The 57671-nt window shown below is 47.6% G+C and carries 56 protein-coding genes, 1 tRNA gene, 1 pseudogene and 1 other annotated feature (2 of these 59 only partly in view); of the genes and pseudogenes, 14 read left to right on the top strand and 44 right to left on the bottom strand.

Translation table 11 applies throughout. The features are described from left to right. Positions 1-1316, bottom strand: the 5' portion of a protein-coding gene (locus tag K3G25_RS16860) for an amino acid permease (RefSeq protein WP_232489424.1). The gene continues 25 nt to the left of window position 1, outside the view; only the first 1316 of its 1341 coding nucleotides appear in the window; the start codon lies at positions 1314-1316; its stop codon lies beyond the left edge, outside the window. 61 nt (positions 1317-1377) lie between these two features. Next, positions 1378-1618: a binding site (T-box leader), on the bottom strand. A gap of 91 nt (positions 1619-1709) precedes the next feature. Beyond that, a complete protein-coding gene (locus K3G25_RS16855; protein ID WP_014418916.1) occupies positions 1710-1868 on the bottom strand; it encodes a hypothetical protein in 159 nt (52 codons plus the stop codon). Between the two features lie 151 nt (positions 1869-2019). Here K3G25_RS16855 and K3G25_RS16850 point away from each other — a divergent pair, with 151 nt between their 5' ends. The 3 genes from K3G25_RS16850 to K3G25_RS16840 all read left to right on the top strand — a co-directional run bounded on the left by K3G25_RS16850 (position 2020) and on the right by K3G25_RS16840 (position 5961). Next, on the top strand, positions 2020-2877 hold the full coding sequence (locus K3G25_RS16850; protein WP_017418881.1) for a MurR/RpiR family transcriptional regulator: 858 nt from the start codon (positions 2020-2022) through the stop codon (positions 2875-2877). A gap of 184 nt (positions 2878-3061) precedes the next feature. Beyond that, positions 3062-4606, top strand: a complete 1545-nt coding sequence (gene gntK, locus K3G25_RS16845; protein WP_029973560.1) for a gluconokinase — start codon at positions 3062-3064, stop codon at positions 4604-4606. 26 nt (positions 4607-4632) lie between these two features. Further along, positions 4633-5961 carry a GntP family permease gene (locus tag K3G25_RS16840; RefSeq protein WP_014418918.1) on the top strand — a complete coding sequence of 443 codons (1329 nt, stop codon included), beginning with the start codon at positions 4633-4635 and terminating at the stop codon, positions 5959-5961. A 35-nt stretch (positions 5962-5996) separates the two neighbouring features. Here the strand turns inward: K3G25_RS16840 and K3G25_RS16835 are convergent, their stop codons facing one another. From K3G25_RS16835 to K3G25_RS16815, 5 genes are all read right to left on the bottom strand, one after another. Continuing rightward, positions 5997-6719, bottom strand: coding sequence for a LutC/YkgG family protein (locus K3G25_RS16835; RefSeq protein WP_021495223.1), 723 nt, complete (start codon positions 6717-6719; stop codon positions 5997-5999). Continuing rightward, positions 6719-8149 (bottom strand): LutB/LldF family L-lactate oxidation iron-sulfur protein, encoded by a 1431-nt coding sequence (locus K3G25_RS16830; protein WP_007407375.1) that lies wholly within the window; start codon positions 8147-8149, stop codon positions 6719-6721. Before K3G25_RS16830 ends, K3G25_RS16835 begins: the two co-directional genes overlap by 1 nt. Positions 8150-8176: 27 nt before the next feature. Beyond that, on the bottom strand, positions 8177-8893 hold the full coding sequence (locus tag K3G25_RS16825) for a (Fe-S)-binding protein (protein ID WP_014418920.1): 717 nt from the start codon (positions 8891-8893) through the stop codon (positions 8177-8179). Positions 8894-9074: 181 nt separating this feature from the next. Continuing rightward, on the bottom strand, positions 9075-10265 hold the full coding sequence (locus K3G25_RS16820; RefSeq protein ID WP_207169013.1) for an aminotransferase-like domain-containing protein: 1191 nt from the start codon (positions 10263-10265) through the stop codon (positions 9075-9077). Positions 10266-10295: 30 nt separating this feature from the next. Further along, a complete protein-coding gene (locus K3G25_RS16815; protein ID WP_021495225.1) occupies positions 10296-11015 on the bottom strand; it encodes an L-lactate utilization/bacilysin biosynthesis transcriptional regulator LutR in 720 nt (239 codons plus the stop codon). Positions 11016-11220: 205 nt separating this feature from the next. Between K3G25_RS16815 and lutP the strand changes: the two genes are divergently transcribed. Beyond that, a complete protein-coding gene (lutP, locus tag K3G25_RS16810; RefSeq protein ID WP_021495226.1) occupies positions 11221-12897 on the top strand; it encodes an L-lactate permease LutP in 1677 nt (558 codons plus the stop codon). Between the two features lie 37 nt (positions 12898-12934). On the opposite strand, the gene rpoN is transcribed toward lutP, so the two are convergent. Further along, complete coding sequence (gene rpoN, locus K3G25_RS16805) at positions 12935-14245, bottom strand: RNA polymerase factor sigma-54 (RefSeq protein WP_032863924.1); 1311 nt, start codon at positions 14243-14245, stop codon at positions 12935-12937. Positions 14246-14322: 77 nt separating this feature from the next. Here rpoN and yvfG point away from each other — a divergent pair, with 77 nt between their 5' ends. Beyond that, positions 14323-14541 (top strand): protein YvfG, encoded by a 219-nt coding sequence (gene yvfG, locus K3G25_RS16800; RefSeq protein WP_003151570.1) that lies wholly within the window; start codon positions 14323-14325, stop codon positions 14539-14541. Between the two features lie 13 nt (positions 14542-14554). Here yvfG and K3G25_RS16795 read toward each other — a convergent pair whose 3' ends face one another. The 15 genes from K3G25_RS16795 to K3G25_RS16725 all read right to left on the bottom strand — a co-directional run bounded on the left by K3G25_RS16795 (position 14555) and on the right by K3G25_RS16725 (position 30270). Next, complete coding sequence (locus K3G25_RS16795; RefSeq protein WP_022553815.1) at positions 14555-15520, bottom strand: polysaccharide pyruvyl transferase family protein; 966 nt, start codon at positions 15518-15520, stop codon at positions 14555-14557. Then, positions 15499-16671 (bottom strand): aminotransferase class I/II-fold pyridoxal phosphate-dependent enzyme, encoded by a 1173-nt coding sequence (locus K3G25_RS16790; protein WP_014418926.1) that lies wholly within the window; start codon positions 16669-16671, stop codon positions 15499-15501. Before K3G25_RS16790 ends, K3G25_RS16795 begins: the two co-directional genes overlap by 22 nt. 4 nt (positions 16672-16675) lie before the next feature. Then, positions 16676-17323: an acetyltransferase gene (locus K3G25_RS16785; RefSeq protein WP_094296307.1), complete on the bottom strand. Its 648-nt coding sequence runs from the start codon at positions 17321-17323 to the stop codon at positions 16676-16678. Continuing rightward, positions 17320-17928, bottom strand: a complete 609-nt coding sequence (locus K3G25_RS16780) for a sugar transferase (RefSeq protein WP_007407383.1) — start codon at positions 17926-17928, stop codon at positions 17320-17322. The genes K3G25_RS16785 and K3G25_RS16780 overlap by 4 nt, the downstream gene beginning before the upstream one ends. Next, complete coding sequence (locus K3G25_RS16775; RefSeq protein WP_137987886.1) at positions 17925-19442, bottom strand: MATE family efflux transporter; 1518 nt, start codon at positions 19440-19442, stop codon at positions 17925-17927. Before K3G25_RS16775 ends, K3G25_RS16780 begins: the two co-directional genes overlap by 4 nt. Continuing rightward, a complete protein-coding gene (locus K3G25_RS16770; protein ID WP_232489423.1) occupies positions 19439-20473 on the bottom strand; it encodes a glycosyltransferase in 1035 nt (344 codons plus the stop codon). Before K3G25_RS16770 ends, K3G25_RS16775 begins: the two co-directional genes overlap by 4 nt. Beyond that, positions 20470-21546, bottom strand: coding sequence for a polysaccharide pyruvyl transferase family protein (locus tag K3G25_RS16765; RefSeq protein WP_063636468.1), 1077 nt, complete (start codon positions 21544-21546; stop codon positions 20470-20472). Before K3G25_RS16765 ends, K3G25_RS16770 begins: the two co-directional genes overlap by 4 nt. Positions 21547-21550: 4 nt before the next feature. Continuing rightward, the gene (locus tag K3G25_RS16760) at positions 21551-22588 is read right to left on the bottom strand and encodes a glycosyltransferase family 2 protein (protein WP_017418868.1); all 1038 of its coding nucleotides are present in this window, start codon (positions 22586-22588) and stop codon (positions 21551-21553) included. A gap of 18 nt (positions 22589-22606) precedes the next feature. Next, positions 22607-23710 (bottom strand): biofilm exopolysaccharide biosynthesis protein EpsG, encoded by a 1104-nt coding sequence (locus tag K3G25_RS16755; RefSeq protein ID WP_174747328.1) that lies wholly within the window; start codon positions 23708-23710, stop codon positions 22607-22609. A 3-nt stretch (positions 23711-23713) separates the two neighbouring features. Continuing rightward, entirely contained in the window at positions 23714-24850 is a 1137-nt protein-coding gene (locus K3G25_RS16750; RefSeq protein WP_232489422.1) for a glycosyltransferase family 1 protein, read from the bottom strand. Continuing rightward, positions 24843-25685: a glycosyltransferase EpsE gene (locus K3G25_RS16745; RefSeq protein ID WP_232489421.1), complete on the bottom strand. Its 843-nt coding sequence runs from the start codon at positions 25683-25685 to the stop codon at positions 24843-24845. The genes K3G25_RS16750 and K3G25_RS16745 overlap by 8 nt, the downstream gene beginning before the upstream one ends. Then, positions 25682-26821 (bottom strand): glycosyltransferase family 4 protein, encoded by a 1140-nt coding sequence (locus K3G25_RS16740; protein WP_014418934.1) that lies wholly within the window; start codon positions 26819-26821, stop codon positions 25682-25684. The genes K3G25_RS16745 and K3G25_RS16740 overlap by 4 nt, the downstream gene beginning before the upstream one ends. Positions 26822-26836: 15 nt before the next feature. Beyond that, positions 26837-28654 carry a polysaccharide biosynthesis protein gene (locus tag K3G25_RS16735; RefSeq protein ID WP_021495233.1) on the bottom strand — a complete coding sequence of 606 codons (1818 nt, stop codon included), beginning with the start codon at positions 28652-28654 and terminating at the stop codon, positions 26837-26839. A 222-nt stretch (positions 28655-28876) separates the two neighbouring features. After that, on the bottom strand, positions 28877-29557 hold the full coding sequence (locus tag K3G25_RS16730; RefSeq protein WP_007407393.1) for a protein tyrosine kinase EpsB: 681 nt from the start codon (positions 29555-29557) through the stop codon (positions 28877-28879). A 5-nt stretch (positions 29558-29562) separates the two neighbouring features. Beyond that, a complete protein-coding gene (locus tag K3G25_RS16725) occupies positions 29563-30270 on the bottom strand; it encodes a YveK family protein (protein ID WP_007613932.1) in 708 nt (235 codons plus the stop codon). Positions 30271-30515: 245 nt separating this feature from the next. Between K3G25_RS16725 and slrR the strand changes: the two genes are divergently transcribed. The 3 genes from slrR to K3G25_RS16710 all read left to right on the top strand — a co-directional run bounded on the left by slrR (position 30516) and on the right by K3G25_RS16710 (position 32842). Beyond that, positions 30516-30971 carry an HTH-type transcriptional regulator SlrR gene (slrR, locus tag K3G25_RS16720; protein ID WP_007407395.1) on the top strand — a complete coding sequence of 152 codons (456 nt, stop codon included), beginning with the start codon at positions 30516-30518 and terminating at the stop codon, positions 30969-30971. Between the two features lie 80 nt (positions 30972-31051). Beyond that, complete coding sequence (locus tag K3G25_RS16715) at positions 31052-32500, top strand: carboxylesterase/lipase family protein (RefSeq protein WP_072177062.1); 1449 nt, start codon at positions 31052-31054, stop codon at positions 32498-32500. Between the two features lie 141 nt (positions 32501-32641). Continuing rightward, positions 32642-32842 (top strand): hypothetical protein, encoded by a 201-nt coding sequence (locus K3G25_RS16710; RefSeq protein WP_014418938.1) that lies wholly within the window; start codon positions 32642-32644, stop codon positions 32840-32842. Between the two features lie 31 nt (positions 32843-32873). On the opposite strand, the gene K3G25_RS16705 is transcribed toward K3G25_RS16710, so the two are convergent. Continuing rightward, a complete protein-coding gene (locus K3G25_RS16705; protein WP_017418861.1) occupies positions 32874-33404 on the bottom strand; it encodes a dihydrofolate reductase family protein in 531 nt (176 codons plus the stop codon). Positions 33405-33483: 79 nt separating this feature from the next. After that, positions 33484-34113: a YczE/YyaS/YitT family protein gene (locus K3G25_RS16700; protein ID WP_014305880.1), complete on the bottom strand. Its 630-nt coding sequence runs from the start codon at positions 34111-34113 to the stop codon at positions 33484-33486. A 133-nt stretch (positions 34114-34246) separates the two neighbouring features. On the opposite strand from K3G25_RS16700, the gene K3G25_RS16695 reads away from it, so the two are divergent. Then, positions 34247-34765, top strand: a complete 519-nt coding sequence (locus tag K3G25_RS16695) for a spermidine/spermine N(1)-acetyltransferase (protein WP_029973545.1) — start codon at positions 34247-34249, stop codon at positions 34763-34765. Between the two features lie 42 nt (positions 34766-34807). On the opposite strand, the gene K3G25_RS16690 is transcribed toward K3G25_RS16695, so the two are convergent. The 5 genes from K3G25_RS16690 to K3G25_RS16665 form a co-directional block, all read right to left on the bottom strand. Continuing rightward, positions 34808-35296 (bottom strand): phenolic acid decarboxylase, encoded by a 489-nt coding sequence (locus K3G25_RS16690; RefSeq protein ID WP_014305882.1) that lies wholly within the window; start codon positions 35294-35296, stop codon positions 34808-34810. 21 nt (positions 35297-35317) lie between these two features. After that, positions 35318-35773, bottom strand: a complete 456-nt coding sequence (locus K3G25_RS16685; RefSeq protein ID WP_029973544.1) for a DUF3237 domain-containing protein — start codon at positions 35771-35773, stop codon at positions 35318-35320. Positions 35774-35981: 208 nt separating this feature from the next. Further along, a complete protein-coding gene (locus tag K3G25_RS16680) occupies positions 35982-36266 on the bottom strand; it encodes a DUF1433 domain-containing protein (protein ID WP_160183218.1) in 285 nt (94 codons plus the stop codon). Positions 36267-36479: 213 nt separating this feature from the next. Further along, positions 36480-36767, bottom strand: coding sequence for a DUF1433 domain-containing protein (locus tag K3G25_RS16675; protein WP_025649313.1), 288 nt, complete (start codon positions 36765-36767; stop codon positions 36480-36482). A gap of 458 nt (positions 36768-37225) precedes the next feature. Continuing rightward, on the bottom strand, positions 37226-37570 hold the full coding sequence (locus K3G25_RS16665; protein ID WP_060674026.1) for a DUF1433 domain-containing protein: 345 nt from the start codon (positions 37568-37570) through the stop codon (positions 37226-37228). Between the two features lie 66 nt (positions 37571-37636). Between K3G25_RS16665 and K3G25_RS16660 the strand changes: the two are divergent. Next, positions 37637-37747: pseudogene (locus K3G25_RS16660) on the top strand (sporulation transcription factor Spo0A); the annotation flags it as partial. Positions 37748-37928: 181 nt separating this feature from the next. Here the strand turns inward: K3G25_RS16660 and K3G25_RS16655 are convergent. Next, positions 37929-38243 carry a DUF1433 domain-containing protein gene (locus K3G25_RS16655; RefSeq protein WP_014418946.1) on the bottom strand — a complete coding sequence of 105 codons (315 nt, stop codon included), beginning with the start codon at positions 38241-38243 and terminating at the stop codon, positions 37929-37931. Positions 38244-38294: 51 nt separating this feature from the next. On the opposite strand from K3G25_RS16655, the gene K3G25_RS16650 reads away from it, so the two are divergent. Together K3G25_RS16650 and K3G25_RS16645 are read left to right on the top strand one after the other, a co-directional pair. Next, positions 38295-39722 carry a lipase gene (locus K3G25_RS16650; protein ID WP_232489420.1) on the top strand — a complete coding sequence of 476 codons (1428 nt, stop codon included), beginning with the start codon at positions 38295-38297 and terminating at the stop codon, positions 39720-39722. A gap of 16 nt (positions 39723-39738) precedes the next feature. Then, on the top strand, positions 39739-40050 hold the full coding sequence (locus K3G25_RS16645; protein ID WP_007407407.1) for a hypothetical protein: 312 nt from the start codon (positions 39739-39741) through the stop codon (positions 40048-40050). 58 nt (positions 40051-40108) lie between these two features. Here the strand turns inward: K3G25_RS16645 and K3G25_RS16640 are convergent. From K3G25_RS16640 to K3G25_RS16630, 3 genes are all read right to left on the bottom strand, one after another. Continuing rightward, a tRNA-Arg gene (locus tag K3G25_RS16640) sits at positions 40109-40184 on the bottom strand. A 207-nt stretch (positions 40185-40391) separates the two neighbouring features. Beyond that, positions 40392-41861 (bottom strand): glycoside hydrolase family 32 protein, encoded by a 1470-nt coding sequence (locus tag K3G25_RS16635; protein WP_014418948.1) that lies wholly within the window; start codon positions 41859-41861, stop codon positions 40392-40394. Between the two features lie 14 nt (positions 41862-41875). Continuing rightward, entirely contained in the window at positions 41876-43108 is a 1233-nt protein-coding gene (locus K3G25_RS16630) for an MFS transporter (protein ID WP_007613980.1), read from the bottom strand. A gap of 390 nt (positions 43109-43498) precedes the next feature. On the opposite strand from K3G25_RS16630, the gene K3G25_RS16625 reads away from it, so the two are divergent. After that, entirely contained in the window at positions 43499-44473 is a 975-nt protein-coding gene (locus K3G25_RS16625) for a LacI family DNA-binding transcriptional regulator (protein WP_029325818.1), read from the top strand. 246 nt (positions 44474-44719) lie between these two features. Beyond that, a complete protein-coding gene (clpP, locus tag K3G25_RS16620; RefSeq protein ID WP_003151513.1) occupies positions 44720-45316 on the top strand; it encodes an ATP-dependent Clp endopeptidase proteolytic subunit ClpP in 597 nt (198 codons plus the stop codon). A 43-nt stretch (positions 45317-45359) separates the two neighbouring features. Here the strand turns inward: clpP and pgmB are convergent, their stop codons facing one another. The 10 genes from pgmB to K3G25_RS16570 form a co-directional block, all read right to left on the bottom strand. Beyond that, on the bottom strand, positions 45360-46049 hold the full coding sequence (pgmB, locus tag K3G25_RS16615) for a beta-phosphoglucomutase (RefSeq protein WP_232489419.1): 690 nt from the start codon (positions 46047-46049) through the stop codon (positions 45360-45362). Further along, entirely contained in the window at positions 46046-47731 is a 1686-nt protein-coding gene (locus tag K3G25_RS16610) for a glycoside hydrolase family 13 protein (RefSeq protein ID WP_232489418.1), read from the bottom strand. The genes pgmB and K3G25_RS16610 overlap by 4 nt, the downstream gene beginning before the upstream one ends. Beyond that, a complete protein-coding gene (locus K3G25_RS16605; RefSeq protein WP_232489417.1) occupies positions 47724-49997 on the bottom strand; it encodes a glycoside hydrolase family 65 protein in 2274 nt (757 codons plus the stop codon). The genes K3G25_RS16610 and K3G25_RS16605 overlap by 8 nt, the downstream gene beginning before the upstream one ends. Beyond that, a complete protein-coding gene (locus K3G25_RS16600) occupies positions 49975-50859 on the bottom strand; it encodes a DUF1189 family protein (protein ID WP_232489416.1) in 885 nt (294 codons plus the stop codon). The genes K3G25_RS16605 and K3G25_RS16600 overlap by 23 nt, the downstream gene beginning before the upstream one ends. 4 nt (positions 50860-50863) lie before the next feature. Then, positions 50864-51700, bottom strand: a complete 837-nt coding sequence (locus K3G25_RS16595; RefSeq protein WP_025649322.1) for a sugar ABC transporter permease — start codon at positions 51698-51700, stop codon at positions 50864-50866. Next, positions 51701-53011 carry a carbohydrate ABC transporter permease gene (locus K3G25_RS16590; RefSeq protein ID WP_022553841.1) on the bottom strand — a complete coding sequence of 437 codons (1311 nt, stop codon included), beginning with the start codon at positions 53009-53011 and terminating at the stop codon, positions 51701-51703. It lies immediately after the preceding gene. A 39-nt stretch (positions 53012-53050) separates the two neighbouring features. Beyond that, the gene (locus K3G25_RS16585; protein WP_232489415.1) at positions 53051-54307 is read right to left on the bottom strand and encodes an extracellular solute-binding protein; all 1257 of its coding nucleotides are present in this window, start codon (positions 54305-54307) and stop codon (positions 53051-53053) included. Between the two features lie 93 nt (positions 54308-54400). Beyond that, positions 54401-56170 (bottom strand): glycoside hydrolase family 13 protein, encoded by a 1770-nt coding sequence (locus K3G25_RS16580; RefSeq protein WP_232489414.1) that lies wholly within the window; start codon positions 56168-56170, stop codon positions 54401-54403. Positions 56171-56272: 102 nt separating this feature from the next. Further along, positions 56273-57223 carry a LacI family DNA-binding transcriptional regulator gene (locus tag K3G25_RS16575; protein WP_014418958.1) on the bottom strand — a complete coding sequence of 317 codons (951 nt, stop codon included), beginning with the start codon at positions 57221-57223 and terminating at the stop codon, positions 56273-56275. A gap of 173 nt (positions 57224-57396) precedes the next feature. Next, a protein-coding gene (locus K3G25_RS16570) for an LOG family protein (RefSeq protein WP_014418959.1) crosses the window boundary here: on the bottom strand, positions 57397-57671 show its end. 301 nt of this gene lie beyond the right edge of the window; 275 of the gene's 576 nt are visible here — the last part of the coding sequence; its start codon lies beyond the right edge, outside the window; the stop codon is at positions 57397-57399.

The raw sequence follows: 57671 nt of genomic DNA, 5'->3' as shown, positions 1-57671 counted from the left end.
TACGCAGCCGTAATGAGGAGATAGATGGCCGCAGTGATGCATGTGATGACGATGGATGTCGTCGCAATTACGCCGATCAGGATGGCCAAAAGCGCAAGCACCGCGAACCATGTCGTGTATGGGAACCATTTGACGTAATAAGCCGGCTGTTCTGTTGAATGTTTTCTTGATTTCAAATGGGCGAAGCCGATAATCAGCCAGATGAACAGCACGGTATAGCCGAGTGAACCCATCAAATAATTAAACGTCCGGCTTCCTGCGAATAAAGAAATCAGGACGCCTACATATAAAAATGACGTACAAGTCAGAATCGCATAGACGGGAACCTTTTTCTTCGATAGTTTTGAAAAAACTTTCGGCACCCGGCCGTCAGAAGCCTGCGTAAACAAGACGCGGGATGATCCGTACAGTCCCGAATTCATAGACGAGATAATCGCAAGAAGAATGACGGCATTCATAATATGGTCGGCACCCGGAATTCCGATCATCTTAAATACTATGACAAACGGGCTTTCGGGAACGCTGTTGACTTGATTCCAAGGAATCAGGCTGACGATGATGAAGAACGGCAGCAAGTAAAAAGCGACAATCCGCGTTAACGTGCTTCGGACAGCTTTCGGGATCACCTTTTCGGGATTTTTTGTCTCCGCCAGCGTGACGCCGATGATTTCCGTTCCGCCGTATGAGTAGATCACGACGAGCATCGCCGTAATGACGCCCCCCGCTCCATGCGGGAAAAATCCTCCGTGATCCGTTAAATGAGACAGCCCCGGCGCCGTGTGATTGCCGAATGAGAAAAATAAAAGCAGAATACCGCATAAAATAAAGATGACAATCACTGTAATTTTAATAAGCGCGAGCCAGTACTCCGTCTCGGCAAACAGTTTCACAGAAAGCATGTTTACGACCGTCACCACGATGGAAATGATCAGAGCCAGTATCCATATCGGACATTCCGGCAGCCAATATTGAATGAAAATGGCGGCTACGACCGCCTCCGCGGCAATATTGAGCACCCACATTTTCCAATAGATCCAATCTAAAAAGTATGCAGCGTACGATCCGAGCGACTGCTGAACCAAATCACGGAACGTCCTTGCATGTTTGTTTCTGACTGCCATTTCGGCCAGCCCTTGCATAATAAACAGCAGAATGATTCCGCCGAGGAGGTAGGCCAACAGCACGGACGGCCCCGATTCATCAATCGCCGTGCTGCTGCCTTTAAAGAGCCCGGCCCCGATTGCGCCTCCAAGCGCCATCATCATAATGTGTCTGGACGACATCGTCCGTTTTAACGTTTGCTTGTCCTTTTCCATCTATCACACGCCCTCTCGCAAAAAGTGTTCATCACATAAAAAAGCACGCCGCCTCTTTAGGAAAAGAGACGGCGTGCCTTAGGCAGCCGCGGTACCACTCTTGTTGATCCCGAAATATCCGGAATCCAGCTTAAAAACCTTTTAACGAAGGTCAGCCGTTAGGACATAGGGAATATTCCGACAATTCCGTTCCGCCCTGCCACTTCCGGGCGAGTTCAAAGAACAATCAGTCCGCGTTGCACCAACCCGCGGCTCTCTTTTTCTGACTGGATTCTTTTACTGCTCCCGTTCACAGTGTTTTATGTTAAATGAATCTCTTGAGTTTTTATTTTCTGAATATAGTATCATAATATACAGTCTTCTATTTTCAAAGTCAATACTAATTTTTGCCGCCTATTGTCCTACCCGGTGATTCGGAAATTTCAGCTGAAATCCGGACACAAGGCTTTGCTTTCCGGGCGCCGCGCTTTCCGCTTTCACCTTTGTGTTTGCGTATAAAAACAGCGCAAGCGCAATGCCGAATGATATGACGAGAATCCATACTTTTTTCATTCAGGTGCCTCCTCACTTTCTATCATCGGCGGCTTTTTCTCTTTTTTTATATACAAAATTGAAAAAACAATTTTAAAATTCTGTTTTCCTTATATTGAAACTTGCTTTATCATAAAAGTATGCGTTTACATTCAAGTAGGGAGGTTATAGCATGACCCCTGTGAATTCAAGCAGCATCGGGAAGATTCAGGCGGCCAGCAAAGGTTTGTCGCCAAAATTGAGAGCGATTGCAGACCATATCGTGAAGGAACCGAAAGACGTGGTTCACCTTTCCATCATTCAGCTGGCGGAAAAAACGAAAAGCTCTGAAGCGACGATTTTCAGGCTGTGCAAACGGCTCGGTTTTTCCGGCTATCAGGATTTAAAAATCGCGCTTGCTCAGGAGATCGTTCAGGAGCCGGTGCAGCACATTCATGAAGAAATGAGCCCCGACGACGATATCGAAGTCATCATCCAGAAAGTTTTCCGCACAAACATTTCCGGTCTGACCGATACCTTTCATTTATTAGATCCGGCCGACGTTGAAAAAGCGGTAGAAATGATCCACCGCGCAGACAGAATCGAATTTTACGGAAACGGCGGTTCCGGGCTGATCGCCACTGACGCGTATCATAAATTTATGCGTACGGGTATAAATTGCATCGCGCACACAGATTCTCACTTTCAGGCGATGTCAGCGGGTCTTCTCGGTCCCGAAAGCGCAGTCATCGGCATTTCTCATTCGGGAAGCAATAAGGACGTGCTTGACGCGGTGAAAATGGCCAAATCGCTCGGCGCTGGCACGATCGGCATTACAAGCTACCAAAAGTCGCCGCTCACCCAGATTTCCGACGTGGTGCTGTATACGTCAACAAGGGAGACGGCTTTCAGAACGGAAGCAATGTCCGCAAGGCTTGCCCAGCTGTCGGTCATTGATACACTGTATTTCGCCACGGCCCGGCTGCGGCAGGAGAAAACGCTCGCCAACTTGCAGCAAATCAGAAAAATGATCGCGCACAAACGTTTGTAATCGCTTTCTGAATATTTATTTTTCAAAAGAGAGAATGCCGATACAGCGGGAATTGAGGCAATTTTATGAAAAAAATTTTCTTCTTCATCGTTGATTTATAAAAAAATTATTCCTATAATTGACTTTGTAAGGGCATACATTATCAATCTATCTTATTATTCAATCAGATTAGGCGGGATATATTATGAAGGAAACCCAAGCTGTTATCGGTCTGGATATCGGCACAACCAGTACGAAAGCCGTTCTGTTCGGACCAAGAGGCAAAGTGTTAGCCAAGCATTCGGTTCACTATGATTTAATACAGCCAAAGCCGGCATGGGCCGAGCAGGATCCTGAGCACATTTTGGAAGCGGTTATCGGAAGCATCAGGGGAGCCGTCACAAAGGCCGGACTGAGTCCTGACAATCTGCTTGCAATCGGCATCAGCACCGCCATGCACTCATTGATAGCTGTCGATCAAAACGGCGGCCTGCTGACCAAAAGCATCATTTGGGCGGACAACCGCAGCGCCGAGCAATCAAAACGGATTTTAAAAGAGATGAACGGTTTTGATATTTATAAAAGAACGGGTACGCCGATTCACCCGATGTCTCCGCTTTCCAAAATTGTCTGGATGAAAGAACAGGACAAGGAGACATTCGCGAAAACCGCCAAATTCATCAGTATGAAAGAATATATTCTGCACGAGTTTTTCGGAACTTATGTCGTCGATTATTCGATCGCTTCGGCAACGGGGCTGTTCCGTTTAGATACGCTTTCCTGGGATGAAGAAGCGCTCCGGATTGCCGGAATCCGGGAAGATCAGCTGTCGGACATCGTGCCGACCACTCATCAGCTGCGCGGCCTTGCGCCGGAAATCGCTGCACGGATGGGCATTCATGCGGATACACCGTTTATTATCGGCGCAAATGACGGCGTGCTCGCCAACCTTGGAGTCGGCGCGATCGGCAAAGGCGAAGTGGCCGTTACGATCGGAACGAGCGGAGCCGTGCGTTCGGTGACGGATGCGCCGATTATGGATGAAAAAGCGCGGACATTCTGTTACGCGCTGACTGACAAGCATTGGGTCATCGGAGGCCCGACGAATAACGGAGGCATTATGCTGCGCTGGCTTCGAGACGAATTCGCTTCTCCGGAAGTCGAAACGGCGAAGCGGCTCGGCATTGATCCGTACGATTTAATGATTGATATCGCTGATAAAGTGCCCGCAGGCTCTGAGGGATTGCTGTTTCTGCCGTTTTTATCAGGGGAGCGCGCGCCGTTTTGGAATCCGAATGCCCGCGGAACGTTTTTCGGCATCAGCCTCCGCCATAAACGGGAGCATTTTATCAGAGCGGTGCTGGAAGGCGTCATCATGAGCGTCTTTTCAATCGGTGTCGCACTGAGAGATTTGGCGGGCCCCGCAAAAGACGTGCGGGCTTCAGGAGGATTTGCGAGATCGCCGCTTTGGAGGCAGATTTTGTCCGATACGATGGGACGGGAAGTCCTCGTTCCGGAAAGTTACGAAGCCTCGGCGCTCGGAGCGGCCGTTCTCGCTTTGCACAGCCTTGGCGAAATGGAACGGATCGAGGATGTTCAGGACTGGATCAGAATTTCTCACCGTCATGAACCGAACGTCAAAAACAGCGAAACATATATTGAGCTGTTTTACTTATACGAGCGGCTGTATGACAAGCTCAAAGATGAATTTGACGTCATCAGTGAATTTCAGCTCAAACAAAGCCGTTAATTCTTCTTTGAAAGGGTGAAAAGGTCATGTTACTGTTTATTGTCATTGCCGCTATTATCGTTTTACTCTTATTGATTACGGTCGCTAAATTAAATCCGTTTATCAGTCTTTTGATTACATCCATCCTTGTCGGTTTCGCAACGGGCATGAATCTGCCGGACATTATCGCTTCGATGAAAACCGGGCTCGGCAATACGCTGTCGCTGCTTGCGATCGTGCTGGCCCTCGGTACGATGCTCGGAAAAATGATGGCTGAATCAGGCGGTGCGGAGCGTATCGCCCACACCCTGATCGGCCGCTTCGGCAAAAAGAAAGTGCATTGGGCGATGATGGCCGTCGCTTTTATCGTCGGCATCCCGGTCTTTTTCCAGGTCGGTTTCGTCCTGCTCGTGCCGCTTTTGTTTACGATTGCGATTGAAACCGGCGTTTCATTAGTGACGATCGGGATTCCGCTCCTTGCGGGACTTTCCGTCGTGCACGGATTGGTTCCGCCCCACCCGGCGGCGATGGCGGCTGTCGGCATTTATCACGCCAATGTCGGAAAAACGATTTTGTTTTCTTTAATCGTCGGCATTCCGACTGCCATCATCGCGGGGCCGCTTTACGGAAAATGGATTGGTAAGCGCATTCATAAACCCGTTCCCGAACTGTTGAAAAAACAATTTATTGAACGGAATGAAAAACGCAAGCTTCCGGGATTCGCAAATACATTGTTTACGATATTGGTACCGGTGATCCTGATGCTTATGGCAACGCTTGCCGAAATTGCGCTTCCGGAAAAAAGCGCGCTCTATGAAACTTTTAAATTTATCGGCGACCCTGTCACGGCGCTTTTGATCGCCACGGTGTACTCCTTTTTCAGCCTTGGTTTTTATCAGGGCTTTGACAGAGAAAGCATTTTAAAATTCAGCAATGACTGTCTCGGACCGATCGCTTCCATTCTGCTTGTGATCGGAGCCGGCGGCGCTTTTAACAACGTCCTGATTGATTCAGGCGTCGGCACGTATATTGCTGACATTGCGAAGCATTCAAGCTTCTCTCCCGTTCTTTTAAGCTGGACGATCGCAGCGGTCATCCGTGTCGCCACAGGTTCAGCGACTGTCGCCATGATGACGGCGGCCGGCATTGTTGCACCGATTGCATCTGTCATGCCGGGCGTCAGCAGTGAACTTCTCGTTTTGGCAACGGGAGCGGGCTCTTTGATTCTGTCACATGTCAATGACTCCGGTTTCTGGCTCATTAAAGAGTATTTCGGAATGACGGTCAAAGAAACGTTCCTGACATGGACGGCGATGGAAACGATTATTTCTGTCAGTGCGATCTGTTTTATCATGATCATTAACGCGTTTATATAAAAACAAACCCCGGCCGCAAACCGGGGTTTGTTTTTTTATCGGTCATTCACAAGGATATAAGCGGCTTTAACGGGTCCGTGGACGCCGACAACCAAATCCATTTCGATATCGGCCGAGTTGCTCGGTCCAGTAATATAGTTGATGCAGGAAGGAACGGTGACGCCGTCTCTGATCTGCTGTTTCAGTATATCGCTGGCCTGTGTCATTCTCGGCACAATGGAAGATTTCGGGATGATTGCGATATAGGTGGTCGGAAGCAGGCTGACAGAACGGCCGGCATGCTCTGACGCATACAAAACGACGGTGGCTGATTCCGCAAGCGTGATCTCGCTGAATGTAATGCCCACATTCGCTTGTTCCGCTTTTTCAATATTTTTCGCTCCTTGTTCCGCGTCCCATTCCCAAACGGGAATCCCTTCATCCGGCCACTCTTCTGTCATAAGGGTCTGCAAGCCGTACGTTTCAAACCGGCTGTCCTTCGGAATGATGACAGGCCCTCCTTCAAAGCGGTTCACCTGCGTGCGCAAAGCGTCGTAAAGCCCGGCTGCATCCGTTTCGATCAGTTCGGTATGAATGTTGACGCAGTGGTCTTTCAGCATCGTAACAAGATCGTCTTCCGTACAGTCCGCATGCGTTTGATATTGAGGCTGATACTTCCATTCAGGCAGGGACACGCCTGATTTTCTGCGCTCTCTGCCCAGATTTTCGGCGATCCGGTTTAAAAAGGATTCCTGATGTGTAACCGTCCCTTTCATCATCATTCTTCCCCCTTTTGTTTTTCCCGGTCTTTAAACCAATCTCTGAATCTCGATTTATGCGGCGCCGGGAAATCCCGTATTGCCGTCCATTCTTTTAACGGCCCCGGCCCTTTTGATATTTTGTCATCTTCCGTAAACGGCGTCATGGCGGCAGGCGCCCATTTCGATCCCATTTTATAAAGGGACGGGGATGACGAGCCGAGCCCGAAGGCTTTCATCGCCAGTTTTTCGCTGATCGGCGCTTTGCCCTCTTTTTCCACGATGTTCTGCCGATGCTTGAGCAGCAGCTCGTGCAGCGGAATTTTAACGGGACATGCTTCCGTACAGGCCGCACATAAGGAAGATGCGTACGGGAGCTCCTTGTATTCGTCATATCCGCCGAGAAGAGGCGATAAGACGGCGCCGATCGGACCCGAATAGATGGACCCGTACGAGTGTCCGCCGACATGCCGGTACACCGGACAGACGTTGATGCAGGCGGCGCAGCGGATACATTGCAGCACCGATTGGAATTCCGTGCCGAGTATGCGGGAACGCCCGTTGTCCACAACCACAAGGTGGAATTCCTCAGGCCCGTCAGCTTCTCCTTGCTGACGAGGTCCCGTCAGCGCCGTAATGTAACTTGTAAGCCGCTGGCCGACCGCGCTTCTCGTCAGCATGCTGACAAGCACTTCAAACTCAGAAAATGACGGAACGATCCGCTCCATTCCCATCACGGTGATCTGCGTCTTCGGCAGCGCGGATACAAGGCGGCCGTTTCCTTCGTTCGTCACGAGACTGACCGATCCGGTATCCGCGATCGCAAAGTTGCAGCCTGTAATGCCGACATCCGCTTCGAGAAATTTTTTCCGGAGAACGCTGCGCGCGTGCATGACGAGCTCTTCCGGTTTTTCCGTCTGTTTGTATTCGAGTCTCTCTTTAAACACGTCACGGATCTGCTCTTTGTTTTTGTGAAGAGCGGGAGCAACGATATGTGACGGCGGATCGTGGTCGTCAATCTGGAGAATGTATTCGCCGAGATCCGTTTCTGTGACTTCACAGCCCTCTTCCTCAAGCACTTCGTTCATATTGATTTCTTCTGTCACCATGGATTTGGATTTTACGATTTTTTTGGCGTTTTTCTGCCGGATGACATCGCGGATATAGGAGGACGCTTCTTCCGCCGTTTCGGCGAAAAAGACATGTCCGCCTCTGTTGGCGACGTTTTCGGCGAGCTGTTCCAAATAGAAATCAAGATTGTCCAGCACATGCTGTCTGATTTCTTCCGCATGGGAACGCCAATCCTCCCAGTTTCCCAATTCTTCGGCCGCCTGAAGCCTTCTTGTCCTGAGCCGTTCCTGCGCTCCGGAGACGGCTCCTCTCATAAACTCATTATCTATTCCTTCTGATACCCGCTCTTTAAAAGCGGCGGTACCGATTTTCATCGCCATGATTTTCCCCCCTTGTTGTTTCCCGTGTTATCTGCTGTTCAGCACTTCGGCGATGTGCATGACTCTGACGTTTTTATCCTTACGGTCAAGACGCCCGCCGATATTCATCAGACAGCCGCAATCCGCCCCGATCAGCACTTCGGCCTCCGTGTCTTCCACGCAGGCGACCTTCTCATCCACCATTTGTTCAGAGATTTGCGCCATTTTCACAGAAAACGTTCCTCCGAATCCGCAGCATTGGTGCTTTCCGGGAAGCGCGGTCAGCTCGAGCCCCTTGACATGGCGCAAAAGCTTCATCGGCTCCTCCGACACGCCGAGCAGCCTCGTCATGTGGCACGATGTATGGACTGTCGCTTTTTTTTGCAGCACCGCCCCGACATCCTCCACCCCGAGAACGTTGACGATAAAATCTGTTAACTCATATGTTTTGTCCGCAAGCTGCTGCGCTTTTGCCGCCCACTTCGGATCGTCCTGAAACAGATGCGGATATTCACGGAACATCGTCGTACAGGAACCTGACGGACTGACAACGTACTCCGCTTCTTCAAACGCGGCAATCATCCGCTTCATCGCTTTTTTCGCATCCGTCACATACCCGCTGTTGTATGCGGGCTGCCCGCAGCAAATCTGCCCCTCGGGAAAATCCACCTCACACCCGAGCCGTTCCAGCACCTCAACCGTCGCCTTTCCGACATTGGTCTGGAACATATCCACAAGGCACGTGACAAATAATGAGACTTTCATGATGAACCCCTCTTTCATCCTCAATATGTGATCCGGTCATCTGATGACCTGTTTTTAGGAAAGCTCTATGAATATCCTACACTATTCTGAATATGGATTGGAAGGTTTTTCTGAAAAATCCTTTCGCCTGATGTGCTGAAGGGGACAAAAAAAGAGAAGCCCGAAAGCTCCTCATGCTGCTCTACACCCCGTTTTCCAGCAGACGTCCCAGTTTTTGCACACCCTCTTTTATCGCGGCTTTACCGGCATAACTGAACGACAGGCGAAGATATTCGGCACCGTCTTCCTGATGCAGAAAAAAATATTTACCGGGTACATAGGAAACGCCGTGAGAAAGAGCCCTCGCCAGCATTGCGGATGTATCCGCCCCAGGCGCTTTCACCCATACAAAGTAACCGCCTTCAGGCACGTGCCAGGATGCGGATTCCGGAAGATATCGCGCTGATGCGGCGAGCAAAACGTCACGTTTGCTTCGATATGCTTCCCGCAAGGCGGCGAGCCGTTCTTCCACATTCGTTTGTTCCAGATAGACGGCGGTCACCGCTTGGGAAAACGGGTGGCCTAAGTCTTTTTTTAACCATGACAATGCCGTGATGAATGCGGCGTTCCCTGCAATCCAGCCGATCCTCATACCCGGGGCGATGACTTTTGATAATGAACCGGCGTACAGCACCCGGCCGTTTTGATCCATGGCTTTCAAAGGCGGCGGAATATCGGTGAATCCGAGCTCACCGTATGCATCATCCTCCAAGATGAGAAAATCATACGCTTCGGCAAGCTGAAGCAGGCGGGTTCTCCGCTTCGCTGACATTACGGTTCCCGCAGGATTCTGAAAAGCGGGTATCGTGTAGAGAAGACGGGGAATCAGAAGCCCTTTTCGTTTTCTTTCCTCAAGCATGAACGCTAATGTTTCTGTTTGCAGGCCCTCTTGATCTGTCGGAATGCTCATGATATGCGGTGTGTAATTTTTAAAAATCTCGAGCGCTTCCATATAGACCGGAGCTTCAACGGCAGCGGCGGTTTGTTCATCGAGGAAAACCCGGGCTGCCAGATCTATCGCCTGACAGGCGCCTGACGTCATGAGCAGCTCATCGTCCCGACAGTGAATGCCGCGGGTGGCTAACCGTTCTTGAATCTGCTTTTTTAAAACGGCCGTCCTCGGGCTTCCCATATAATGCAGCGGCAGATCGCGCTCCTCATCCAGAAGGCGGGCGGCGGCTTCTTTCAGCTCCTTATCAGGAACGAGTGCGGGATCGGGATAGCCGGAATGCAGGGGGATGCACGCTTTCGGAACTGCCGGCATCCATTCCCCGGGAGGATCGTTTGTCAGAGCTTTCTTTACATGGTCAGAAAAAAAAGATTCGGCCTGCATGTGATGTTATCCCCTTTCACAAGTCAGCTTCTATACATTTTCTTCAAAATAAGCCCCCAGCACTTCTTCCACATTCGTCAGATGCGCCGTCATCGCCGCTTCCGCTTCATCCGCGTCTCCGGCGGCGACGGCGCTGTAAATGCGTTCATGCTCTTCATACAATCGCTGCACGCTCGTTCGTTTAGAAAACAGCCAAATTTTTCTCGTTTCTCTCATTGTTTCCAAAAGGAGCGCGGAGACATGATTCATGAGATGCTTGAGCAGCCCGTTTTGTGATGCTTCCGCCAGCGCCATGTGAAAGGAAAAATCCGCTTTTTCGCCCAATTCTTCGTCTCCGTCAATGCCTTTCATCTCCAGGAGAGCCTGGCGGATTTTTTGTAAATCGTCTTCGGTGCGTTTTTCAGCGGCCATGGCGGCGACGCCGAGTTCAAGCAGCTTTCTGACTTCGAGCAGCTGTTTGACGTCCTCTTTTTTCATCAAGAGGGCGGAAGAAAGCGGCTGGGAAACATGAGACGGCTCAAATTCTCTTATGTATGTGCCTTCTCCCTGCTTCATGTCGACGAGCCCCATCGCTTTCAAAGCCGACAGCGCTTCTCTGACTGCCGAGCGGCTGACCTGAAAACTCTCAGAAAGCGCCTGAACGGAATCAAGCTTTTCACCCGGCTTAAGCTCGCCCGCTTTTATCTTCTCCAGCAATGCGTCAGCGACTTCCTCGTAGATTTTTTTCGTTTTAATTTGTTTATATTTCAACGCGATCACCCCGTCACTTGTGAATCTTGATGTTTATCGTCTATTATACTTCTTTTTTTGTGCCGCCGACAGGTTCAGACAATTTGTTCAAGAAAAGTATTGTACTTTCAAAACTTTCAAAATATAATGCTAATTAACCCGGTCATCAGATGACCTTATCATAAAAAGTAATCGCTTACATGACATAAGGAGGGGTTTTTTAGGGATGCAATGGACACAGGGGTACGCTCCTTTAGGGGGAAATTTGCTTTTATCGGCAGCTTGCGCGCTCGTGCCGATTATCTTCTTTTTTTGGGCGCTTGCGGTGAAACGGATGAAGGGGTACATCGCGGGGCTTTTCACGTTAGCCGTTTCACTTTTAATCGCTGTATTTGTTTACGGCATGCCGGCGGAAAAAGCGGTGATGTCCGCTTCTCAGGGAGCGGTGTACGGGCTGCTTCCGATCGGCTGGATTATCGTCACATCGGTCTTTCTGTATAAAATCACCGTGAAAACGGGACAGTTTGAGATTATCCGGAGTTCGGTGCTCTCAATTACAGATGATCGGCGTTTGCAGGCGCTGCTCATCGCCTTTTCATTCGGGGCGTTTTTAGAAGGCGCCGCCGGTTTCGGCGCTCCCGTCGCGATCTCGGCCGCTTTGCTCGTCGGACTTGGTTTTCAGCCGCTGTATGCGGCGGGGATTTGCCTGATTGCCAATACGGCGCCCGTTGCCTTCGGCGCGATCGGCATTCCGATTACCGCTGTCGAAGGTCCGACCGGGATACCGGCAATGGAAATTTCTCAAATGGTCGGCCGGCAGCTTCCGTTTTTATCCGTCTTTATTCCGCTTTACTTAATCATTTTGATGAGCGGGTTTAAAAAGGCTTTTGAGATATGGCCGGCCATTCTTGTTTCCGGCGTCTCCTTTGCGGCCGTGCAGTACGCAAGCTCGAATTTTTTAGGGCCTGAGCTGCCGGATGTGCTGTCGGCGCTTGTTTCCATGGCCGCGCTCGCTGTGTTTTTGAAATTTTGGAAACCGAAAACGGCCTTTCGTTTCGCGGCAGAACGGGAATCAGCAGCGGCCGCTGACCGGGCGCCGATCAAGTACGGGGGCGCCGCGGTGTTTAAAGCGTGGTCTCCTTTCCTTCTTCTGACGGCCATGATATCCGTCTGGGGGATTCCCGGCGTGAAGGCTGCCTTAACCGGTCATTACGAAGGAACGTCAATGTGGCTTTCCTGGCTGAATGCAGCCGGGCGTGCATTGACCTTCACGCCTCCCGTACCATTTGTAAATCAGCAGATTCTTCAGGCGGACGGCACGCCGATTGAAGCCGTGTACAAACTTGAGCTTTTCGGTTCAGCGGGAACGGCGATTCTGATTGCCGCCGTCATCTCCAAGTTCGCCCTCGGCATGTCGTGGAAGACATGGGGCGAAGCGTTTATAGAGACGGTGAAAGAGTTAACGCTTCCGGTCGTCACCATTGTTTCTGTTGTCGGCTTTGCTTATGTGACGAATGCTTCCGGCATGAGCACGACACTCGGTCTTGCGCTTGCCATGACAGGCGCGATGTTTACCTTTTTTTCGCCGGTGCTCGGCTGGCTCGGCGTATTTATTACCGGCTCTGATACGTCGGCCAACCTATTGTTCGGCGGATTGCAAAAGGTAACGGCGCTCTCTGTTGGGATGGACCCGGTTCTCTCCGTCGCCGCCAATTCATCGGGCGGTGTCACCGGAAAAATGATTTCTCCGCAATCCATTGCGGTTGCCTGTGCCGCTGTCGGTCTGGCGGGCAAGGAAGCCGATCTTTTCCGCTTTACGATTAAGCACAGTCTGTTTTTGCTTCTGCTCGTCTGTCTTATTACATTTTTACAGCATCATCTGTTTTCATGGATGATCCCGTAACACGGAGAACCTCCCCGGGGTTTGGCTCGGGGAGGTTTCAGCTGTACCGTTTTCTCGCCGATGACGGCGGAATATTTAATTGGTCACGGTATTTGGCGACGGTGCGCCTTGAGATTCGGATGTCATATTGTTCATGCAGCAGATCGGCAAGCTTTTGGTCTGAAAAAGGTTTCTTTTTATCTTCTTTATGGACCAATGCCTCCAGATGCGCTTTTACGGCATAATTGGAGGCGCCGCCGTCCCCCGATGATTCAGCTTTCGCCGAGAAAAATGTTTTCATTTCATACAGTCCGTACGGCGTCTGAACGTACTTCCCTTTGATGGCCCGGCTGATCGTTGATTCGTGGAGCTCCAGCGTTTCCGCCACCTCTCTTAAGGTCAGCGGCTGCATTCCGCTTTTTCCTGTGAGAAAAAAGGATTCCTGCCGTTCAGTCAGGACGCCGATAATTCTCGTGATCGTTTGTTTTCTTTGCGACAAAGCCCGGTTCAGCCAGCGCCATTCCTGATATTTTGCCGACAGATAATTTTTCGTGTCACGGCACCCGGCAGCTGACAAGAGCGGCTGATAATGGGCATGAAGCTGGATGTCAGGAAACGAACGGCTGTTGAGCCGCGCTTGAATGATGCCGTTTTTCACCGTGATGAAAATATCCGGTTCCACGTAAAAACCCGGCTCCTCATGCGCATAACGGAGCCCCGGCCTCGGATCAAGCGCGCTGATCATGTCAGCGATGTCCTGAATGTCTTTAAGCGGAATGCCCGTTTTCGTTGTAAGCGCTTTCCAGTTCTTTCTTGCAAATAGCTCAAAATAGGCGTCGGCAATCCATTCCGCCTGTTCGTTCCGCTCGGGAAGACGGCGGAGCTGAAGAAGGATGCATTCCTGCAAAGACCGGGCGCCGATTCCCGCGGGCTCAAGGGATTGAAGCTTTTTCAGAACCGCTTCCGTCTCCTCTTGTGAAGCGGATACATGGTCGGCGGCAGCTGGTATGTCCTCTTTTAAATATCCGTTTGAATCCAATGAATGTATCAGATAATTGAAAATCTTTTTCTCATCATCGGACAGCTTCATATCTAAGGCTTGCTGTTTGAGCGAATCCTGCAGCGTTTTGCGGGTATGTCTGATCTGCTGGCTTCCGTCCCGTTCTTTCATCCTGTTTTTATTTGTTTTATGGTAAGATAGTGGCGGCGTGTCTGTTTCCTTTCGTTCAATCAGAGGGTTTTCCAGTGAGAGCTCATCAATATATCCGGCCAGTTCCGCGGAATTGTATCCGAGTAATGTGATAGCCTGTTTAAGCTCTTGCGTTAATTGAGGCTTTAACATTTGTGTTTGCTGAAGTTTGATATCCATCATGCTCACTCCCCTTTTTTCATTGTACATGATTGGTTTCATACCGTATATACTTATTAAAAGGAGTTGCTTTATAGATGTCAGAACTTTTTTCTGTTCCTTATTTTATTGAAAACTTTACACAGCACATTGAAATGAATCCGAATGAAGACCGAATTCATGCGATGAACAGCTATTACCGCTCCGTCGTCTCAACCCTTGTTCAGGATCAGCTGACGAAAAACTCGGTTGTGCTCAAAAGAATTCAGCATTTGGATGAGGCGTACAACAAAGTAAAACGCGGAGAAACAAAATAAACCTTCCGCTTATTCAAAGCGGAAGGTTTTCCTTCGTGCCGGCGGTTTCCCCGATCAGACGGACGTCCGGCGCTTCGTGCATCCAGGTGTAATAATAGTTGGCGTTTTTCCCGTATGAATTATCAATGACGGTATTCGGTTTCCCGAGAAGCGAGGACAGGATGTGGCCGTGAAGCCTTGACGTTTCCACCGATTCGTACCTGCTGAAAAACAGAACCGCTTTTTTCGTCAAGAAATCGGAATAGCGTTTCCAAAACCGCGCAATCGGCAGCGGGTTTCCCGCTTTTTTATTCAAAACATTCAGTGTTTGGAAAAAAGCGATTCCCCTGCGGTCGCTTGCTGACAGCACATCCTGCCAGTCGCAGCTTTTAACGGAAGGATTGTTTTGCAGCTTCGGATTGATTTCCCCATCCGTGCGGCTAAAATGAAGCCTGCCGCGTGACGGAGCCGCTGACGCCGCGATCGGATACAGCTGATGGGCCATATCAGGCATAAGCCCGATATGATTCGCCGAAAAAAAGCGTTTCGCGGTCTCGTATGACACACGATCTCTCGTAAACAGGTGGAGATCCTTGTGCTCCGCAAAAAGCGCCGCTGTCTTCCCAAGCCGTGTCTCATCCTGATAATAAATGGATTGCGGCAGGATGACGATCCTGTTTTCCGGAAAGGATTGGACGATTTTTTCCCTGAACGTCTGATAGTACGGATAGAGATCCCCGAAATTTCCGCCACCCTGACAGACGATGATCGTCTTTTTGTCCGCTCGGCGCCCGAATGGAAAATTGTCGGGATTCCAGCGCTGTTTCACGCAGATGCCGTGTGCTTTAAAAAACGCCTCCGTCCCTTTCATTATCAATAAATCCCCTACATTTCCGTAGAGGGGATAGTCGGCATATATGATGTCAGATTGCGGCGGTATAACGCTGAGCAGACCCGTCAGCGTTTCTTTTAATCGGCTCATAACATGGCGGCTGTCCATGTTTTCTCCCCTTTCGTTTCAAACAGTTGCGCAAGTGCGTCAATGACACGCTGCTGATCCTCAGAACACAAGTCAGACCCGGACGGCAGACAGATGCCCCGGCTGAAAAGGTTCTCAGAGACACGCTCATGTTCGCTGTGAGGATAAAAGACGGAAGATGAGAAAAGCGGCTGCGTATGCAGCGGTTTCCACAGCGGCCGGGCCTCAATATTCTGTTCCGCAAGACAGGCGACGGCTTCTTCCGGCGTCACGCCGTTATCAAGCGTCAGAGCCGTCAGCCAGCGGTTTGAAACCGTTCCTTCAAGCTCCGGCATCATGCGGATGCCCGGATACGTTTCCAGCGCTTCCCGATACCTGTGAAAAATTTCTCTCCTCGCCCGGACGCGATCTTCAAGCACTTCCAGCTGCGATATCCCCACGCCCGCGAGAATGTTGCTGAGCCTGTAGTTATAACCGAGCTCGCTGTGCTGGTAATGAACGGCGGCATCTCTCGCCTGAGACGCAAGAAACCTCGCTTTTTCAATCGCGGCTTCATCGTCAGACACGAGCATGCCGCCTCCCGATGTTGTAATGATTTTGTTGCCGTTAAAGGAATAAATACCGAAACGGCCGAACGTGCCGCTCTGCCTGCCTTTATATGTTGATCCTAAGGACTCGGCAGCGTCTTCAATCAGACAGACGCCGTATGCGTCACAAAGGCTCATTAATTCATCCATTTTCGCGCTTTGGCCGTAAAGATTGACGGCGATCACCGCTTTCGGGAGTCTGCCGCGCCGCTTTGCATCCCGCAGCGCCCGCTCAAGCGCATCAGGCGACATATTCCACGTCTCCCATTCCGAATCAATAAAAACGGGCTCAGCCTGCTCATACACAATCGGATTCGCCGTGGCGACAAACGTAAAGGAAGGACAAAATACAGCGTCTCCTTTTTTCACACCCGCAAGCCGCAGGGCAAGATGGATGGCCGCCGTTCCCGAGCTTACGGCCGCCGCGCTTTTCACTCCCGCATATTCCGCGAGCCGCGCTTCAAACGAATTGACGAGCGGACCGAGCGGGGCAATCCAATTGGATCGGAAGGCTTCTGCGATGTATTCCTGTTCTTTTCCGCTCATATGAGGCGGAGACAAATAAATCCGTTTGTTTGTTTGCATGAAATCATCCTTTTTCATTATGGATAGGGGAGATGACGCGGGCCGGAACGCCGACCGCCGTCACATGGCCGGGAAGCCGGCTGATGACCGCAGCCCCCGCGCCGATAACGGACCAAGGGCCGATGTCAATCTGCGGTATGACGGACGCGCCGATTCCGATGTGCGTTCCTTCCCCGACTTTCACTCCGCCGGCAAGCGCCGCGCGCGGTGAAAGATGGACGTAATCTCCGATTGCATTGTCATGATCGGCAACCGCGCCCGTATTGATGATGCAATGGGCGCCGATGTCAGCGCCCGCCTGAATGACGGCGCCCGCCATCACAACCGTTCCGTGTCCGACGGAAGCCGTTTCACTGACGATCGCCCCGGGGTGAATGAGTGCGGCATAATCGTCATCTTCAAGCCCAAGCGTTTCAGCGAACTGCTTTCTGACGCCGTTGCGGCCGATGCATATCGTGAATACGGCCTCGGGGACGAGTTTCCGAAGCATGGGCACGTCTTTCGTCCGGCCCGTATATAAACCGTTCCGAACGGCAAAACCGCTGAATCCGTCATCCAATACGCCCGCAAGCTCCATATCGGAACGGGCCTGCACGATTTCCTTCACGACTTTTCCGTGTCCGCCGTTTCCGATCAGCACGATCTTTTTCACGATGACATATCTCCGCTGCCTGTGAAGCGCTTTGCCGTCACATGGCCGGCTTGGTGTATGCCTTCTGACACGAGAACTTTTTTCACTGTTAAAAGCAGAATCTTTAAGTCGAGAAGAAATGTGCGGTTGTCGACGTACCACACGTCGAGCTTGAATTTTTCCTCCCATGAAATCGCGTTTCTCCCGTTAATCTGCGCCCAGCCCGTAATCCCCGGCTTCACCTCGTGGCGCCGCGCCTGCTCCGCCGTGTAAAGCGGCAGATAATCCATCAGCAAAGGGCGGGGGCCGACCAGACTGATATCTCCTTTGAGCACATTAAAAAGCTGGGGAAGCTCATCGATGCTCAGTTTTCTGATCAGCCTTCCCGTTTTGGTCAGGCGGAGATGATCCGGAAGCAGCACACCGTTTTCATCACGCGCATCCGTCATCGTTCTGAGTTTATACAACGTAAACGGACGCCCGTTATGCCCCGGTCTCGTCTGTTTGAACAATACCGGAGACCCGATGGCGCATCTGACGGCGGCCATGGCGAAGAGAAGGATAACGCTCGCGCCGCACAATAACAACACCGCGGCCGCTATATCAAATACACGTTTCGCCTTCAAATCTGAACAGCTCCTTTCACTTTTCGGCATTTCTGTAAAGCAAGCCGCCTTTCTTCTTTCGTACAAATGAAGAAAAAAGCGAATGCGGCATAGCTTATGCATACGGCAAGCCCCGCGGCGATCAGGCCGGCCCAGCTGTCAAGCGGTGAAAACAGCCGGATACCCCGGCAGACAGCCCAGGCAAATACGGCCGCCGCCAACGGGCCGAACATGCCTTTGTAAAACGCGGTTTTCTGAAAGCCCGTAATATGCGAAACATACAGCGGCGTGAAGACGGCATTTTTCAAAATGAGCGAGACTGCACCGGCGATGGTGATGCCGTACAGCCCGAGATGTGCCGGTCCGCTGAGAACCACGGCCAATATGACATTCAGTCCGCCTAAACATAAAGTAACGACGGCGGGCGTTTTTTGTTTATTAAAAGCCGTCCATACGTAAAAAAGCGGCATGACAGAGAGACTGACCGCCAAATACGCGGCGTGAATGTATAAAAGCGGCGCCGTCTGCACAAACGACGGGCCCAGCCAAATCGCCAGAAACGGTTCGGCGAGCCCTCCTAATAATGCGGCGGGAAGCGCGAGCAGAAGCCCGTTCAGCCGCACGGCCTTATTGGCGTAAGACAGGAGGCCTTCCATATCGCCTTTTGAATAGTAGGAAGTCAAAACCGGCGCAAACAGTGAAGCAAGCGTCCCGGCAAGACTTCTGAGCAGGAGCGGGAATTGAATAATCGCCGCATAGACACCCGCTTCAGACGGCCCCAGCACGAGGTTGGCCGTCATGAGGTCAATCTGCAGAAACAGCAGCACGCCGATCTGGTTGACAGAGCTCCAGGCACCGGCCGAAAACAGCACTTTGCTCGTCTGTAATGACAAGGTTTTACGGCTGAAAGAAAACCAAGGAATCAATTTCTTAAAGAAGAAAAAAGTCAGCACGGCCGCACAGACAGCTCCCGCTAATGCCGAAAGCTGGATCTGCCAGATTTTCGGCGGCAGGCACGTAAACAGAGCGAGCACACACAGCACCCTGACCAGCATTTGCACGGCCTGAATGGAGCTTGTGATATAAAGCTTGTTGGCGAAAAACGGCCCCGTCGCGAACCCCGCCATAAAAAACGTCAGCATAAACAGCACGCTGCCGATCACGATAGAGAGCCTCACATCCGTTAAGAGCCCGGCCGGTACATTCATAATCTTGTCAATAAAAAAAGCCGTCCCGGCGAGCGGCACAGCGAGCAATAGAGATATCACGACAGACGCGGCTAAATAATTGCTTACATACGCATTGGCCTCGTCCCTGTTCCCCCTATGGGCGGCGACGGAGAAAAACCTCACAACGACAGAGCTCAGCGCAACGGTAATTATAGAGAAATAGTTAATGATATTCTGTGTCAGATGGACAAACCCAAAAGCCTCCACACCTAATGTTTTCACAATAAAGGGCGTCATCCACACTGATAAAAACACTGATAGTAAAAACGCCGTCACATTGGCGCCGAAATTAATGGCAAATTTCATGCTCCTTCCGCACTGCCTTTCTCTTTCGATTTCCGTTCGAAAAACGCATGCAGAAGAAGAGGAAGGCGCATTTTGCACAGGCCGAGCACCACGCGCTCCCCCGCCAGCAGCTGTTTATGGCGGCACGGCGTGCTGCGCACCGCCGTTTTTACCATGTCATACGTTAAGATTCTGCCGATGTGCGCCGTAATCTGATGTGACGGCTGCGGGGCGGCGCATGCGTTGGCGATCAGCATCGGAATCTGATGCTTGCACAAATATGTATCGATATCGCTCCGGCAGGCGTCCGTCAGCCCGTTCGCCTCATAAAAAGCCATTTTCGCTTTATATTGCTTTTGCAGTTCTTGATCTAAGTGGGGCTTAAACGGTGTTTCTGTAAGACTTTGCGGATTTTCCCGGTAGATATACAGCCCTTCGTCTATCACTTTGACACGCGCGGCTTGGCGGAACGCTGCCAAGTTAAACGGAGAGTCCTCGGCAAACCAGATATCTTCATGGAACAACAGTCCTTGCAAAGATTCTCGCCGGTATATATAGCGCCACACATACCAAATAAACCGATGTTCGTGCGCGCGGGTCAGCAATGCAGTCATTTCATCCGCTGTGAAGACGCGGCCCGCCGGAATGGACGGCGGCATATATGTTCTTTTCTTAGACGGCGTTTCCTTATAATAGCCGCATCCGGCGATATCCAGCCGGTTCTTCTCTGCTTCTTCATAAAGCCGCTCGAACATCGTTTCCGTCACATAGTCATCGCCGTCCGCAAAACCGATATAACGGCCGCGGGCGGCTTTTATTCCGGCATTGCGGGCCGAGCTGAGGCCGCCGTTTTCTTTATGAATCACCCGGATTCTCGCATCTTCTGCGGCGAATTGTTCAGCAATCCGACCTGATTGATCCGGTGAACCGTCATTGACGAAAATGATTTCGATGTCTCTCAGCGTCTGTTTTGTTAAAGAAACCGCGCATTCTTTAATAAAAGGCTCTGTCTTATACATCGGCACGATCACGCTCACAAGCGGCGCGGTCATTGGGCATCACCGCTGATTTTCGAGCGCAGCCCGGCAAAATAAACACTTCGCAATGAACCGCCTTCCTCATGCTTGCCGCTGAGCAGCCGGTTTACGGCGGACGTTACGGCTTCTGGGTCGGGACGCTCAAGCAATGTCATGTTCGGTATGTTTTTCAGCCATTGATAGCCTTCCATCACCTTATGATCAAACGAACGAATGACGACACAAGGCGTTTTCGTCAGCGCACAAAAAATCATCCCGTGAAGCCTGTCAGTGACGACGGCTTCCGCGCCTTTCAGCGTATTCCAAAGCGCTTCCAGCTCCTTTTCACGTGTATGGCGGCTGACCCTCCGGCCGACCGTCGTGGTAAAGGAATACAGCTCGCCGTACTCTTTTGCCAAAGCTTCTTTTACCATCGTTCTGTCCTCAGCCGTCAGCGCACTCTCCTTATCCTCCCGTAAACAGAGGTAGATCCCTTCCCGCGGGGTGCGCCGCTCGCTTTTATCCAAATATAAGACCATGTCAGGCTGTTTGAGCACTGTTTTTCCGGGAAAATGACGCTTCATCCATTGATACGTCGTCTCATCTCTCGCCATTAACAAAAGGTCGGGATGCGCATTGTACACTTTTCGGGCGCGCTTCAGTTCCTTCCGTCCCTTTTTTGATTCAGAAAAGTGAGCCGTCGCCGGAAGCTGAACGATCCGATATTCCCGGAATGTTTTGATAATAAAGCGGCGCGTCCATTCCTCATACCGGTACAAATCCCCCATGTTCCCGCCGCCGATGATGAATACCATATCATCGGGGTGGCGCTTTTTGATCAGCGCTTTTGCCGATCTGTATATATCCTTCATATCCACCTCGACAATGTCAAAATCGGGATACTCCCGTTCAAGAAACGTTTTGCTTGCGTAGGCGATGGCGTGATCGCCGAGATTATCGTGGGACGGGAGCAGCGTCAGAATGATCTTTTTTCTTGCCGCTGTAAGCCCCGCCCCATCCGCTGCCGTTCCGAAATGAAATTGGGACGGGTATTTGACCTTAAGCAACAGCCATTCCGCGAGATTGATTTTTAAAGATTGTATCGACATGTCTTCACCCTCTGATTTTCATTTTGTACTCAATTGCCCGCTGATACGCGGCTGATGCCAGCGACACGAACGGAATCAGCTTCAGCTTCGCCAAAAGCAGAAGGCATGAGCGTTTGGCGTCAAACGGCGCCGTTCCGGTTTTGGAAAGGCTCAGGCGAAACACGGGATCAGCGCATATCCGGCTGATATTCTTCCACTTCTCAGAAAACCGGCCGCCGTTATTCCGCTTCCATTCATTCAGCAGGCAGACTGTTCCGTGCTGAACGATGAAAAAATCCAGCTCCTGCCGGTATTCCTGTAAGCAGCCGTTTTCACGCAAAAAAGCCTCGTTCAGCCGATAGAGAACGAGACCTGAGTCAAACAGCTTTTTCTGATAGCTTTGCACAATGGAAGTCAAGTGAATCCGATAATGATAGAGCGGCTGATCCACGTACGAGACCGCACCTGCGAAAACATGCGCCCTGAGGCTGAAGTACTGATCCTCCACGTGCTCCAGCTCATCACGAAGCGGAAAGCGCAGCTGATGATGCTCGATTATGGTTCTTTTGTACAGCTTGTTCCATGAAAAACCGCTGACTCTTCCTTCAAATAAATCTTTCAGGTACCGTTGTTTCGGGCGGCCCGCGTACGCTGAAGCGATCGTTGAAACGGCGGTTTTCCCCGTATCCGCGAATTCGGCCGCATATTCGCAAATCACGAGATCCGCCTGATCAGCCTTCGCTTTTTCATACATGCTGAGGCAATAATCAGGTTCAACCCAGTCGTCCGCATCAATAAAAGCGATAAATTCGCCGCGCGCCGCCTCGATTCCCCTGTTGCGGACCGCGCCGAGCCCCCGGTTTTGCTGATGAATGACCCTGATTCTCTCATCCCGCTTCTGATAGGTTTCAAGAATCGCCGGGCTTTGATCCGTTGACCCGTCATTAACGGCCACGATTTCGATATTGGCGAGCGACTGATTGAGCAATGAATCTAAGCATCTTTCTAAATAAGTTTCCGTATTATACACAGCAATTAATAAACTGACCGCGGGTGTTTCCATATAAACCTCCAGTGTCCATTACCGGGAAAAAATCGTTCTGTACGGAAGCACAGACGAATCGACCGGCATAAGCAAGTAACTGTAAAGAAAATAACAGACAATAATGGCGATATAAATCAGCGCATTTGATTTTTCATCAAAAATCCTCACAAAATAAGGGATCAGGATCATTTGGTACAGGCCGAAATATATATTAAACCGGGCAAAAATAACATCCTTTGTCGCCAAAAGACCGAAGAGCAGGCCGAGCAGACAGAAATTCACGATGACATCAATGTCGGGCCAGAACTTCCGCAGCCGCTCCCGATAGCAGAAAGCCAAAAACAGCGGCAGAAGCAGCACCGCGATTTTTACGACGTTCATCCCGTTCGTATTGGTCATCAGCCATTTCTCATAATGGCCGTACGAGCTGTTTTCCAGCACGACGACAAACAGCGAAATGAACTTCTGATACAGAAACGTCATAAGAAGAAACAATGCCGACAGTCCGAAAATCGCGGGCGACCAGGCTCTTTTTCTGACGAGAAAATAAACCGGAATCATAATCAGCGCTGAAGAATGAAAAAGCGAACACAGCAGCACGATTGACATATAACGCTTCCAGCTTCCGCTGATCACGTAGCGGACGGCCCAAAACAAAACGGCCGCCACCATATACTGTCTGATCCCGTTAAAGGAAGCATAATAGTGATACGTGCCCAAAAACAAAAACACACTCAGCTCAAACGGACGGCCGAACTCAACGAGCCCCTTTAAAATAAAGCTGCACGTCACGACCGCCACGGTGAAATACATGATTTGCGGATCTTTCGTGATAAAATTCATGAGCCAGATGAGAGCCGTAAACCCCGGATCAACGGCTGCTTTTTTCGCTCCGAACCCGAAGATCTCCCAAATGCTGCCGTAATTTCCCGCCAGCTTGTACATCAGCGCGTACGTCTGAAAATCAGTCCCGACTCTGTAGCGCAAGCCGGAGACCAATACGAGCGATAGCAGCGGAACGATCATGACGAGCTGATTCGGCCGGTATCCGGTCGAAAGCGATTGATCACGCCCGCCGCACATTTTCGCGAACCATGACCAAATATACACAATTCCCATATTGACTACGTATACAATCATTCGTTACTGTTCCTTTTTCCAATTCATATTGTAAAGCTTCATAACAGCCCCCGCATTTTCTCCCGCGTCATATCCCTGCCGTCTGAGGGTTTCTTTAATGCGCGCCCCGTCAGGCTTTGCCGCCTCTGCTGCCCGTAAAACCGCTGTTGTCCATTGTCGGGGCGGTTCTTTAAGGCTGAGCCTTTTGACCAGCCCGAGCCCGGCATCGGCTTCTTCCGTTATGCCGTCTGATATCACGCACGGCACCCCGGAGGCCTGCGCTTCAACGAGCGTGACGGGCAGCCCTTCATAAAGAGACGGCATGACAAATACATCCAGCGTTTTCAGCAGGGCATGAACGCGGTCTTCTATGCCGATAAAACGCACATCATCATCAAGCCCCAGCTTCGCCGCCAGATTTTCCATGTCGGTGCGAAGCGGACCGTCTCCGGCGAGAATCAGCTGTAAACCGATGCCCCGCTCTTTCATATCAGCGGCCAGCCGGAGCAGAAATTCGTGGTTTTTTTCTTCTGTAAAGCGGCCGATATGGCCGATCACCAAACGGCCGCCTGCAATGCCCCGCTTCCTTTTTTCTGCTTCTGTGTCCGCGCACCCGCCGGCAAATAAATCGAGATCAATGCCGTTCGGCAAAAGATGCACGTCTTTTTCTTTCCCGAATAAGAAACGGCCTGCGTCTTTTCCGCAGGCGCACAGTGCCGTGGCGTTTGCCGTAATCAGCCGTCTGAAAACAAACAGCTGCATCCCGGCAAGCCGCGACGCCCGCCCCCGCCACGACGTACTGTGCGAATGGCAGATCCGCACCGGGACGCCGGCTAAACGAGCGGCAAGCGCGATGAATCCCGACTGAAAATCGGTATGGGCGTGCACGGCGGCAAACGGGCCTTTTTCCTGAATCACCCGCTTGACCTGTTTTACAAATGTAATCGGGTTTGTGCTGCCGATGCTCGGCACATAAAAAAGCCGTCCGCCGAGAGCGAGAATTTCCTCATCATAAGCGCACGGATCGTTCCTATGGGTTAAAAAATCAAACTGCACCTTCGTTCTGTCCATCTTCCGGTACAAATTCATCATCATCGTTTCTGCGCCGCCCCTGTTCATCCCGCTGAAGATGTGCAGCACCCGTATCGGTTTGTCAGTCATGTTCGACAAGCCCTTCTTTTTGGCGGATGTCCCTGTTTTTATGATAACGGTTCATGACCGCGGGCGGCGTAATGGCGCGGATGAGCGGTTTTGCGATATACGCGTAATGGGAAAGCGGCAGCTTCAGCCGTCTGCACGCCTGAAAAACGAGCACCGCATTATCAATGGAATACGTAAACGATCTCCTCTTAAACGCATCACTGTCCTCTCTGACTTTATACAGCGTTTCTTGGAGATTGTACCCCCGGAAACCCGCTTCAAAAAAGCGCAGCCACAAATCGATATCCTCCATCCGCCGCGTCCGCCTGACTGACCGGTAGCCGCCAAGCGCTTTGTACGCTTCAGCCCGCATCATAATGGTGCCGTGGCAGAACGGTGTGCCTTTCGCCATAATTCCCGGTTTCGGCACGGGCGGCAAAAGCCGGGCGCCCCTTACACCGAATTCGTCAAATACGAGCATGCCCGTGCCTACGACTTGATAGTGGGCGTGCTTGTTTAAGAAAGCGGCCTGTTTTTCCAGTCTCCTCGGGTTGGAGATGTCATCACCGTCCTGCCTGGCGATATAATCCCCCGTTGCGTATGTCAGACAGCGGTTAAGCGAAGCGGCAAGCCGTTGATTTGTCTTATTTTGAATCAGCGTAATCCGGTCGCCGTAATGATCCGCGTAACGGCGCGCAATCTGATACGTTCCGTCAGTTGACGCGTCATCACACATGATCAGTTCCCAATTCTTATACGATTGGCTCAGGATGGATTCAATACTCTCCGCTAAAGTCTCTTCGCAATTATAAATTCCCATGATGACGGAAATTTTCGGTTGTGCTCCTGCATTCATACGCTTTTCTCCTTTTTATCCATATAACCGGCGTAAATGTTCGCCATTTCCTTTACCGTACGTGTTTCTGAAAAACATTCCGCCGTCCTGCGCCCTTCTTGTCCCATTGCTTTTCGCAGCCCCGGGGAGCGGTACAGCTTTTCAATCCGATCGGCAAACGCCGCGCTGTCCCCGGCCGGCACGAGAAAACCGTTCACGCCGTCTTCGATGATCTCGCGGTGCCCCCTGTTGTCCGCGGCAACGGCGGGCTTTTCGGCAGCCATTCCTTCAAGCAGATTCATGCCGAGTCCTTCGCGGATGCTTGAGGCGACAGACAGATCAGCAAGCTGAATCAGTTCATGAATATCGCGGCAAAAACCGTAAAACCGCACCATGTCGGATACACCGAGTGATTCAGCCTTTTTTCTGTACGGCTCTTCCATCGCGCCTTCTCCGGCAAATACGAGTTTCAGCTCCGGGATGCGGTTCTTCAGCAGTGCCGCAGTCTCAATGAGAAGTCCCTGGTTTTTATTGCCGTTTAATTCAGCGGGGTATACGAGAATAAATTCCCCGGCGCCGAAGCCGTGTTTTTCTCTCAGACGTTCACTCTCTTCCCGGCTCACAGGGCGAAACCTGTCTGTATTCACCCCGATGCCGTGTATTTTTTTCGCGCTGCAATCTGTTTTTTTCATTTGCTTGGCCCGTTCGTAATCCTCTTCATTAATCGTAATCAGACAATCCGTATAAGAAGAAAGAAATTTTTCGATCGGGTAATAAAGAAGCCAGTTTTTCAGAGGCGCTCCGTCGCAGAAGTGAAAGCCGTGCGCGGTGTACAGCACCTTTGTCCCTTTTTGGCGCGCTTGTCTCGCCGCAAGGCGTGCAAGCACGCCGCCGACCGGCGTATGACAGTGAATCATGTCGTAGCCGTTGTCCTGAATGAGCCGTTTCAGACGCCTGTAAACAGAAAGATTTTCGGGATGAAACGGCGAGCGCCGGATCGGAATGGAAAACTTTTCATCAACGAACGGAAGATTCATATTGCCGCCTGCCGCGACGTGCACCTCCCAGCCCATATCCTGAAACCATTGAAAATACGGAAGATGAAAGGCTTTAAAATGATAATCGACTGTGGCGCAGAATAATACTTTTTTCGTCATCTTTCTGTCCTCCCATCACACGCCTGCGGCCGCTTCTTCATGTACTGATTCGATCGCCTCAAACAGCCTTTTTCTCAGCTCTTCTTCAGGCAGACGGCTGAATTCCTCCATAAAACGGATGAGCACGGCCCAATTCCCGTCCACCGCTTTCCCGATATGGATTTTCGGAAAAATCTGCTCCGTATGTACTTCATTATGATTCAGCAATTCTTCATACATCTTTTCTCCCGGACGGATGCCGGAGAATTCGATGGGAATCTGTTCTGTCGTATAGCCTGATAAATGAATCAGGTTTTTGGCCAGATCGACGATTTTGACGGGTTCTCCCATATCCAGAACGAAAATCTGCCGCCCTTTTGCAAGCGCCCCCGCCTGAATGACGAGTCTTGACGCTTCGGGGATCGTCATAAAATATCTTGTCATCGCCGGATGCGTGACGGTGACGGGTCCGCCTTTTTCAATCTGCTTTTTGAAAATCGGAATGACGCTGCCGCGGCTTCCGAGCACATTTCCGAAACGGACGGCGGCGAATTTGGTGCGGCTGATCTTTCCGAGGTTCATGATGACCATTTCCGCAAACCGTTTCGTCGCGCCCATGACATTGGCCGGATTGACCGCTTTGTCAGAAGAAATCAGCACGAATGTTTCCGTTCCGCACATGTCGGCGGCTTCGGCGACATTTTTCGTGCCGATGATGTTGTTTTTAACGGCTTCTTCCGGATTATGTTCCATTAACGGCACATGTTTATGGGCAGCCGCATGATAGACGACGTGCGGCTCGTATTTTTTCATCAAAGTAAAGATTTTATCTCTGTCCTGAATATCGGCGATCTCCGCGTGAAAGAGCACCTCTTTGCCGAAGCGTGCGGACAGCTCGGTATGTACGGAATGAATGCTGTTCTCCCCGTGGCCGAGAAGGACGATTTCCCGCGGAAGAAACGCGCTGATCTGGCGGCAGATCTCAGAACCGATTGAGCCGCCGGCGCCCGTGACCAGAATCGTTTTTCCCTTGATGCTGTCAGAAATTTTGCTCGTATCAAGGGTGACCGGCTTTCTGCCGAGCAGATCTTCGGCTTTTACATCCCTGATGTGTCCGGCAGCCTGCGTTCCGAGCAGGATCTCATCAAATTGCGGCATGATTTTAATATGGGCGCCCGTCTGCACACATTCTTTGTATAACGTCTGAAGCTCATGGGTGCAAAGAGACGGAATGGCGATGATAATATGGTGAATTCTCAGCCTCTGCACCGCCGGCATAATGCTTTCTTTTCCGCCGATGACGGGCAGGCCCATGATTTCGAGCTTATGCTTCGTCTGATCATCATCAATAAAAGCCACAGGCATGATTCCGAGATCGTTTTTCTGGGTAAGCTGACGGACGAGCAGCGTCCCTCCCGCACCTGCGCCGATGATCAGCGCCCGGGAAGAGTCATTTTGCTTCCTGCCGATCGTTTCTTTCAGCACCCGTGAAATCATCCGGCTTCCTCCGATGAACAATAGCTGAACCATCCAGCTGACGGCCAACAGCCGGAACAAAATCGTGTGGAACACCCCGTATTGGACGGCGGCTGTCACAGCTGCGGACAGCGTGATCCCCTTCAGCAGATCAAGCAGCTCGCCTATTCCCGTGTACGTCCATACCTGCTTATACTGGTGAAACATAAAAGCGCATACATGATGGCTGATCAGCATGCTCACGGCAGTCAGCAGCAACGCTCCGGAGTCATAAAAGTGATAAGAATCCTCAAAAAATTGATATCCTATAACAACGGAAAGTAAAACGAGATACGTATCCAATGCAAAAATCATTGAAAGTCTTCTCCGGTAAGTCAATCTTTCCCCTCCTCATTTATCGGTTTAGCTGATACGGTTTTCGTAAAAAAACAGACATAACAGCTAAGCCGATAACAATGCATCATCTTAAGATAAATTGGGCATTTAACCCGTCCTCACACCCCGCCACCGACGACCAGCATCTAAGGCAGCGAAAAACGCCGCCCACAGCAGAGCCGAGTGCCTCCGTTGATAAAGGTAAGGAGACATCACCTGCACCGCTCAATACGAGTAGTGCTCCGTTTTTTTGATTTTCTTTTTATTCAGCAGCGCCCCCAAAAGCTTTGCCTTTGACTGCTGGAGCGCGTCTCTCGCTTTTTGGACGGTATCCATTTTCGTTTTTCCGCTCAAGACGACGAGAACGCTTCCATCTGTCTGGTTCGCTAAAATCTGTCCGTCCGCCACCGCCAAAAGCGGAGGTGAATCGAAAATAACCAGACTGTACCGGCTGTACATCTCCTGAATCAGCTCTCCCATCGCCTTTGAAGATAAAAGCTCAGCCGGATTCGGCGGCGTCGGCCCGCTCGTTAAGACATAGAGGTTGTCAATCAGCGTTTTTTGCACCGTTTCGCCGAGGGAAGCGTTTCCGACTAACACATTCGTCAGGCCTTGTACATTTTCAAGCTGATAGGTCTCGTGTATCGTCGGTTTTCGTAAATCCGCATCGACGAGCAGCACCTTTTTTTCCTGCTGCGCAAATACCGCGGCAAGGTTGGCGGCGCTGAATGATTTTCCTTCTCCCGGAACGGAAGAAGTGACGAGAATAGAGCGCAAATGGGTCTGAACAGAGGAGAACTCAATATTTGTCCGAATGGTGCGGTATTGTTCAGCCACCAATGATTTGTGATGTAAAACGGATATTTGAGCCAGTCCCCTTCTTGATTTCTTTTTTCTGAATCCCAAACGCCTCACTCCCCGAAATGTTTTTCATCAGACCGTGTCTGCTGATTTTTGATGTCATACACAACCCCTAAAACAGGCAAGTCTGTTTTTTCGCTGAGCTGCCGCTCGCTTTTAACGGTTTCATCAAGAAAATGGAGAAAAAACGCAAGCGTCACACCCGCCATGAGCGCCGCACCGAACGCCATCATGATATTCCTGATGCGCGAAGGCTTGACCATCGGGCTTTCCGATGCTTTTGCCTCAGACAAAACAATGACGCCTTTTATATTCATCCTGTCACGGACTTCTTTTTTAAATGTCTTCATCAGCGTGTTCGCTATAGCGGCGGCCTGTTTCGGGTTCTCGTCCTGCACCGCTACGGTAATGATCTCTGAATCGGTTTCGCTGCTTGTCGTGATCTTTGCTTTTAAAGCGGATGCCGTCTCAGAAAGATGCAGCGTCTGTTTCACTTTCTCAAGCACTACCGGGCTTTTCATTATCGTTTGAAACGTATTGTTGTAATGAAGATTCAGCTGAACGTCGCTGAGATTCGAATTTTTTTCACCGCTTGTTTCATGAATGAGCACTTGGGTCGATGACTGATAAACGGGCGAAATCACCCGGAATTGGATGTATCCCGTCACCAGCGTTACAACTGCTGTCATGATAAAAATCAGTAAAAGTCTGTGTTTAATAATGTCAAATAATTCTTTAAAACTCATATTCTCATTCATGTAATTACAGCCTCATCCTTATTGCATCAGGCTTAAACGCCCCCTTCTGTTAATGATTGGATTATAAAAGAAAAGGTCGAAATTTGAAAATTTCAAATTAAGCCATTTGGTTCTTTTTAGAGAACATTATCATGATTTTCCTCTTATTTACTGCACTTACCTTATAATTTTAAATTTTATAAAGAACGAAAAATTTCTTATAATGAACAAAAAAAATGCCAGTATACAGGGGAGAATTCAGCACAATGATTGGAAGAATAATTCGTTTATACCGCAGAAGAAAAGGCTACTCTATTAATCAGCTAGCAGTTGAAGCAGGTGTCTCTAAATCTTATTTAAGCAAGATAGAACGGGGGGTTCACTCAAATCCGTCCATCCAGTTTCTGAAAAAAGTATCCGCCACCCTGCAGGTCGATCTGACGGAGCTTTTTGATGCCGAAACGATGCTGCATCACATGGGAGACACGGAAGATGAGTGGCGCATCCACCTTGTGCAGGCCGTGCAGTCAGGCATGCCGAAAGAAGAACTGTTCACCTTTACGAACAAACTGACTGAAAAACGCCCGGAGCCCGCACCCTACCGCAACAGAAAACTGACTGAATCCAACATTGAGGAATGGAAAGCGCTGATGCAGGAAGCCAAAGAACTCGGCTTGTCCGTTCAGGAAGTCAGATCATTTTTAGAACGGAAGCGTTACTAATGATATGCTGATGAAAAGGCTTTTATTCGCTTCATGTCTTCATCTCTGTTTATAATGAAAAGAAAAAAGGGGATGAAATGATGACAAAACTTACCGTTCAAACCCGCTTCGGCGCACTGAAAGGAACTGCCGGCCGCGGCGTCCGCACATGGAAGGGCATACCGTACGCGAAGCCGCCCGTCGGAGAGCTCAGATTTAAAGCGCCGGAGCCGCCCGCACCTTGGGACGGCGTAAAACATGCCGACTCGTTCGGGCCGATTTGTCCGCAGCCGGATGATATGCTGTCTATATCGTTTTCCGGAGATATACCGGCTCAATCTGAAGATTGCCTTTACCTCAATGTTTTCGCCCCCGATTCAGAGGGCGAAAAAAAGCCTGTCATGGTATGGATACACGGCGGGGCATTTTATTTAGGTGCCGGAAGCGAACCGCTTTACGACGGATCTGCCCTTGCCGCTGACGGAGATGTCATTGTAGTGACACTCAATTACAGGCTCGGACCGTTAGGCTTTTTACATTTGTCTTCTATTCATGACGCGTATTCCTCCAATATCGGGCTGCTCGATCAGATCGCCGCGCTGCGCTGGGTGAAGGACAATATCTCCGAATTCGGAGGAGACCCGGATAACGTCACGATATTTGGTGAATCGGCAGGCGGCATGAGCATCGCCTCCCTTATGGCAATGCCTGACGCAAAAGGCCTGTTTCATAAAGCCATTTTAGAAAGCGGCGCCTCTCATACGATCCCGGCGGACATGGCAAAAGACATCGCGGCGGCATTTATTCATGAAGCCGGCACTGATCAATTGCAGGAGCTTTCCGTTAATGACCTGCTTAAGACTGCGGATAAAGTGCGGCGCTCACTAGATCAAAACATTTTCCAGCTTTTGTTTCAGCCCGCCATCGATCCGGCCACATTGCCTGCGGAACCGGTGAAAGCCATAGCAGACGGGGCCGCAGAAGGCATACCTATGATTATCGGAACCAATCGTGATGAAGCATATTTGTTTTTCACCCCTGATACAGATATTCATTCCGAGAAAAAGCAGCAAGATTATTTGCATTATCACCTCGGAGAAAACTGCACCGAGCAAGCGGCAGATTTATATCCGCATTCATTAAAGGGACAAATCGATATGATGACGGATCTGATTTTCTGGCGGCCGGCTGTCGCTTTCGCACAAGGACAGTCCCAGCATGCACCGGTCTGGATGTACCGCTTTGATTGGCATGGCGAAACACCGCCGTTTCATAAAGCCGTTCACGCTCTGGAATTGCCGTTTGTGTTCGGAAACTTTGATTCTTTGAGAAAGACGCTGCAAGAACCGCTCGGTGACGACGCAGAACAGCTTTCCAAACAAATCCAATCCGCATGGCTCGCTTTTGCAAAAACCGGAAACCCGAACACCTCTCACTTCAATTGGCCTGAATATGAAACCGATTCACGCGAAACTTTGCTTTTCAACACGGATACCGCTGTCGAAAGTGATCCCGATGCAGCAAAACGCCGCATCCTGTTTCAAGCATAAAAAACGCCAAGGGAGCCGGCTCCCTTGGCGTTTCGTTTTCATCTTACTTCAGACATCGCAGAATATCCGTTTCCACATTACCCCTGATATGTTATATTCTAACCCAATAAGTTAAACAAACATTCATAAAGGAGTTTTTATATGGAGAAATCAAGTATTATCGGCACAGCTGCCGTTATAATTGGGGCGCTTATGACCTTAGTTTCATTTATCTTCCTGCGCGACACTGATTTCTATGCTGTGAGGTGGATAGGGGTTGTTATCATGGTTGCAGGGTTTTCATGCGGGCCGGCCCACACCATTTCAAAACATAAAAACAAACATGAAAAAGAAACCCGGTAACCTTTACTGGGTTTCTTTCATACACTTCATTTCATCTCACTTCATAATGCAACTCCGCAAATTGCTTATAGCGCCTGACATCAGTCAGCTTCAGCCCTGTCTCCCGGTCTCCGGGTTTGAACAAAGAAATTCCGCGGCCGAGCAGAACGGGGGCGATCTGAATGATAAACTCATCGACAAGTTTTTCCTCCAAAACCGGGTGCAGCAGATCACTCCCGCCGACAATCCAAATCCGCTTGCCTTCTTGGCGTTTCAATGCTTTTATAAAATCGGCAGGCTCTTCATGAATAAACCGCACATGTTCAGTGCACCCGGTCAATGTCCGCGAAAACACATAGCATTCTTTACCTTTGTACGGAAATTCCTCAGGCAATAAAACCAATATTTCTTCGTATGTTTTTCTGCCCATGATGATCGTATCGACAGATTCATAGAAAGCTTCATAATCGGTGCCGTCTTCACCTTCAGTTCCGATTAACCAATCTAAAGAGTGATTTTCCCGCGCAAGATAGCCATCTGCGCTGACAGCTCCGTAAAAAACGAGCTTTCTTTGACCGCTCATAAAAATCCCTCCCCCTTTTTTATTATACCTTGAACATGCGGATGAAATGAAAAATGATAGAACCGGATAAAAACCCCTGCTACCGGGTTTTCGTTTCTTCCTGCTTTGGAGATGCTGTTAATATGCCGTCTATCCATCTTCCGGTAATCGGCATAAAGAAATGAAGGATGATCCCGCCTAAACAAACGGTTAATAACGTTCCGATGCCTACCGGACCTTTTAGCATCACGGCCAGTATGAAAAATATGAAGTAAATGACCGTTCTTGAAAAAAAGATGCTTCTCCCGGTTAAATCGCGGACAATTAGCGTTAACCGATCAACCGGGATCGGGGCGAAATTTGTGTGCAGATAGGTTGCGGTTCCTATCCCTATCACAACTAAACCGATTGCAAAACAGCCCGCTTTTCCGTACCATAGTTCAGGCGTTATGACTCGATGCAGAAAAAAAAGCCACATATCAATCCCGATTCCCGTTATAAACGCCGTAATCATCCCTGAAAATTCCGGCCTTTGCCTTTTTAACATTGAATTACAGCAAATTAACAGGAAAGCGATGATGATTTCCCAGCTTCCCACGGTAAGCCCTGCATGGACGGACAATCCCACAATAAGCGCATCAAAAGGCGACGTTCCAAGATCTGATTGAATCGTGACAGAAATACCAAAGGTCAAGATCATGATTCCTAAAACATAAAAAACATATTTCACTTTATCGTCCTCATTTTCTTATTTTATGTTGCAAATACAACAAAATTACGGTATGTTTACTATACGGTATTTTCATTGCAAATACAACAAAAAATCAGCTGATATGATAAATGAAGAAAGGAGCTGTATGACCATGAGTATTCAATTAAAAAAGTGCAGCCTTAACGATATTACAGAGCTCCGGGAGATAAGCATTGAAACATTCAATGATACATTTAAGGATCAAAATTCACCTGAAAATATGAAAGCTTATTTGGAAAATGCATTCCGCTCTGAACAGCTGAAAAAGGAATTATCCAATCTGTCTTCTCAATTCTATTTTGTTTATTATCATGATGACCTTGCGGGGTATGTAAAAGTCAACATGAACGAAGCACAGTCAGAAAAAATGGGTGAAGATTCTCTTGAGATTGAGAGAATTTATATAAGAAAAAACCATCAGAAACACGGGCTTGGCAAATATCTGCTGAATGAAGCTGTGAAAATCGCAACAGCATACAATAAAAAGAACATCTGGCTGGGCGTATGGGAAAAAAACGAAAATGCAATCGCCTTTTATCAAAAAATGGGGTTTGTCCAAACCGGAGAACACTCTTTTTATATGGGGGATGATAAACAAGTCGACTTTATCATGACCAAAACCCTGTCGTAAAAGGATACAAAAAAACCCGGACAAGCTGCCGGGTTTTTTCTCTTATTTTAATTTTCCTGCGCGAATATCATCGGTCATTCCTTCGTACGGCGCTTCTGAAATCAATGTTTCGTTATTGATTCCCGCATTGTTGAGATACGTAATATCCGCAAACTCGGGAACGACATATTTCGGGTATGTTTCATATTTCTCACGTGACTCTTTCATCACGTCAATGTAATCATTTTGGTAGCACACCGTGATTTCCGGATGCTCATGCACCCATTTCGGGAAGAAAATAATTCCGTGCATCCGTTTTTCATTCGGCATAAAGTTTAAGGAAACGTCTGTGCCTGTCGGTTCAGTCCATGACACTTTGTATACGCCTTCTGTCAGCTTGACGATATTCACTTCCTGATCGCGCACCCAGCGGCCGCCTACCATTCCGCTATGAATCCGATAGTCGATCGTATGATCATTTTTAATATAGATTTCATACTCCCAGCCGTTTTCATACGTGTAAATCATATGGCTTCCGATAAAGTTTTCCATGTTGACTCACTCTCCATATTATTATTGAACTTCATAAATATCTAACCGAATGTCATCCGGCAATCTGACCGCAGCCCCGATAAACAGCCGGTCCTGCAGAAACTGATATGCCTCACTGCTTGTTTCAAACACAGGCACAGTGCGGAAATACACGTGCTCGGGTTCAATGATGCGCCCCTCTGCAGCCTGTTGGCGGAACGGTTCACTGACTTGGCGGATGCCGTTGTTCTCTACATAGATGACTTCATGCTCCTCCGTCTCCAGCGCATATCTGGCAGAAAGATCAACCCGGCCGTTCGGACGGATGATCTGGGCATCTGCCCCGCCCGGAAGAACACGTCCCTTTACGGCGCCGCTGACCGTTCCGCCCCGTATCGGAATCAACTGCCTTTTCCCTAATCCAGTCTGCCCCGCAACGATCGGTTCATCCACTTCAATCTGCAGAGACATCACTTTTTTTAAAGAAGGTTCCTTCAAGACGTATCACCTCCCGAGTTATTATGTTTACTTGAACATGTAACTATTTACACGTTTAATTGTAACGCTGTTAAAATGGACTGTCAAATAATGAGCTGTTTCCGGTTATGTTTTACAGTGTTCAATAAAAAAGACAAGGGCGGCACATGCCGAAACCCTTGTCTTTTTCATTATGCTCATATATAAAAAATGCCAGACGAGCGTCTTCTTAGTAATCGCAATCTTTATCTCTGCATTCTTTCTTTCTTACAGCGTCTATTGAGTGCCCCATGATCTTGTCATTTGCCTTATCGTAAGTACCATCGAATTTATTCGATGTATCACCGTTGTAATAGCCAAATACCTCTATCCCGCCCATTGGATCTATTTCGTATTTATCTTTAAATGTAACGTTATGTATTCCTTCATAATTCAATTTGGTAAATTTATCCATTCGTTCTTGAGCAATCTTTATCTCTTCAGCCTGAACATTTTTATCATTCATACTCTTCATTATAAAACATCCGGCTGCTATAAAAATAACCATGAAGATAATAATGTTTTTTTTCACAGAATCATCCGTCTCATGAGTTATGATGAAGCTCGCGGACTGGAAAAAATGACCGGTGACATCCGGTGCATTTAGGCGTCTTAAGATTTTTCTTCAGTGTCCACAGAGGATCATATAAGCGGCATTCCAGAGTACTTCTTTATTCCAGCGTCTTTTTTAGTATTCACATTCTTTTTCCTGACATTCGGGTTTCTCTTCCGCATCGACTGACGAAACTCCTATTTCATCATTCGTTTTGTCATAAAGTCCGAAAAATTCTTTTTCCTTATTACCATTCAAGTATCCCTTCACGGAAATACCACCCATAGGATTTATTTTATAATCGTTAATGTATGTAATTTGCTTTATATTTTTGTAATTAGCTTTTATAAAGCTTTCCATTTTATTTTTCGCTTGGATAAAAAGTTCTTGTTCTGCTTCTTTTTTATCATGTTGGTACTTCATGTAGATACTTCCTGACGCTATAGTTATTACAAATATCAGGACAATCATGTATTTCTTCACAGACTCATCCTTTCTTAAATTAAATTTACATTAACCTCAGAGTGTTGTACATGTCTAAAAAACATCAATGTATCAAATATCAGTGATCGAGATTACTTTTATATAAGCGTTAGTTAGACTAGCCTAAAGGGTGTGTGAACTTCTAAAAAAGTTTATAGTCAGATCTAGATTTAATGAAGGAGAAGGGAATTCAAAGCCAGAAGGAATTGGCTGATTTAGTTGGTTCAACTGAGGTTATGATAAGCAGATTTAAAACAAATACAAGATATGATATCACAACACTATTCATTATTAACAGAGGATTAAAAAATGTACCTATGAAAAATTTGTTTTATGTCCAGGAGATTAGAGGAAGAGCAATACAACAAAATTAGCCCAGCTCGATTGAGCGGGCTAATTTATCTTGTACAAAGCTTATCTTTACATTCTTCTTTTGGTTCGGCATCAACCGTATATGACAATATTTCTTTATTGCCTGGGTCATATAGACCTTCAAACTCTTTTTTTCCATTAGTATAACCCTTAACACTAATACCGCCCATTGGGTTAATATAGTAATCCTCAGAAAAATGGATATCTTTCACATTTTTATAGTTCGTTGTTAAAAACTTTTTCATATGATTCTGGGCTTCTTCGAATAACGCAATCTCTTTTTCCTTTCGATCATACTGATGCTTCATAAAAAGTCCCCCCACTGCTATAATTATTAAAATAAGGATAATTATGTACTTTTTCTTTTTCATTTGGAAATCAACCCTTTCCTATAAATAACTGTCGTTCTTAAGTAAACGAAATGAGCGAAAACTTGATATGAATATACTTTCAGCATGTCAAAAGCAAAGCTAACCAATTCAGAATTCATCGCGATTGTTGCTGACAAGTTAAGATTGGAACTTAAAGCGAGTGAAATGCTGATCTGACGTTTTTCCTATCGTTGAGTTATCATGATATTTGTACCGTTAATATCGGAGATACCTCGACAAATGAGACGGTAGAGGCGATTGGTCTCAGGAATAGGTTTGAACTGTATGAGAAACATATCACGAATTTTGTAAGATAATTAAACAAAATAAATACCCACTCATCCCTGATGTGGGTATTTTACCTTTCTTCGGCATTGACCACTGAAATACCTATCTCCTTGTTCGTTGGATCATATATACCGGAAAATTCTTTTTCTTTATTATTATTTATGTAGCCTGAAACTTCAACTCCGCCTGTCGGATCGATATTGTAGTCTTTTGAAAAATGAACTTCCTTTACATTTTTATAGTCTTTTTTTAAGTAATTCTTCATGTGCTCTTGCGCCTCAATCACAAGTTTTTCTTCGTTTTTATGTTTATCATATTGACGCTTCACGAAAAACCCTCCCACTGCTATAATTATAACAATTAGGATAATAATGTATTTTCTCATGCGTATCATCCTTTCGGAACTATTTTACAATATAAGAAAGGTGATGTATATATGCCAAAAGGAAAAGAAATAACCGTCTCTAATGTCACAGATAAAGAATATTACCGTTTGAGTCAAGCAGCTTACCATTATAAAATGTTAGCCCTGCATATGAAATATAAAACTCCTTATAAAATAAGTAAGACGTCATATTGGTACGTTGAGAAAGTGAAGCAGGATTCTGATACGGGTCTTGATGCCTTTGTATTCTCAAAAGGCATCAAGTCCAAAAACGGTAAATGGATAAAATCAAAAAACCCCGAAAACGTGGTCGTCGCCTTTGCGGGAACTGATATCGCAAAAGACCCGATCAATGACGGCGTAAAAGCGGACGGCGGGAACATTGTTTTTGGAAGCGACCCCAAAAAAGAAGCTCATTATATCGTTGAAAAGGACGCGAAGGATACGTCTAAAACACTCGGAAAATATAACGGCACACCTTCTCAAGACGCCATGCTCACAACCGGAAAGTATAAGCTGATGACGAAAACATCGCAAATTGATCAAGCCGATCAGCTGGTACGCAGCGTAAAGAAAAAGTATGCCGGAACGTCAACGATTATTTCAACAACCGGCCATTCACTCGGCGGCGCTGAGGCCGAATACAGCGCGGTGAATAATGATGTGTATGCCGTCGCGTTTAACAGTCCTTCCGTCGTGAAGCTGCACGATGAAGAAACACAGAAAGAGATCAACAGCGGCATATATGATCCTTACATCCGGTCAATTATCAATCCGGACGACATGGTCGGGGCAGGTTATTGGAACGAATATGACCGACACAACGGGACAACGATTTACACGAAAAACCCCTCTCTCTCACAGTTCAGCCGAAAGCAGCGGCTTGATGGGAAATTGAGCGAGCAGATCGGAAAAAATCTCGCTTATTTCTTCACTACCGTCATTCTGAGAAATCCGGATACACACGGCTTAAACGAAGCAAATTTCGTGTTCGACAGAAACGGAAATATCGCAAATCCGAACGGAGATGAATTAGTCTTTGATAAAAACCTCGGCGCTCTTCTGCCGGCCGGTGCAATCGGAAGCGCAGATACAATAAAAGTAACGCCGACAAACGCAAAGAAGCTGGCTGAAAAGGTGCAGGCTATGACTGAGGATTTGCGGACGATGAAAAAAGAAGCGCAAAACGCCTATCAAGAACACGATGAAAAAATCGCCGAGCTGAAAACGGAATTTTACGGCCAAGTCGGACACGGCTTGTATGATCAGCTTCAAGCACAGGACGTGACCAATACCATTGAAGATATTGCGCTATCTTACGATAAAGGCCCGATTTTTTATGACACTCAGGCTGAGCAGGCGTTTATTGATTCTTTGCAGGCAGCGATCACAGACCTTGAAGAGATCGGCGGATTCTTACATAAAATAGCAGACGAATTTCAGAAAAAAGACCAGATGCTCGCAAACTGGTTAAGATGATAGAGGTGGATACATAATGCCGACATTAGACGAACTTTTAGAACACAAGGACGATCCAATGAAGAAAATGCTGCAGCGGCAGATGCTGAAAACAGGGATGACGCAGGCAGCGGGGACAAAATTGGAGACAGTGCGCCGAACGCTGAAACCGACATTCGAAATGGATACGTTGAAAGATGAATTATATGAAGTGTATTCAGCACTATTGAACAGCTTTGAAGGCAAGGCGCAAAAAGCTCTCGCGCAGCGGATCAGTGAAAGTGCGCGGCTGATTGCCGGAACCGAACATAACAGAGACACATTCGTTAACAGTTTCAAAACAAGATAAAATAAAAAACCTCACAGATTTAACATCTGCGAGGTTTTTCCTATCGTCTTAACTGAGACGCGCTCGGAGGGATTCGAACCCCCGACAGACGTGGTACCGGAAACCACCGCTCTATCCAACTGAGCTACGAGCGCACGTTTTTTCAATCAGATACCTTTATATTATAATAAAGAAACGCACAGAAAGCAACTCTTTTTTGATAATGCAACAACAGGATTATGCAGCTTCCTCATGCAGCATAATCCTGCATCGTATAACGGCATTGATTTTCACAAAAAAACCATTTCAGGCGGACTGCCCCCGGATCGGTACATTTCCAGCCACTTCAGAAAAAGCACGTTTCAGCTTTTTTTCCAAATGTCCTTTAACGTCCAATAGGTGAATTCCTCAACCTTTACGGCGCCTTTCTCAGAAAACAGCTCAATCCCCAATCTGCCTTCATTCGGATAGATACGGCTTGTCATCGTTGTTTCTCCATGATTGGCGAATACTTCAATCGAGGATCTGTCAATAAAGATACGCAGCGCCAGCTTGCCGTTTGTATCCGTCTGCACCCTTCTCACACCGTCTTTCGCTTTCCCCATCTTGGTGCAATCAAGTGTCAGCTTTTTATCCGTCAGATTGTATGTCAGCACAAGTTCTTCTTCGTCAAGGCCGCGAATCTTAAAACCTGCCGTTTCGGCATCAGAATCGTTTATATCAAACACGACTCGGACTTCAAGCAGGTCTTCGGACGTCTTTGCCAAGTAACTCCCTGAAACCGATCGTCCGGCACATTCCCGATATTCCATTTTCCGCAGCTGCTTGGTTTCTTCCACGGGATTCATCAAAAGTTTATGATCATCACGCAAAGTCAGTTCTCGCGGCAAAGTCAGTGCACCGCACCATCCGTCCGCTTTTGTCGGCATCTCAGATTCCCACATATCCATCCAGCCGATGGCAATTCTGCGTCCTTTATCATCTAATAATGTTTGCACGGCGTAAAAGTCATGGCCGTGATCCAGTTCTTTAAAAGCGCCGTGTGTAAATTTGTTTGTTTCATCATGATAGTCACCGATTAAATAGCCGGTTTGATGTAAATTTTGATAGGAATCACCGTCCGCCTCGATCCCCTGGGGCGAAATCAGCAGGACATGTTTGCCGCCTAATTCAAAGAAATCAGGACATTCCCACATATAGCCGAGATTACCGTCACTTTGGGCGAGAACCCCCGCGTATTCCCAATCACGCAAATCAGGTGAACGGTATAAAACGACCCGTCCGACGTTTTCTTTTGAGGAGTTGCCGATGACCATATACCAAACATCGCGATGCTTCCATACTTTCGGATCGCGGAAATGACGGGCGCTGTCTTCCGGCGGTTCCGCAATAACAGGGTTTTCCTGAAGCTTTTCAAACACGGTTCCATCTTGGCTGACAGCGATATTTTGAGTTTGATAGAATAGGTCTTTCTCTTGATCAATTATATTATGTCCTGTATAGATGAGGGCCAATCTTCCATGATCATCGACCGCGCTTCCCGAAAAACAGCCGCTTTGGTCGAATTCATCCCCCGGAGCTAAGGCAACCGGCAGGTGCTCCCAATGAATGAGATCTTTACTTTTTACATGTCCCCAATGCATCGGCCCCCAATGCTCATCATACGGATGATGCTGAAAAAAGACGTGGTATTCTCCTTTAAACTGAATAAGTCCGTTCGGATCATTGATCCAATTCGCCCGGGGCATAATATGGTACCCCAATCGATATCTTTGTTTCACTTTACCCTCGGCTTCCTTCAAAGCTTCTTCCGCCTGCTGAATTCTATCCATTTGTAACATCCTCTCTATCCGATTTTTTGCAGACGCTGGACACGCCTGCTGTTTTGTTTCGGGCCCAATAAAGTAAATATGGAAATGACGGTAAAACCGAAGACGACGATTCCCATGATGAGATAGGTTTGACGGAACCCCGCACTGTCATATAATCCTCCCGCAAGCGGCGACAGAATCGACGCGCCTGCCTGAGATGCGAATTGAAAACCGACGAGATAAAGGACGGACGACAGACGCGTATCAAAATTGGCAGCCAAATATTTAAAAACAGCGATCAGCATAATCGGCAATTCCAGTGCGTGGATGAGTTTCATTGATGAAATGCCTACAGGCTCAACTGCAATTCCCGACCCGACGATGCGGAAAGCCATTAAAAACCCCGCTAAAATCAAACTGTTTTTCGCCCCGAACTTATTGACGATAAAAGGCGCAAGAAACATCATGCCGGCCTCCAAAAACACTTGGAATGAATTAAGATAGCCGAATACTTGGTTACCCGTCGACACTGAAGGAAACAAAGACGCATAGTAGATCGGGAACTGCTGATCATATACGCCGTAAATGCAAGTCACCCCGATAATGTACATCATAAAAAACCAGAAATCTCTTAGTAAAAAGAGCCGCCCCACATCTTTTAACCGGACCGAATCCGCTCTGTTTTTCTCATGATCGGTCATTTCTATTTTTACAGACATGATGATGGCCGTTAATATGACGGCTGAAACAGACGCGATCCAGAAGTTGATATTGGGATTGATATTGAAAAGCTGACCTGCAAAAAATGCAGCCGCCGCCCAGCCCAGCGAGCCCCACATTCTAGATTTTCCATACTCGAAATCATATTTACGGCTGACCTTTTCAATGTACGTTTCAATCGCGCCTATCCCCGCCAAAAAAGCGGCTCCCAAATATAAGCCTCCGACAACGGCGCCAAGAAAGACGTTATATTGTAAAAGCGGCCCATAGACGAAGATATAAAACGGACCCGTGAATATGAGAAGACAGCTGATCATAAACAATATCTTTTTCTTCAGCCCCAATTTGTCAGAGATAAAACCGTAAAGAGGCTGCATGCACAGGGCAAATACGGCGTTTACAGAAAAGATAATGCCTGTCGCTGATCCGTTTAAATTGATTTCCTGCCCTAACCAAATCGCAAATAAAGAATAGCTGGAAGACCAAGTAAAAAAGAAAAAGAAGAAATAAGCACTCAGTTTCCAATACAGACTTTTTGAGCTTTTCATTTGCACCGCTCCTTTAATAGGGCCTTTTAATAGCCGTTTTAGAGCCGCATACTTCCTTCTTCATTTTCATCACATACATGCGAGCTCCGAGTAAGCGCTTACTTTACATCGCTGCTTGATTCTTTCACTTCATTGCCGCCAGCCATCTCTCCATACCCGTCACTTCCCCTCACTCCATAAATAAAGCGCTTTCAAAGAGAATTGTATGTCAACCGGTTTCATATGTCAATCGGTTGACATAAAATTTTCTGATTATTTCAATCAAACAAAACACACCCTCTTTATATGAAAACAGAAACATGGAATGTCCTTGCACATGTCAGCCTGATTCTCTAAAATAAGTGCGTGACGGAAATTGTAAGCCATTTCAGTAAGCAGGAGGGCACGGGAATGAAGCCTAACATTCATGATGTTGCGAAAATAGCGGGAGTTTCATCTACAACCGTTTCGCGGGTATTAAATAACCGCGGCTATATCAGCGAAAAAACAAAAGAAAAAGTGTACAAGGCGATGGAAGAAATCAATTACTTTCCAAACGATCTGGCCCGCTCTTTATTCCGAAAACGAACCAATTTAATAGGACTTATCATCCCAAACTCCAGCAACCCGTTTTTCGGCGAACTCGCCTTTCATATTGAAAGCATTTGTACGTCCATGGGCTACAAACTGCTGCTTTGCAACAGTTTACATCGAAAGGATAAGGAAGAAAAATATTTGGAGATGCTGATAAGAAACCAAGTGGACGGCGTGATCGCCGTGACTTACAACCGGGGAATTCTCAATTATCACAAGCAAAATCTGCCGATTGTCGCCATTGATCATTACTTATCGGACACGATCCCCGTCGTCGGCTCAGACAACTATGACGGCGGAAAAAAGGCGGCAGAACTGCTGATTGAAAAAGGGTGCCGGCACATCGTCCATATCAACGGCCCGCTTGAACTCGAGACACCGGCAAACCTCAGAAGAAAAGCATACGAAGACGTCATGCACGAACACGGACGGAAGCCTATTACATATGAAGTACCCTTTTATCAGCATTACCATGACATTATTTCAACATTATTCGATGAACAGCCTGACACCGACGGAATTTTTGCCAGCGATGATATCATGGCGGCTGCCGTGATGACTGAGGCCAAAAAACGGGGAATAGACATCCCGAATCAATTAAAAGTGATCGGTTATGACGGCACTGAAACCGTTCAATCGGTTCTGCCGGACTTGGCAACCATCCAGCAGCCGATTGAATTGATTTCCAAAACAGCCATTGAGATTTTAGCAAAAGAAATTGAAGGCGAATTTGATGATTTGCCGCTGGAAACGTATTTGCCGGTACGGCTTTTGGAAGGGCGGACAACGTAGTCAGACCCTTCAGCCGTACGTAGCGACGCGATTGCGGTCTATTTTGAGCGCTCCGGCCATATCATTTTCTCAAGCGCCGGTGCTGATCATCCTCATTTCCACTTTGCTGTTTGAACTTTTTGTTTTATGGGAAAAATGGTGTTAGAAGAAAAGGTTGGCATTTTGGTCAGCGTTTTGTTTGACCTTTATTGACCAAAAATGTATCATGTAAATACATACTTACCTAAAAGGTGAAGGAGGAGCATTATGAATTTAATACCTACAGTCATTGAACAAACGAACCGCGGAGAAAGAGCTTATGACATTTACTCCCGTCTTTTGAAGGACCGTATTATCATGCTTGGATCTGCGATTGATGACAACGTTGCGAACTCCATCGTGTCACAGCTTTTATTCCTTGAAGCGGAAGACCCTGAAAAAGATATTTCCATTTACATTAACAGCCCTGGCGGATCAATCACTGCCGGTATGGCAATCTATGATACAATGCAGTTCATTAAACCGAAAGTATCCACGATCTGCATCGGTATGGCCGCTTCTATGGGAGCATTTTTACTTGCAGCCGGAGAAAAAGGCAAACGTTACGCGCTTCCTAACAGTGAAGTTATGATTCACCAGCCGCTTGGCGGAGCGCAAGGACAGGCGACAGAAATTGAAATCGCGGCAAAACGCATTCTCTTGCTTCGCGACAAATTAAACAAAGTGCTTGCTGAACGTACCGGCCAGCCGCTTGAAGTCATTGAGCGCGATACAGACCGCGACAACTTCAAATCAGCTGATGAAGCCTTAGAATACGGCTTAATCGATAAAGTGCTGACACGCAATACAGAAGACCAGAAGTAATGCCCAAAAAACCTGCAAGAGATGATGTCTCTTGCAGGTTTTTTCACTCTCTGATGCTTTTTAAAACCTTTCCCCTATACTGCTTCCATTCTACCTTCAACAGCTCAAACGACAATTCACCGGTTTGCCTCACAACCAGATCAGCACCAAGCATCGACTGTTCACGTCCGACACCGACCGCGAACATCCCGGCAGATTTGATTGCAGATATTCCTGCTTCAGCATCTTCTATTGCCGCGCATTCAGCCGTGGAAACACCGAGCAGCGCTGCAGCTGTTAAAAAGATTTCGGGATCAGGCTTCCCCTTCGCAAGAGCCGCCGGGTCAACAATGGCTTGAAAATCATCGATAATCGCCAAACGTTTTAAGATCTCGCGGGCATTGCGGCTTGAAGATGCTAACCCGATTTTTATATGTTCATTTTTTAATTCACAAAGAAGCCTGCCGATTCCCGGCAAAAGATCTTCCGGCGTCAATCTGCTGATCAACGTTTGATAATATTGATTTTTTTGATGCAGCAGTTCTTGTTTCTCCGCATGTGTAAATCTTTTTTCCGCTCCGCCAAAAATAAGGATCCTTTCAAGTGACTCTTCTCGGCTGATTCCTTTCAGGCTTTCATTCATACTTCTGTCAAAGGGAATATCAATTTGTTCTGCGATGTGCTTCCAAGCAAGAAAATGATATTCCGCAGTATCTGTTATCACTCCGTCTAAATCAAAAATAACCGCTTTCATATGCTGATGCCCATCACAGCTTCATAAGGTTTGAGGCTGATACTCTTCAAGTCAGCCGGCTCCTGCGGATAGTTCGAAATCAGGATTTTCCAACGCTCATGGAACAGCTCGGGAGGCGCTTCGAACCGGGCCTTTTCTTCCGATAAATTCACAACGACGAGAAGCTTTTTCCCTTGATATTTACGGATATAACAATAGATTTGCGGATCATCTTCCAGCAGCAGCTGATAATCTCCGTATACCATGATCTTATGTTGCTTTCGTAATTGAATGAGCTTCTGATAGTAAAAGAAAATCGAATCTTGATCTTCCAAGGACTCTTTCACATTGATATCTTGATAACGGGAATTTACCGGCATCCATGGGTCTCCGGCTGTGAATCCCGCATGTTTTCCGGCATCCCACTGCATCGGTGTTCTCGCGTGATCCCTTCCTTTTATCATCACGGCTTTGACAAACTCTTTTTCTGTCATCGTCTTGTTTTCGATGACTAGTTCACGGTATGCATTTTTTATTTCAAGATCGTCATACATCTCCAGCGGCATATCACTGTTGACCATGCCGATTTCTTCTCCCTGGTAAATAAACGGTGTGCCTTTCATCCCGTGGAGAACCGTTGCGAATGCTTTCGCACACTGTTTTCGCAGCTCACCGTCATTGCCCCAGCGGGAAATCACCCGCGGCTGATCGTGGTTCTCAAAATACAAGGTATTCCAGCCGCTATTCATCAACCCGGTCTGCCACCTTGTCATCGTTTGTTTTAAAGCAATCACATCAAACGGCTTGATCTGCCATTTCCCATTTGGCGAGTTTTGTTCTGTATCGATATCCATATGTTCAAATGTAAAGATCATATTCAGCTCTTGCCTGCCTGCATCCGTATATTTTTTCGCCTCTTCAATATCAGAACCGTTTGCCTCTCCGACTGTCATGCAGTCGTAATGAGAAAGCACTTCCCTGTTCATCTCTTGAATAAATTCATGCAGGCGGGGACCGTTAGAGTGGTAACGGCCGACAATAAAGTTTTTGCTGTTATCTGTTTCATAGTCCGGAAAATCGGTATGTTTGGAAATGGAGCCGATCACATCCATCCGCCAGCCGTCAACGCCTTTATCCATCCAGAACTTCATCAGATCATACACTTCCCGGCGAACGGCTTCATTTTCCCAATTTAAATCAGGCTGTTTTTTCGAAAAGTAGTGCAAATAATACTGTCCTGTCCCTTCATCGAACGTCCACGCCGAGCCTGAAAAAATCGATCCCCAATTATTCGGCTCAGAACCGTCCGATTTCGGGTCTTTCCAAAAATAATAATCCCGGTAAGGATTGTCCTTCGACTTGCGGCTTTCAGCAAACCAGGCATGTTCATCCGACGTGTGGTTCACGACCAGATCCATGATGATTTTCATTCCGCGCTGATGCACTTCATCAATTAACTGAAACATATCTTCATTTGTTCCGAATTTTTCGTACATGTTTCTGTAGTCACTGATGTCATAGCCGTTGTCATCCTGCGGAGAATCAAACACGGGCGACAGCCAGATCACATCCGCGCCAAGTCTTTTGATATAATCAAGCTTTTTGATAATGCCTTGTAAATCCCCAAATCCATCTCCATTGGAATCATAAAAACTGCGCGGGTAAATTTGATACACGACAGCTTCTTTCCACCATTCACTCATCAGGCATTCTCCTTTCACATCGTTCATTCAGCACCATCGGTTCTCCATAAACTGTGATGGACACCGGTTCTCCTTTGACAAGCTCAAAGATGGCGCGCCTTTCTTCGACCGTCACCTTGATCAAGCGGTTTCGATAATTGATATGGAACGAGTAACCGTCCCATTCATTCGGCAAAAATGGGGTGAATGAGAGCGTTCCTTTTAAAGTACGCATGCCGGCAAACCCTTGGACGATCGCCAGCCAGCTTCCCGTCATTGAAGTAATGTGAAGGCCTTCCTCCGTATCACGATTGTAATTGTCGAGATCAAGCCTTGCTGTACGCTTATATAATTCAAGCGCCTTCTTTTCCATCCTCAATTCGGCAGCGAGCACCGCGTGAATGGAGGGCGATAAGCTTGATTCATGAACCGTCATCGGTTCATAAAATTCATAGTTGCGGCGTTTTTCGTCTATAGAGAAACGGTCAGGAAATAAATAAATGCCTTGCAGCACATCGGCTTGTTTAATAAAGCTGGAGCGGAGGATTTTGTCCCATGACCAATTTTGATAAAGAGGCCGTTCAGCTGGATCTAATTCGTCAACTGATTGCAGGTCTTTGTCCAAAAATGTGTCATGCTGAACGAAAATTTGCAGTTCTTCACTATACGGATAGTACATGTGCCGGATGATTTCTCTCCAGACTTTCAATTCTTCTTCCTGCACATCCAGAAGGCGGCGTTTCTCCGCTGAGATCCTTTCGAGACTTTGCAGAGTATAATCCAACGTCCAAGCCGCAATGACATTCGTATACCAATTGTTGTTAACGTTGTTTTCGTATTCATTCGGCCCTGTGACGCCATGGATCATATACTTATTTTTTCGTTTCGAGAAGTGAACACGGCCGGCCCAAAACCTGCTGATCTCAACAAGAACATCTATACCGTATTCTTCCATATAGGCGCGGTCGCCTGTATATTGGACATAATTGCAGATCGCATAGCAAATCGCGCCGTTGCGGTGAATTTCTTCAAACGTAATCTCCCACTCATTGTGGCATTCATCTCCGGTAAACGTCACCATCGGATAAAGCGCCCCCTTCATCCCCAGCTTGGCGGCGTTCCGTTTGGCAGCCTCCAAATGATGATAGCGGTACAAAAGCAGGTTTTTCGTGACTTCCGGCTCGGCTGTCGCCAAATACATCGGAACGGCATACGCCTCGGTATCCCAATAGGCGGCACCGCCGTATTTTTCGCCTGTAAATCCTTTCGGTCCGATGTTCAAACGGGCATCTGCCCCGTAATATGTCGAGAATAACTGAAAGATATTGTAGCGGATGCCTTGCTGAAGTTCCTCATCTCCCTTTATCTCTATATCCGCTTTTGCCCATCTTTCCTTCCACTTGGCAATATGCTGCTGTCTCGCTTCTTCATAACCTTGCTTAAGAATAGCCGCCAAAAGCTCCTCCCCTTTCGAAGTAAGCTCTGCTTCTTGAACATCGCGTGAAGTCGTGACAACAATAAACTTTTTCAATGAAGCTTTGTTTTGGTAGCTGAAGCGATTTTCAGCATACATGCCGGAAGTTTGAAAGCTTTGACTGACATAGCCTTCTGTCAAATTTTCCATTAAGGCGGAGACCGTGAAACGCGGCGTTCCGAACGGATTGTCGAGCGTTTTTGCCGTTATATGCCCGCGGCGGTAATCCGCTCCTGTCTCTTTTTCCTGCCAAAACCGCTCTTGATAGTTTGAATCTTCGTTTACAACATTGCCATCAAGATAAGGAACAAGCGTAATAGCGGCGTCCCCTGTCAGACACTCCGCTTCATAATGAATCGCACATAGCTCTTTTGCGGCCAGGCTGAGAAATCGTTCTGATTTGATTCGCACGGTTTTATCCTGAATACGGACAACAGCGCTCCTCCTCAGAATTCCTTCTTTCATATGAAGCTCTAACTCAAATGATTCGAGTCGGTTTTGGTAGAGATCGACTTTTTCACCGTCAACATACACATCTATTCCAATAAAATTCATCGCATTGATCACTTTTCCGAAATAGTCCGGATACCCGTTTTTCCACCAGCCTACCCGCGTTTTGTCAGGGAACCACACGCCTGCAATATATGTGCCTTGATGGCTGCCGCCTGAATACCCCTCTTCAAAATTCCCCCTGATGCCCATATAGCCGTTGGCAAGAGAAGTCAGGCTTTCCTGCAGCCGTATATACTCTTTTTGAAATGTATTGGTTTTGATTTTCCATTCATCAATCTCAAACAACCGCTGATTTATCATGTCTTCCTCCCGAATGAACATTTTCATTATGACGGCGGGTTTTGGCCATATATCTGAATAAAAAAGCAATCATCAACGTGACGCCGCATGTATGAACCATTAATACAGTAATCAAATCAAAGCGGATCAGCCCGATAGCAGCTGCCGCGAATGCAGGCAGAGCCGATGCGCATATCGCTGCAGAAGCTGCTTCCTTACATGACGCGATATCGATCATTTTTGATAATTTTGCCATCCAGATGCCTCCCGCAAGCACAGCTGTAAAAAATAGCTGGATCAAAAAAATCACTGCGCACCCCAGCATCATGATCATCGGCTTATACTGTGCAAGCCACAATTGACCGATAAGAGCCTCCGTCTCATATACGCCCGGGTCCGTAAGCTTGGCGTCCGCTTTCCCATAGCGAACTGAAAACCCCATTCCGTTTTGGTCGGTAATAATCAGCCGGTCAGGCTGGAATATGACCGCGTTGTCATATCCTTTTACACGCAAACGCCCATTTTCACCGTTTGGTTTCCATTCATGCTCCATATCGACTGCCAGCAGATGGTTGCCCTCTTCAATTTGATCAAAACGCTGTCCGCCTGTCAGTTTTCCGTTCCTGATTTGAATACCGTTTAATTGTTCGGCAAAACGATCATTCACTGCAGAAAGCGCCGCAGGCATAACCAATTTGAGGCTGAAGCGGTCCATTTTCAAAAACGACATCGTAAACGGCGCCATAAGGCAGGACGTTAAAAACATAAAGAGAAAGGAGAGCTGAAGCCAGCTGAATGTTTTCCCGTAACGGCAAATACCTGACGGAGACACCGATGCTTTAAGACTGCGGATCATAAAGCTTTCATTATGCACATTCTTCATTGAACTACCCCTTTGTTCCGCCCGCCGCCAGCCCGGATACAAAGTTCTTTTGGAGAAAAAAGAACAAGATGCATATCGGCAGTGCGGCAAGTATAGCCCCCGCCGCAAACAGGGCGACTTTTTGCTGCTGCGGATTTGAAATGAACGACTGCAACCCTACTGCAATGGTCAGCCTTTCCGGCGAGCGAAGCAAAAACTTCGCCAGCAAATAGTCCCCGAACGGCGCCATAAACGCCCAAAGCGCTTGAACGGCAAGCATCGGCTTCACAAGCGGCAGCACAATGGAGGCAAATATCCTGAAATGCCCCGCTCCATCCATTCGCGCAGCCTCATCAATTTCTCTCGGAACTGTATCAAAATAACCTTTCATCAGCCACGTGTTCATCGGAATTCCGCCGCCGATATAGATCGCTGTCAAAAACCAGTATTGATCAAGAGCGCCTATCAGCATGGCCAATACATAAAAAGCAGTCAGCGCTGCCATTGTGGGCACCATTTGAATGATTAAAAAGAAAACAAGACTCTTTTTTCGCCCCGCAAACCGATAGCGGCTGTACGTATACCCGGCAAGCGTTACAATCGTGACCTGCAATACCATGACTGACAGCGCGATAACCAGCGTATTGCTGTACCAATGAAGATAGAGCGTCTCTTCAAACAGCCGCTTAAAATGATCAAAAGTCCAGGAACCTGAGAAATCGAGCTGAAAAGCCGTCACATTTCCCGCACGGAAAGCGGAGGAAGCCGTAATCAGCAGCGGATATAAAATGACAATGCTTAAAACCAGCAAAAACAAATAGGTGCAGATTTTCGTAAGCATTCCGGCCGTTCTGGAACCCATCTACATCACCTCCTCATTGCCGAAAGCATTTGACTTTTTAAAAGCAATCAGGGAAATTCCAATGACGACGAAAGAAATTAACAATGTCACGGCCGCTGCCACAGCATATTGCGGAGAAGTGCCGGTTGTCAGTTTATAGATCCAGGAAATTAAAATATCGGTCGACCCGGCACCGGCTCCCGCGCTTCCCGGACCGCCTTCATTAAACAAATAGATGATCGAAAAATTATTAAAGTTAAATGTGTACTGTGTAATCATCACCGGTGCCGTCGCAAATAAAATCATCGGTAATGTAATATTGCGAAAACGCTGCATAAAAGAAGCCCCGTCAATCTTTGCGGCTTCATACAATTCACCCGGAATCGACTGCAAGACCCCCGTTACCATGACATAAATATAAGGAAAGCCAAGCCAGGTCTGAATCATAATCAGAGCAGTCTTCGTCCAGAAAGCATCAGTCTTCCACGCGATCGCCGGCAGTTCCACAAACGGCAGGTGGTTAATTAATGGAATCACCTGCGTGTTCATCGCCCCTATACTGTCATTAAAAATATTGGAAAAGCTCATAATTGTGATAAAGGCCGGAACAGCCCATGGAAATAAGAAAATCATTCGGAATATCCGTCTGCCTTTAATAAAATCTTGATTCACGAATAGTGCCGTTACGATCCCCAAAATGATTTGCAGCGTTGTTGCACAGATTGTCCATATCATGGTCCAGCCCAGTACATTCACAAATGTTTCCCGGTAGGAACCGACAAAAAAGATATTCAAGAAATTTTTAAAGCCGACCCAGTCAATCAGACTGTTAGGCGGTATATGATAAAAATCATAGTTTGTTAAGGCAACAAACAGAGTCACCAAAACAGGAAAAATAATCACAAACACCATCATGAGATATGCCGGCAGTGTAAATAAATAAGGAAACCCTTTATCTCCCGCATGGCGGATGATATCCTTGGCCGCTGTATTCACCTTCAAACCCGCCGCTTTCATAGCGGCGGTATGACGGAAATCATAAACTGAAAAGATATAGAACATGAGAAAAATCAACGTTAAGATCAATTGCAGCGTGCCTTCAATCAGCATAAATAATGAGTGATCTTCACCGGGAACACTTCCCAAGGTAACCAATCCGGTCAGCGCCTCAATACCGAAAACGCATAATTCAACAGCAAACAAACTCGTAATGACCAGAAATAAGATCCCCTTTGATATCTGCTGATTCGCGATCTGTCCAATTCCCGGAATGATCGATAAAAACCATGACGCCTTCCGTTTTTGGTGTAAAAGTGTATCATCTTTATTCATTTTTCGCCCTCTATTCTTACGGACACTTCCCCTCCGATTTTATTTCACATATTTTTCTTTGATGTTTTCTTTTATGACGTTTACCGCATCATCCGCCGATTTTTTTGCTGTTTTTTTCCCCGAAGCCGCATCAAATATTAAACTTTCAGCGCCAGTCCATACCTCGGCCATTTCAGGAATATTCGGCGCAGGTGCCGCTGACTCATATTGTTTAATAACAGCTGACGCCAGCTCATTTTTTTGCTCTCCCGCTTTCTTCCTTGCGGCTGTGTTGGCCGGAACTTCATTTGTCTTCTCATAAAAGGCGTAAGCATTGGCATCATTTGTTGCATACTCAAGCCATTTTTCAGCCAGCTCGGGTTCCTTTGTATATTTTGAAGCAACCCAGCCTTTGCCGCCCGCAAACGGAGCATATTCTTTTCCGTTTGGCAATGTCGGAATAGGAGCGGCGCCATAGTTCAGGCCGGCCTCTTGAAAATTGGCAGCCGACCAAGGCCCGCCGATGATTGCAGCCGCTTTCTTATCCAAAAACATTTGCTGAATAAAATCGTCTGCGCTTGAGTTATCCTGCATGCCTTTTGGCCAATATGTTTTAAACCATTTCTCCGCATATTTCACCGCTTCTGCAGCCCCTTTATTGTTCAGGCCGATATCCCCGGGATCTGTGCCGTTTTTCCCGAATACATATCCGCCGTAACCGGACAGCAAACCGTACGACATATAAAAGTCAGTCCACTTTGCTAAAAATCCCGTTGACTTTCCTTTTTCAGAAGCAAATGAAAAGCGGGGATCTTCTGTTAATGTTTCAAGGTCTTTAAATGTTGCCGGCGCTTTTTTTATAAGATCTTTGTTGTAATACAGAACAAGCGTCTCAATCACCAGCGGCATTCCATACACCTTTCCGTTAACCGTTACCTGCTGCATCTCTTTATCTCCAAAGCTTTTTGTATCAGCAGGTTTTAGATCAAGCAAATGGCCTTGCTGCGCCAAACTGCCGATCCGGTCATATGCGGCAAGCATAACGTCAGGCGCATTGCCGGCCGGGCCGTCCAAAGGAAGCGCCTCCAGCTGATCGAACATTTGCTTTTCTGCAATGTTGATTGTGACGTGATTCTCTTTTTCAAACTCTCCTTTAATGCTTTCAATATATTTTTTATAGGTTTCTTCAACGGACACGGTCAGTACCTTTTTGCCGTCAGAGCCGGCCGATTCTTTTGAATTTGAACAGGCCCCGAGACAGAATGCCAAAACTGATGCCGTCAATAAAGCCAATCCCATTTTGACGAACCCCGCCATATCTTTTCCCCCTTTTATTATGAATCTATTACAATTCTACTCTGTTAGAGAAAGCGGTTTCAAAGCCTTTCAGCCTGTTACCGATAACAGAATTCAGACAGGGGCATCAGCGCTTAAAATCAAAAATTCTCCCGGCTGAACAGCAATAGCGGCATCATGTTGAAGGATCTGATCCGTCCACGCATCGTAAACTTTTCTGCTTCTCTCAATATTAAAATCTTGCAAACGGATTTCCCCGGCCCGGTTCCCCTGATTAAAATAGAAAATCAATTGCCTGCCATTGAAAACCCTCGAAAAACTGATACAATCGTTTTGATCATCAAGCAGATGCCACTCAAGACTTCCGTACGTCAATAAAGCGTTTTCTTTTTTGCGTAAGGTGATTAAGCGTTTCATAAAGCTGAGCATTTCCCGGTTTTGCTTTTCCTTTTCCCAAATCATACACTTCCGGCATAATGGATCTCTCCCGCCGTCCAGACCGATTTCCGTTCCGTAGTAGATGCAGGGCGCTCCTGTATGGGCAAACATAAAGGCCAGCAGAGCGCGGGCTGTTTTCTCATCATTTCCGCACCTTGTCAGAAGACGTTCTGTATCATGGCTGTCCAGTAAATTGAACATCACCTCGTTGGCCTGCCGCATCCCATTCATCAAGTGCGCGTTTAATCGATAGGCCATGGATGAAGCAGAAATCTCCCGGTCAGCAAAATAAGCAATCATCGGCTCTGTGAAAGGATAATTCATCACGGCATGAAACTCATCTCCTCTGAGCCAAGGTTCCGATGAATGCCATATCTCTCCCAAAATATAAAGATCGGGTTTCTCGGCCGTTACAGCCTGCCTGAATGCCTTCCAAAAAGCGTGATCCACTTCATTTGCCACATCTAAACGCCAGCCGTCAATGTCAAATTCACGAATCCAGTACAAAGCAATCTCAAACAAATACCTCTGTACTTCCGGATTAGCCGTATTCAGCTTCGGCATATCAGGCGTAAACGCAAACCTGTCATAATTGTCTTCTTTCACAGGAAAAGAGTGAATATGGAACCAGTCTTTGTAGCGGGACCGGGCCCCGTGTTTTACAACATCCTGCCATTGCGGAGAAGCGCTGCCTATATGATTAAAAACAGCATCAAGCATAATTTTCATTCCCCGCTCATGAAGCCGGCTGACCAATGTCCGGAAAAGCTCCCGATCCCCAAAATGCGGATCGATGGAATAGTAATCCAGCGTGTCATATTTATGGTTGGATGGAGAGGAGAAGATCGGAGTTAAATAAATTCCGTTCACCCCTAATTCTTCTAAATAATCGAGCTTGTCGATAATCCCCTGCAAATCTCCGCCAAAAAAATCATTAACGTCCGGGTCCTTGCTCCCCCAAGGCAGTGCAGCTTCCGGTGACAGGTCTTCTCTTCCATTCGCAAAACGTTCCGGAAAAATTTGATACCAAACCGTTGATTTCGCCCATTCAGGCGCTTGAAATGTATCCGCCTCATGAACAAACGGAAGCTTAAAATAATAATGAATCGTTTCCAGCGTTTTTTTATTTACAGGACAGACCCCTGACGCTCCGAAAAAGATGTTTTCATGCTGGTCTGAGACAATAAATGCATATTGCAAACGCCTGAATGGCGGTGACACTTCAGCAAACCAATAATCATGGTTTTGGGTTGCGGCTATTTTTCTCATTGGCTGCTCGGCTGCCGACCACCTGCCGCCGCTGTATTCATAAGGATCGCCCCAAACCAATCGAATCTGATCAGCATCACCTTTTTTCGTCCGGATTTTGATATGCACCGTCCGCCCGTCATATGAATAAGCATCAGCACTGAACGGCTGATGATGTATTGCGGCATATTCCATCATGTTTCCCCCTTTTTTATAGGCTGGCTTATGCTTTGAAGGTAGCATGATGAAATCGGGAGAAGCAATCGTTTTTCTCTTGTTACCGATAACAGAATCAAGCTTTCACAAAGTTGATTCCCGCACAATTAACTCCGGTTCAAAAAACAAATGACCTTGAGCTGCGCCGCCTTCATTCATTTTTTTCAGCAGCATTTTCGCACAGGCCTCTCCCATTTCCACAACCGGCTGTCTGACCGTAGTCAGCCGCGGGGAGGAAATGCGGTCAAGAAAAACACCGTCATTTCCAGTAACGGCCACATCTTCGGGAATTCGTTTTCCGAGTGACTGCACCGCACGAATGACCCCGAGCGCGATTCGGTCGGTGGCGCAGACAAACGCGGCTTGCCGGCCGAGCGTTTTCAAAACTTCTCTTGCCAGGCTTTCACTTTTTTTTGAACTGTTAGCGATCCGAAACAGCTTCGTTTCTCTGCAGCTCTCTTTCATCGCCCGAATATACCCCTGTTCTCTTGAGCGTTCGAATGGCTCATCCAAATCAATGCCGAAAAAGACAACCTCACGCTCCCCCAGCCCCATGACATGGCGGGTTGCCATAAAAGTCCCTTTTTCGTTATTCACATCGACGAAATCATAGCCCATTTCATTTTCTCCAAATACGACTAACGGCTTTTCAAAAGCTTTGATGACAAATTCAAAATCGGCCTTTCTCAAGCCGGTGGCAATAATGCCGTCGCATTGCCCGATATTGAGTGAATTTCTTGTCACAAGCTGCAAAGCATAATGATGGCGATCCAGCTCCCGGCTGATTCCGGTCAGCAAGTTCATGTAATAGGGTTCGGTCGTATCCATTTCCTCAAGAATCAGCAATTTGACAACCTGTGTTCTGTTTTGCACAAGCGCTCTTGCCGCATAATTAGGGATGTAATTCAGCTCTTTCATTGCGGAATGAACGAGCTTTTTCAGTTCATCTGTTACCGTATCAGGGTGATTAATCACACGTGACACCGTCATTTTCGAAACATTCGCTCTCTTAGCCACATCTGACAACGTCGCCATTTTCCGTCTCCTTCCGCTTTTGCTTAGATAGCCAATCCGAATTAGTTAAATTATACTACGATGGTAATCTGGACATAAAAAAAGATTTCCCTAAGGAAATCTCACATTGTCAAATACACTCGATTTTCATGAAGTCCGCCCGGGACTCACACACATGCCAGATGGCTCTTTTTTTATATTTCCGTCCATTTTTTCTGAAGGATCGGGTACGAGTAATTGTTCATCTGCTCAATCAGCTCATCCGGCCGGGAGGAACTGTGTATCAGTTTTAAATGAGACTCATTCGAAAATCCTTCCTGAATGCTGTACTTGACCATCTTCATCATCGGCTCAAAATACCCGTTCACATTGTACAGCCCGATCGGTTTTTGATGAATGCCGATTTGCGCCCAGCACAGCACTTCAAATAACTCTTCATATGTTCCGAAACCGCCGGGCATGGCAATGT

Source organism: Bacillus sp. FCW2 (assembly GCF_021228595.1).
GTDB classification, from domain to species: Bacteria; Bacillota; Bacilli; order Bacillales; family Bacillaceae; genus Bacillus; species Bacillus velezensis.
This window is presented reverse-complemented; position numbering and strand designations above follow the sequence as displayed.

Excerpts from the sequence above, each read along its gene's own strand:
- K3G25_RS16855 (WP_014418916.1), bottom strand. The coding sequence starts at position 1,868 with ATGAAAAAAGTATGGATTCTCGTCATATCATTCGGCATTGCGCTTGCG.
- K3G25_RS16850 (WP_017418881.1), top strand. The coding sequence starts at position 2,020 with ATGACCCCTGTGAATTCAAGCAGCATCGGGAAGATTCAGGCGGCCAGC.
- gntK (WP_029973560.1), top strand. The coding sequence starts at position 3,062 with ATGAAGGAAACCCAAGCTGTTATCGGTCTGGATATCGGCACAACCAGT.
- K3G25_RS16840 (WP_014418918.1), top strand. The coding sequence starts at position 4,633 with ATGTTACTGTTTATTGTCATTGCCGCTATTATCGTTTTACTCTTATTG.
- K3G25_RS16835 (WP_021495223.1), bottom strand. The coding sequence starts at position 6,719 with ATGATGAAAGGGACGGTTACACATCAGGAATCCTTTTTAAACCGGATC.
- K3G25_RS16830 (WP_007407375.1), bottom strand. The coding sequence starts at position 8,149 with ATGGCGATGAAAATCGGTACCGCCGCTTTTAAAGAGCGGGTATCAGAA.
- K3G25_RS16825 (WP_014418920.1), bottom strand. The coding sequence starts at position 8,893 with ATGAAAGTCTCATTATTTGTCACGTGCCTTGTGGATATGTTCCAGACC.
- K3G25_RS16820 (WP_207169013.1), bottom strand. The coding sequence starts at position 10,265 with ATGCAGGCCGAATCTTTTTTTTCTGACCATGTAAAGAAAGCTCTGACA.
- lutP (WP_021495226.1), top strand. The coding sequence starts at position 11,221 with ATGCAATGGACACAGGGGTACGCTCCTTTAGGGGGAAATTTGCTTTTA.
- rpoN (WP_032863924.1), bottom strand. The coding sequence starts at position 14,245 with ATGGATATCAAACTTCAGCAAACACAAATGTTAAAGCCTCAATTAACG.
- yvfG (WP_003151570.1), top strand. The coding sequence starts at position 14,323 with ATGTCAGAACTTTTTTCTGTTCCTTATTTTATTGAAAACTTTACACAG.
- K3G25_RS16795 (WP_022553815.1), bottom strand. The coding sequence starts at position 15,520 with ATGGACAGCCGCCATGTTATGAGCCGATTAAAAGAAACGCTGACGGGT.
- K3G25_RS16790 (WP_014418926.1), bottom strand. The coding sequence starts at position 16,671 with ATGCAAACAAACAAACGGATTTATTTGTCTCCGCCTCATATGAGCGGA.
- K3G25_RS16775 (WP_137987886.1), bottom strand. The coding sequence starts at position 19,442 with ATGAAATTTGCCATTAATTTCGGCGCCAATGTGACGGCGTTTTTACTA.
- K3G25_RS16770 (WP_232489423.1), bottom strand. The coding sequence starts at position 20,473 with ATGACCGCGCCGCTTGTGAGCGTGATCGTGCCGATGTATAAGACAGAG.
- K3G25_RS16765 (WP_063636468.1), bottom strand. The coding sequence starts at position 21,546 with ATGTCGATACAATCTTTAAAAATCAATCTCGCGGAATGGCTGTTGCTT.
- K3G25_RS16760 (WP_017418868.1), bottom strand. The coding sequence starts at position 22,588 with ATGGAAACACCCGCGGTCAGTTTATTAATTGCTGTGTATAATACGGAA.
- K3G25_RS16755 (WP_174747328.1), bottom strand. The coding sequence starts at position 23,710 with ATGATTGTATACGTAGTCAATATGGGAATTGTGTATATTTGGTCATGG.
- K3G25_RS16750 (WP_232489422.1), bottom strand. The coding sequence starts at position 24,850 with ATGACTGACAAACCGATACGGGTGCTGCACATCTTCAGCGGGATGAAC.
- K3G25_RS16745 (WP_232489421.1), bottom strand. The coding sequence starts at position 25,685 with ATGAATGCAGGAGCACAACCGAAAATTTCCGTCATCATGGGAATTTAT.
- K3G25_RS16740 (WP_014418934.1), bottom strand. The coding sequence starts at position 26,821 with ATGACGAAAAAAGTATTATTCTGCGCCACAGTCGATTATCATTTTAAA.
- K3G25_RS16725 (WP_007613932.1), bottom strand. The coding sequence starts at position 30,270 with ATGAATGAGAATATGAGTTTTAAAGAATTATTTGACATTATTAAACAC.
- slrR (WP_007407395.1), top strand. The coding sequence starts at position 30,516 with ATGATTGGAAGAATAATTCGTTTATACCGCAGAAGAAAAGGCTACTCT.
- K3G25_RS16715 (WP_072177062.1), top strand. The coding sequence starts at position 31,052 with ATGACAAAACTTACCGTTCAAACCCGCTTCGGCGCACTGAAAGGAACT.
- K3G25_RS16710 (WP_014418938.1), top strand. The coding sequence starts at position 32,642 with ATGGAGAAATCAAGTATTATCGGCACAGCTGCCGTTATAATTGGGGCG.
- K3G25_RS16705 (WP_017418861.1), bottom strand. The coding sequence starts at position 33,404 with ATGAGCGGTCAAAGAAAGCTCGTTTTTTACGGAGCTGTCAGCGCAGAT.
- K3G25_RS16695 (WP_029973545.1), top strand. The coding sequence starts at position 34,247 with ATGAGTATTCAATTAAAAAAGTGCAGCCTTAACGATATTACAGAGCTC.
- K3G25_RS16690 (WP_014305882.1), bottom strand. The coding sequence starts at position 35,296 with ATGGAAAACTTTATCGGAAGCCATATGATTTACACGTATGAAAACGGC.
- K3G25_RS16680 (WP_160183218.1), bottom strand. The coding sequence starts at position 36,266 with ATGAAGAGTATGAATGATAAAAATGTTCAGGCTGAAGAGATAAAGATT.
- K3G25_RS16675 (WP_025649313.1), bottom strand. The coding sequence starts at position 36,767 with ATGAAGTACCAACATGATAAAAAAGAAGCAGAACAAGAACTTTTTATC.
- K3G25_RS16665 (WP_060674026.1), bottom strand. The coding sequence starts at position 37,570 with ATGAAAAAGAAAAAGTACATAATTATCCTTATTTTAATAATTATAGCA.
- K3G25_RS16655 (WP_014418946.1), bottom strand. The coding sequence starts at position 38,243 with ATGAGAAAATACATTATTATCCTAATTGTTATAATTATAGCAGTGGGA.
- K3G25_RS16650 (WP_232489420.1), top strand. The coding sequence starts at position 38,295 with ATGCCAAAAGGAAAAGAAATAACCGTCTCTAATGTCACAGATAAAGAA.
- K3G25_RS16645 (WP_007407407.1), top strand. The coding sequence starts at position 39,739 with ATGCCGACATTAGACGAACTTTTAGAACACAAGGACGATCCAATGAAG.
- K3G25_RS16635 (WP_014418948.1), bottom strand. The coding sequence starts at position 41,861 with ATGGATAGAATTCAGCAGGCGGAAGAAGCTTTGAAGGAAGCCGAGGGT.
- K3G25_RS16630 (WP_007613980.1), bottom strand. The coding sequence starts at position 43,108 with ATGAAAAGCTCAAAAAGTCTGTATTGGAAACTGAGTGCTTATTTCTTC.
- K3G25_RS16625 (WP_029325818.1), top strand. The coding sequence starts at position 43,499 with ATGAAGCCTAACATTCATGATGTTGCGAAAATAGCGGGAGTTTCATCT.
- clpP (WP_003151513.1), top strand. The coding sequence starts at position 44,720 with ATGAATTTAATACCTACAGTCATTGAACAAACGAACCGCGGAGAAAGA.
- pgmB (WP_232489419.1), bottom strand. The coding sequence starts at position 46,049 with ATGAAAGCGGTTATTTTTGATTTAGACGGAGTGATAACAGATACTGCG.
- K3G25_RS16610 (WP_232489418.1), bottom strand. The coding sequence starts at position 47,731 with ATGAGTGAATGGTGGAAAGAAGCTGTCGTGTATCAAATTTACCCGCGC.
- K3G25_RS16605 (WP_232489417.1), bottom strand. The coding sequence starts at position 49,997 with ATGATAAATCAGCGGTTGTTTGAGATTGATGAATGGAAAATCAAAACC.
- K3G25_RS16600 (WP_232489416.1), bottom strand. The coding sequence starts at position 50,859 with ATGAAGAATGTGCATAATGAAAGCTTTATGATCCGCAGTCTTAAAGCA.
- K3G25_RS16595 (WP_025649322.1), bottom strand. The coding sequence starts at position 51,700 with ATGGGTTCCAGAACGGCCGGAATGCTTACGAAAATCTGCACCTATTTG.
- K3G25_RS16590 (WP_022553841.1), bottom strand. The coding sequence starts at position 53,011 with ATGAATAAAGATGATACACTTTTACACCAAAAACGGAAGGCGTCATGG.
- K3G25_RS16585 (WP_232489415.1), bottom strand. The coding sequence starts at position 54,307 with ATGGCGGGGTTCGTCAAAATGGGATTGGCTTTATTGACGGCATCAGTT.
- K3G25_RS16580 (WP_232489414.1), bottom strand. The coding sequence starts at position 56,170 with ATGATGGAATATGCCGCAATACATCATCAGCCGTTCAGTGCTGATGCT.
- K3G25_RS16575 (WP_014418958.1), bottom strand. The coding sequence starts at position 57,223 with ATGGCGACGTTGTCAGATGTGGCTAAGAGAGCGAATGTTTCGAAAATG.